This is a genomic window from Pseudomonas sp. FW300-N1A1 (assembly GCF_058789115.1).
Window position 1 is genome coordinate 1 of record NZ_JBYTBK010000030.1, and the last position, 56,138, is coordinate 56,138.

The 56,138-nt window shown below is 59.3% G+C and carries 53 protein-coding genes and 2 pseudogenes (1 of these 55 running past the window's edge); 27 read left to right on the forward strand and 28 right to left on the reverse strand.

What is annotated here, in order from left to right; translation table 11 throughout:
* Nucleotides 1–425 precede the first annotated feature (425 nt).
* Nucleotides 426–926, forward strand: coding sequence for a hypothetical protein (locus AC3WQN_RS18800; RefSeq protein WP_256587284.1), 501 nt, complete (start codon nt 426–428; stop codon nt 924–926).
* A gap of 112 nt (nt 927–1,038) precedes the next feature.
* Here the strand turns inward: AC3WQN_RS18800 and AC3WQN_RS18805 are convergent, their stop codons facing one another.
* Nucleotides 1,039–1,476 carry a GNAT family N-acetyltransferase gene (locus tag AC3WQN_RS18805; RefSeq protein ID WP_218192544.1) on the reverse strand — a complete coding sequence of 146 codons (438 nt, stop codon included), beginning with the start codon at nt 1,474–1,476 and terminating at the stop codon, nt 1,039–1,041.
* 275 nt (nt 1,477–1,751) lie between these two features.
* Nucleotides 1,752–2,192, reverse strand: a complete 441-nt coding sequence (locus AC3WQN_RS18810; RefSeq protein ID WP_103400599.1) for a helix-turn-helix domain-containing protein — start codon at nt 2,190–2,192, stop codon at nt 1,752–1,754.
* Nucleotides 2,193–2,271: 79 nt separating this feature from the next.
* On the opposite strand from AC3WQN_RS18810, the gene AC3WQN_RS18815 reads away from it, so the two are divergent.
* Entirely contained in the window at nt 2,272–2,787 is a 516-nt protein-coding gene (locus AC3WQN_RS18815; protein ID WP_103400551.1) for a DUF2938 domain-containing protein, read from the forward strand.
* A gap of 333 nt (nt 2,788–3,120) precedes the next feature.
* Here the strand turns inward: AC3WQN_RS18815 and AC3WQN_RS18820 are convergent, their stop codons facing one another.
* Together AC3WQN_RS18820 and AC3WQN_RS18825 are read right to left on the reverse strand one after the other, a co-directional pair.
* Complete coding sequence (locus tag AC3WQN_RS18820; protein WP_103400552.1) at nt 3,121–5,553, reverse strand: spermine/spermidine synthase domain-containing protein; 2,433 nt, start codon at nt 5,551–5,553, stop codon at nt 3,121–3,123.
* Nucleotides 5,554–5,555: 2 nt separating this feature from the next.
* Nucleotides 5,556–6,299, reverse strand: coding sequence for a protein-L-isoaspartate(D-aspartate) O-methyltransferase (locus tag AC3WQN_RS18825; protein WP_256587285.1), 744 nt, complete (start codon nt 6,297–6,299; stop codon nt 5,556–5,558).
* 34 nt (nt 6,300–6,333) lie between these two features.
* On the opposite strand from AC3WQN_RS18825, the gene AC3WQN_RS18830 reads away from it, so the two are divergent.
* Nucleotides 6,334–6,525, forward strand: coding sequence for a type II toxin-antitoxin system HigB family toxin (locus AC3WQN_RS18830; protein WP_146038379.1), 192 nt, complete (start codon nt 6,334–6,336; stop codon nt 6,523–6,525).
* Between the two features lie 607 nt (nt 6,526–7,132).
* On the opposite strand, the gene AC3WQN_RS18835 is transcribed toward AC3WQN_RS18830, so the two are convergent.
* Nucleotides 7,133–8,020, reverse strand: a complete 888-nt coding sequence (locus AC3WQN_RS18835; RefSeq protein WP_103400553.1) for a LysR family transcriptional regulator — start codon at nt 8,018–8,020, stop codon at nt 7,133–7,135.
* Between the two features lie 173 nt (nt 8,021–8,193).
* Between AC3WQN_RS18835 and AC3WQN_RS18840 the strand changes: the two genes are divergently transcribed.
* Nucleotides 8,194–9,726 carry an MFS transporter gene (locus AC3WQN_RS18840; protein WP_103400554.1) on the forward strand — a complete coding sequence of 511 codons (1,533 nt, stop codon included), beginning with the start codon at nt 8,194–8,196 and terminating at the stop codon, nt 9,724–9,726.
* 347 nt (nt 9,727–10,073) lie between these two features.
* Here the strand turns inward: AC3WQN_RS18840 and AC3WQN_RS18845 are convergent.
* A pseudogene (locus AC3WQN_RS18845) lies at nt 10,074–10,339 on the reverse strand (AraC family transcriptional regulator N-terminal domain-containing protein); the annotation flags it as partial.
* 205 nt (nt 10,340–10,544) lie between these two features.
* On the opposite strand from AC3WQN_RS18845, the gene AC3WQN_RS18850 reads away from it, so the two are divergent.
* Both AC3WQN_RS18850 and AC3WQN_RS18855 read left to right on the forward strand, forming a co-directional pair.
* Nucleotides 10,545–11,165, forward strand: a complete 621-nt coding sequence (locus tag AC3WQN_RS18850) for a LysE family translocator (protein ID WP_095079639.1) — start codon at nt 10,545–10,547, stop codon at nt 11,163–11,165.
* Nucleotides 11,166–11,174: 9 nt separating this feature from the next.
* On the forward strand, nt 11,175–12,161 hold the full coding sequence (locus AC3WQN_RS18855) for a quinone oxidoreductase family protein (RefSeq protein ID WP_256587286.1): 987 nt from the start codon (nt 11,175–11,177) through the stop codon (nt 12,159–12,161).
* An 18-nt stretch (nt 12,162–12,179) separates the two neighbouring features.
* Here the strand turns inward: AC3WQN_RS18855 and AC3WQN_RS18860 are convergent, their stop codons facing one another.
* Complete coding sequence (locus AC3WQN_RS18860; protein WP_103400555.1) at nt 12,180–13,061, reverse strand: LysR family transcriptional regulator; 882 nt, start codon at nt 13,059–13,061, stop codon at nt 12,180–12,182.
* Between the two features lie 111 nt (nt 13,062–13,172).
* Here AC3WQN_RS18860 and AC3WQN_RS18865 point away from each other — a divergent pair, with 111 nt between their 5' ends.
* From AC3WQN_RS18865 to AC3WQN_RS18875, 3 genes are all read left to right on the forward strand, one after another.
* A complete protein-coding gene (locus AC3WQN_RS18865; RefSeq protein ID WP_178081907.1) occupies nt 13,173–14,297 on the forward strand; it encodes a fatty acid desaturase family protein in 1,125 nt (374 codons plus the stop codon).
* Nucleotides 14,298–14,380: 83 nt separating this feature from the next.
* Nucleotides 14,381–14,767 carry a methylmalonyl-CoA mutase gene (locus AC3WQN_RS18870; RefSeq protein ID WP_178081908.1) on the forward strand — a complete coding sequence of 129 codons (387 nt, stop codon included), beginning with the start codon at nt 14,381–14,383 and terminating at the stop codon, nt 14,765–14,767.
* 49 nt (nt 14,768–14,816) lie between these two features.
* Nucleotides 14,817–16,022, forward strand: a complete 1,206-nt coding sequence (locus AC3WQN_RS18875; RefSeq protein WP_103400557.1) for a methylaspartate mutase — start codon at nt 14,817–14,819, stop codon at nt 16,020–16,022.
* A gap of 689 nt (nt 16,023–16,711) precedes the next feature.
* Here the strand turns inward: AC3WQN_RS18875 and AC3WQN_RS18880 are convergent.
* Nucleotides 16,712–17,947, reverse strand: a complete 1,236-nt coding sequence (locus AC3WQN_RS18880) for an NADH:flavin oxidoreductase/NADH oxidase family protein (protein WP_103400558.1) — start codon at nt 17,945–17,947, stop codon at nt 16,712–16,714.
* Nucleotides 17,948–18,071: 124 nt separating this feature from the next.
* On the opposite strand from AC3WQN_RS18880, the gene AC3WQN_RS18885 reads away from it, so the two are divergent.
* Nucleotides 18,072–18,506, forward strand: coding sequence for a MerR family transcriptional regulator (locus AC3WQN_RS18885; RefSeq protein ID WP_103400559.1), 435 nt, complete (start codon nt 18,072–18,074; stop codon nt 18,504–18,506).
* A gap of 141 nt (nt 18,507–18,647) precedes the next feature.
* Entirely contained in the window at nt 18,648–19,448 is an 801-nt protein-coding gene (locus AC3WQN_RS18890) for a hypothetical protein (protein ID WP_103400560.1), read from the forward strand.
* A gap of 59 nt (nt 19,449–19,507) precedes the next feature.
* On the opposite strand, the gene AC3WQN_RS18895 is transcribed toward AC3WQN_RS18890, so the two are convergent.
* The 4 genes from AC3WQN_RS18895 to pdxR form a co-directional block, all read right to left on the reverse strand.
* Entirely contained in the window at nt 19,508–20,713 is a 1,206-nt protein-coding gene (locus AC3WQN_RS18895; protein ID WP_103400561.1) for an MFS transporter, read from the reverse strand.
* A gap of 248 nt (nt 20,714–20,961) precedes the next feature.
* The gene (locus AC3WQN_RS18900) at nt 20,962–22,224 is read right to left on the reverse strand and encodes an MFS transporter (RefSeq protein WP_103400562.1); all 1,263 of its coding nucleotides are present in this window, start codon (nt 22,222–22,224) and stop codon (nt 20,962–20,964) included.
* 51 nt (nt 22,225–22,275) lie between these two features.
* On the reverse strand, nt 22,276–23,346 hold the full coding sequence (locus AC3WQN_RS18905; protein WP_103400563.1) for a sugar phosphate isomerase/epimerase family protein: 1,071 nt from the start codon (nt 23,344–23,346) through the stop codon (nt 22,276–22,278).
* A gap of 107 nt (nt 23,347–23,453) precedes the next feature.
* A complete protein-coding gene (gene pdxR / locus AC3WQN_RS18910; RefSeq protein WP_103400564.1) occupies nt 23,454–24,956 on the reverse strand; it encodes a MocR-like pyridoxine biosynthesis transcription factor PdxR in 1,503 nt (500 codons plus the stop codon).
* Nucleotides 24,957–25,284: 328 nt separating this feature from the next.
* Between pdxR and AC3WQN_RS18915 the strand changes: the two are divergent.
* Both AC3WQN_RS18915 and AC3WQN_RS18920 read left to right on the forward strand, forming a co-directional pair.
* Nucleotides 25,285–25,596: pseudogene (locus tag AC3WQN_RS18915) on the forward strand (AMP-binding enzyme); the annotation flags it as partial.
* Nucleotides 25,597–25,740: 144 nt separating this feature from the next.
* The gene (locus tag AC3WQN_RS18920) at nt 25,741–26,070 is read left to right on the forward strand and encodes a hypothetical protein (RefSeq protein ID WP_103400566.1); all 330 of its coding nucleotides are present in this window, start codon (nt 25,741–25,743) and stop codon (nt 26,068–26,070) included.
* Here the strand turns inward: AC3WQN_RS18920 and AC3WQN_RS18925 are convergent.
* Nucleotides 26,067–26,864 (reverse strand): alpha/beta fold hydrolase, encoded by a 798-nt coding sequence (locus tag AC3WQN_RS18925; protein ID WP_103400603.1) that lies wholly within the window; start codon nt 26,862–26,864, stop codon nt 26,067–26,069. The two genes, AC3WQN_RS18920 and AC3WQN_RS18925, sit on opposite strands and share 4 nt — an antisense overlap.
* Nucleotides 26,865–27,058: 194 nt before the next feature.
* Here AC3WQN_RS18925 and AC3WQN_RS18930 point away from each other — a divergent pair, with 194 nt between their 5' ends.
* Nucleotides 27,059–27,511 (forward strand): YMGG-like glycine zipper-containing protein, encoded by a 453-nt coding sequence (locus AC3WQN_RS18930; RefSeq protein ID WP_103400567.1) that lies wholly within the window; start codon nt 27,059–27,061, stop codon nt 27,509–27,511.
* Nucleotides 27,512–27,701: 190 nt separating this feature from the next.
* On the forward strand, nt 27,702–29,147 hold the full coding sequence (locus tag AC3WQN_RS18935) for a SulP family inorganic anion transporter (protein ID WP_103400568.1): 1,446 nt from the start codon (nt 27,702–27,704) through the stop codon (nt 29,145–29,147).
* A 289-nt stretch (nt 29,148–29,436) separates the two neighbouring features.
* Here AC3WQN_RS18935 and AC3WQN_RS18940 read toward each other — a convergent pair whose 3' ends face one another.
* Nucleotides 29,437–30,336, reverse strand: coding sequence for a bile acid:sodium symporter family protein (locus AC3WQN_RS18940; protein ID WP_103400569.1), 900 nt, complete (start codon nt 30,334–30,336; stop codon nt 29,437–29,439).
* A 182-nt stretch (nt 30,337–30,518) separates the two neighbouring features.
* Here AC3WQN_RS18940 and AC3WQN_RS18945 point away from each other — a divergent pair, with 182 nt between their 5' ends.
* On the forward strand, nt 30,519–31,181 hold the full coding sequence (locus AC3WQN_RS18945) for a VIT1/CCC1 transporter family protein (RefSeq protein WP_103400570.1): 663 nt from the start codon (nt 30,519–30,521) through the stop codon (nt 31,179–31,181).
* Nucleotides 31,182–31,350: 169 nt separating this feature from the next.
* Nucleotides 31,351–32,709, forward strand: a complete 1,359-nt coding sequence (locus AC3WQN_RS18950) for an MATE family efflux transporter (RefSeq protein WP_103400571.1) — start codon at nt 31,351–31,353, stop codon at nt 32,707–32,709.
* A 66-nt stretch (nt 32,710–32,775) separates the two neighbouring features.
* Here AC3WQN_RS18950 and AC3WQN_RS18955 read toward each other — a convergent pair whose 3' ends face one another.
* Both AC3WQN_RS18955 and AC3WQN_RS18960 read right to left on the reverse strand, forming a co-directional pair.
* Nucleotides 32,776–33,429, reverse strand: coding sequence for a peroxiredoxin (locus AC3WQN_RS18955; protein ID WP_103400572.1), 654 nt, complete (start codon nt 33,427–33,429; stop codon nt 32,776–32,778).
* A 129-nt stretch (nt 33,430–33,558) separates the two neighbouring features.
* Nucleotides 33,559–34,329 carry a phytanoyl-CoA dioxygenase family protein gene (locus AC3WQN_RS18960; RefSeq protein ID WP_103400573.1) on the reverse strand — a complete coding sequence of 257 codons (771 nt, stop codon included), beginning with the start codon at nt 34,327–34,329 and terminating at the stop codon, nt 33,559–33,561.
* Nucleotides 34,330–34,577: 248 nt separating this feature from the next.
* On the opposite strand from AC3WQN_RS18960, the gene AC3WQN_RS18965 reads away from it, so the two are divergent.
* On the forward strand, nt 34,578–34,772 hold the full coding sequence (locus AC3WQN_RS18965; RefSeq protein ID WP_103400604.1) for a DUF1059 domain-containing protein: 195 nt from the start codon (nt 34,578–34,580) through the stop codon (nt 34,770–34,772).
* A 159-nt stretch (nt 34,773–34,931) separates the two neighbouring features.
* Here the strand turns inward: AC3WQN_RS18965 and AC3WQN_RS18970 are convergent, their stop codons facing one another.
* From AC3WQN_RS18970 to AC3WQN_RS18985, 4 genes are all read right to left on the reverse strand, one after another.
* Entirely contained in the window at nt 34,932–35,444 is a 513-nt protein-coding gene (locus AC3WQN_RS18970; protein WP_103400574.1) for a GrpB family protein, read from the reverse strand.
* A 201-nt stretch (nt 35,445–35,645) separates the two neighbouring features.
* Nucleotides 35,646–36,407, reverse strand: coding sequence for a hypothetical protein (locus tag AC3WQN_RS18975; RefSeq protein ID WP_178081909.1), 762 nt, complete (start codon nt 36,405–36,407; stop codon nt 35,646–35,648).
* The gene (locus AC3WQN_RS18980; RefSeq protein ID WP_103400576.1) at nt 36,404–37,489 is read right to left on the reverse strand and encodes an NAD(P)-binding domain-containing protein; all 1,086 of its coding nucleotides are present in this window, start codon (nt 37,487–37,489) and stop codon (nt 36,404–36,406) included. Before AC3WQN_RS18980 ends, AC3WQN_RS18975 begins: the two co-directional genes overlap by 4 nt.
* A 36-nt stretch (nt 37,490–37,525) precedes the next feature.
* The gene (locus AC3WQN_RS18985; protein ID WP_103400577.1) at nt 37,526–37,873 is read right to left on the reverse strand and encodes an ArsR/SmtB family transcription factor; all 348 of its coding nucleotides are present in this window, start codon (nt 37,871–37,873) and stop codon (nt 37,526–37,528) included.
* A 434-nt stretch (nt 37,874–38,307) separates the two neighbouring features.
* Between AC3WQN_RS18985 and AC3WQN_RS18990 the strand changes: the two genes are divergently transcribed.
* The 3 genes from AC3WQN_RS18990 to arsJ all read left to right on the forward strand — a co-directional run bounded on the left by AC3WQN_RS18990 (nt 38,308) and on the right by arsJ (nt 40,990).
* On the forward strand, nt 38,308–38,664 hold the full coding sequence (locus AC3WQN_RS18990; RefSeq protein WP_103400578.1) for a metalloregulator ArsR/SmtB family transcription factor: 357 nt from the start codon (nt 38,308–38,310) through the stop codon (nt 38,662–38,664).
* Nucleotides 38,665–38,752: 88 nt separating this feature from the next.
* Complete coding sequence (locus AC3WQN_RS18995; RefSeq protein WP_103400579.1) at nt 38,753–39,757, forward strand: ArsJ-associated glyceraldehyde-3-phosphate dehydrogenase; 1,005 nt, start codon at nt 38,753–38,755, stop codon at nt 39,755–39,757.
* A 12-nt stretch (nt 39,758–39,769) separates the two neighbouring features.
* A complete protein-coding gene (arsJ, locus tag AC3WQN_RS19000) occupies nt 39,770–40,990 on the forward strand; it encodes an organoarsenical effux MFS transporter ArsJ (protein ID WP_103400580.1) in 1,221 nt (406 codons plus the stop codon).
* Nucleotides 40,991–41,064: 74 nt separating this feature from the next.
* Here arsJ and arsN2 read toward each other — a convergent pair whose 3' ends face one another.
* Nucleotides 41,065–41,514: an arsenic resistance N-acetyltransferase ArsN2 gene (gene arsN2 / locus AC3WQN_RS19005; protein WP_103400581.1), complete on the reverse strand. Its 450-nt coding sequence runs from the start codon at nt 41,512–41,514 to the stop codon at nt 41,065–41,067.
* Nucleotides 41,515–41,701: 187 nt separating this feature from the next.
* The gene (locus tag AC3WQN_RS19010) at nt 41,702–42,556 is read right to left on the reverse strand and encodes a CAP domain-containing protein (RefSeq protein WP_103400582.1); all 855 of its coding nucleotides are present in this window, start codon (nt 42,554–42,556) and stop codon (nt 41,702–41,704) included.
* Nucleotides 42,557–42,756: 200 nt separating this feature from the next.
* Between AC3WQN_RS19010 and AC3WQN_RS19015 the strand changes: the two genes are divergently transcribed.
* The 4 genes from AC3WQN_RS19015 (at nt 42,757) to AC3WQN_RS19030 (ending at nt 46,172) form a co-directional block, all read left to right on the forward strand.
* Nucleotides 42,757–43,377 carry a cell wall hydrolase gene (locus tag AC3WQN_RS19015; RefSeq protein WP_103400583.1) on the forward strand — a complete coding sequence of 207 codons (621 nt, stop codon included), beginning with the start codon at nt 42,757–42,759 and terminating at the stop codon, nt 43,375–43,377.
* A gap of 458 nt (nt 43,378–43,835) precedes the next feature.
* A complete protein-coding gene (gene mqo, locus AC3WQN_RS19020) occupies nt 43,836–45,482 on the forward strand; it encodes a malate dehydrogenase (quinone) (RefSeq protein ID WP_103400584.1) in 1,647 nt (548 codons plus the stop codon).
* Nucleotides 45,483–45,614: 132 nt separating this feature from the next.
* A complete protein-coding gene (locus tag AC3WQN_RS19025) occupies nt 45,615–45,986 on the forward strand; it encodes a hypothetical protein (RefSeq protein WP_103400585.1) in 372 nt (123 codons plus the stop codon).
* Between the two features lie 3 nt (nt 45,987–45,989).
* On the forward strand, nt 45,990–46,172 hold the full coding sequence (locus AC3WQN_RS19030; protein ID WP_095077179.1) for a DUF1289 domain-containing protein: 183 nt from the start codon (nt 45,990–45,992) through the stop codon (nt 46,170–46,172).
* Nucleotides 46,173–46,351: 179 nt separating this feature from the next.
* Here AC3WQN_RS19030 and yghX read toward each other — a convergent pair whose 3' ends face one another.
* Complete coding sequence (gene yghX / locus AC3WQN_RS19035) at nt 46,352–47,239, reverse strand: YghX family hydrolase (RefSeq protein WP_103400586.1); 888 nt, start codon at nt 47,237–47,239, stop codon at nt 46,352–46,354.
* A 155-nt stretch (nt 47,240–47,394) separates the two neighbouring features.
* Nucleotides 47,395–47,895: a PaaI family thioesterase gene (locus AC3WQN_RS19040; RefSeq protein ID WP_103400587.1), complete on the reverse strand. Its 501-nt coding sequence runs from the start codon at nt 47,893–47,895 to the stop codon at nt 47,395–47,397.
* Nucleotides 47,896–48,345: 450 nt separating this feature from the next.
* Here AC3WQN_RS19040 and AC3WQN_RS19045 point away from each other — a divergent pair, with 450 nt between their 5' ends.
* Complete coding sequence (locus tag AC3WQN_RS19045; protein ID WP_146038380.1) at nt 48,346–48,972, forward strand: response regulator transcription factor; 627 nt, start codon at nt 48,346–48,348, stop codon at nt 48,970–48,972.
* A 634-nt stretch (nt 48,973–49,606) separates the two neighbouring features.
* Nucleotides 49,607–53,272: a transporter substrate-binding domain-containing protein gene (locus AC3WQN_RS19050; RefSeq protein ID WP_103400589.1), complete on the forward strand. Its 3,666-nt coding sequence runs from the start codon at nt 49,607–49,609 to the stop codon at nt 53,270–53,272.
* 141 nt (nt 53,273–53,413) lie between these two features.
* On the opposite strand, the gene AC3WQN_RS19055 is transcribed toward AC3WQN_RS19050, so the two are convergent.
* The 4 genes from AC3WQN_RS19055 to AC3WQN_RS19070 form a co-directional block, all read right to left on the reverse strand.
* On the reverse strand, nt 53,414–53,962 hold the full coding sequence (locus tag AC3WQN_RS19055; RefSeq protein WP_158248604.1) for a fimbrial protein: 549 nt from the start codon (nt 53,960–53,962) through the stop codon (nt 53,414–53,416).
* A gap of 599 nt (nt 53,963–54,561) precedes the next feature.
* Entirely contained in the window at nt 54,562–54,762 is a 201-nt protein-coding gene (locus AC3WQN_RS19060; RefSeq protein WP_103400591.1) for a FimD/PapC C-terminal domain-containing protein, read from the reverse strand.
* Nucleotides 54,763–54,794: 32 nt separating this feature from the next.
* On the reverse strand, nt 54,795–55,253 hold the full coding sequence (locus tag AC3WQN_RS19065; RefSeq protein WP_158248605.1) for a fimbrial protein: 459 nt from the start codon (nt 55,251–55,253) through the stop codon (nt 54,795–54,797).
* A 683-nt stretch (nt 55,254–55,936) separates the two neighbouring features.
* On the reverse strand, nt 55,937–56,138 hold the end of the coding sequence (locus tag AC3WQN_RS19070; protein ID WP_103400593.1) for a fimbria/pilus outer membrane usher protein. Its footprint extends 2,396 nt past the window's final position; the window shows 202 of its 2,598 coding nt (coding positions 2,397–2,598); its start codon lies off the right edge, out of view; the stop codon is at nt 55,937–55,939.

A 56,138-nucleotide genomic window follows, 5' to 3' on the forward strand; every position in this document is an offset into this window, starting at 1 on the left:
TCCTGCCTGGTTACCCGCTTACCCGCGCTGACGATGGGGGTGTATTCCCACCTTGTGTCGAATGATACTAACGCGAAATGACCGCGTCTGAAGGGGCAGCACTCGACCAGAAGCGGTCATTCGTAGAGTCTCTCTTGCAAGGTTGCTCGCTTATTTGCGATGCGAACTCTCGATCCACCCAATGGTGCAACTCATGACCCCTACAATTTTGCCAGCAACAGTTCTTCGTCCCGACATGCGTGATAGCATTTTGATGTAAGCGTTTTTAACTTGCCGGAATTTTCTTGTCTACGCTCGCATTAGCACCTGATATCTCGATCACAACACACAGGTACCAACTGAGGTTAGGTTATGTCCGATGACGGCTATGGGCGCAGCAGGGCAAGTATTTTTTTCCAGTTTTCAGTATAGGGCAGACGAAGCTGGTGATTGTGTTGCTTATCCTTTTACTGGTGGCAGTCAGCGCCATTGTGCCCGATACAGCTGAGGGAGGAGGGTGGTTGCTGGTCCAGCAGATGATCTTGGTTGGATACAAGGATATGGGAAGTTTTAGTGAAGGATCAAGTTATAGATTGGTAGTAATGGTTAGTTTTTCTATGGCGGTTATTCTGTCTTGGGTTGCTGCCATTGTGACGTCGTTGACTCGTCTTCATATGCATGCTTTTCAGGCTGTTGAGAGAAAAAGCTATTTACCAAGAGTTTTGACTGTTGGGTTCATACTTGTATTCTTGTTACTGCCTATTTTTCAAGCGTTGCCAAATAATGATTTGCACTTCTCATATCATGTGTTTAAGGCGATGTGGGAAAGTAGATTGTTGATAATTGGGGCGAGCGTTGTGTATTTTTTGATCTCTATGGTGCTTTGGGTGCTGGTTTTATTTGAGGTTTCTAACGTTCTGGGTCGGAGGTCGTCTACACGTAGCTGAACTCTGCCATGGCCAAGCAGCAAACGACCCAATGCGGACGCTGACCAGCATTTGGTTAAGGGGCGGGCTTTAGCCCGCCCCAGTGAGCGAAGCGAACGGTTTGAACCAGTTGTTATGCATGTTTTACTAGCCGTTTCTTTAAATGATACAGGTTAGTCCCGATTGGTCGATCCTCAAGAACACCATAAATCTCATACCCATGCTGCTCATAGAACTGTTTAGCATCAACGGTTTTTAAGAATGCAACTACTGCCCCGTTGTTGGCGCCAATCGTTTCTGCTTTTTCCAATAGCATAGAACCGACTTTTCTACCGCGATGAGATTCCTTAACCCAAAAGGTATCAATTTCTAAGCCATCCCAGTAACAATTACAGCTTATTGCACCGATGTAGTCGCCTACTTCATCGTGTGCAACCACCATAAATATTTTATCTTCCGATTCTGGCGGTAGATTTGGATATTGAATTCGAAGATATTCTGAAAACCTATTATTCAGAACTCCCTGATCCTTTTCTGTTGGAGAATCCAATATATCAATCTTGATTTCCACTTTATTGCTCCGATCATTCAACTTCGAGGTGCCGTACGGCTTTTGGCATAACAATTAATTTTGCGACATGCGATGTCGCATAACATTCCATGTTCATGCGTAATTCCTTGAGCAATCAAAAATTCGAGTCTGTAAACGCGACATCAAGAAGGGGGAAAGCGGCATATTTTTTTGCACATTACTGAAGTATTAGCTGCGTGTCCATGGTCTGCTTTTGGCCGATAGCTGACTGTCCGAGAGGGTTGCTATCGACCCAAAACAAGCACGTCTCCCTTTCACGATCCACGTCTGCGCAGGTCGCCTTTTCCGGTTTTTCTCTTGATATCCCCCGTCCCGATGGCGTTCAGCATTTTCTGAAACTTTGAGCATTCTATGTGATGAGGAGCAGGGCAGGACGCTACTCGACGAAGCTCGTCGCGTATGGCGCTGAGTCGCTCGATGGTACGGTCCAGTTCGTCAGCCTTTTCGTTAAGCCGCTGGCGATCAATGTCAGGCTGACCGTCCGCGTCCAGCATGGCGACGATATCGTCCAGCGAAAACTCTGCCGACTGCCCAAGCGCGATCAAGGACAATCGCTGGAGTACATCGGCACGAAACACGCGACTCAGGCCACGACGACCGATCGAACTGATAAGACCTTTCTCTTCGTAGTAGCGCAGCGTTGAAGACGGTAGACCGGAACGTCGTGCCACCTCACCAATATCCAGCTCTTTCATGCTTGACCTCAAGTCGACTTGAACCTGCAGACTGCTCGGATCAAACCGCCAAAACAGGTTCAAGGCAAGGGGGAATACCATGGGAACAGCCGAGACGGCACTGCGCATTCTGTTTGTTGGAATGGGGGCCACGCTGATCATGGACGTATCGGCTTTTGTTCAAGCGCGAGTGTTTGGCCTGGCGTCGCTTGACTATGGCCTGGTCGGTCGTTGGCTGGGCCACATGTTGCAAGGGCGGTTTCATCACGCCCCGATCATGACGGCGGCTCCTGTCAGGAATGAACGCCTGATGGGGTGGGTGTTCCATTACGTCACGGGCATTGTTTTCGCGATGGTGCTGATCGGTGCGAAAGGGCTTGCCTGGATCTGCAACCCCACGCTGGTGCCTGCGCTTGTGGTGGGGTTGGTCAGTGTGATTGCGCCTTTCTTCATCATGCAGCCCGCGTTCGGTTTCGGCGTTGCCGCTTCGAAGACAGCGGCACCGAGCGTGGCAAGGCGCAGAAGCGTCATTGCGCATCTGACGTTCGGACTGGGGCTTTTTGTGGCTGGGTGGCTGTTGATGCTGCTCTTTCCGGCATCGCTATGCCTAAGTTGAGTGCCTTTGGGGCAGCGGTGGTGCTCAGGGTAAGAGCGTAAGTCCTGAGTGTCTGTTTCTGGCCGGTTTCTGCCGGTCACCACCGGCAGCTATGGGATGAAAGCCACCTCTGACGACTCGACTGCGTCGGCCAAAACCAATTGCTTGCGGCACGGAACCTCTCATTTTTGGCATGACGCACACGTCCACATTTTCAAATGCTTAGCTTCGAAGCAGGAAAGGCGTCACCCTCGCGTCTCGACATGGCGAGACGTGTGAACTGCGGCAAGCGGCGTTCCAACAGGCCATTCGTCTCACCAGGGTCTGTTGACGTTTCGCTCCGAACCGCCGCGATCAGGGAAACACGACGGCCGCCGCGAGATACAGCAGCAACGCCAGCAGCAACACCACGGTGAAGCCCAGGTGGATCGCCAGCAGGGTCGCCAGCACGGCCGCTACCACCGATACGCTGGCGTTGACGCCCCAGGCGATTGGCACCAGTGCTTCGGCGCGCGCGGAGACGCGCCCGAGTCCGAGCGGAAACGGCATGCCCATGGCGAACGCCAGCGGCGCTACCAGCGCGGCGCAGATGCCGAACCTGGCGAGGGTCCCCACCGGCGCCAGCAGCTGGAACAACGGGGGCAGGGCGATCAGGTAGAGCAGGGCGATCGCGCAGATCGCCAGGACTGGCCGCGCGAGCGGATGACGGGGCCCCACACCCGTTCCAATGTCCCCCCGCCGCCGGCCGGAGTAACGGCTGCCGAGGCCCGCGAAGATCAGGAACGCGCTGAGCGTTACCGCCACCGAGTACAACGGGTGGCTGAGGAAAAGGGTGAACTTCTGGATGAAGGCGATTTCCACGAACATGAAGGCGAAGCCGATGGCGGCGAAGTAGGACACGACCCGAAGTTCGAACCTGGCCAAAGCCGCATTCCGAGAGCGCCGCTGGCGCCGCCGCGCCACCCATAGCGGCGCCAGGATCAGCAGCACGGCGGCCACGCTGGACTGCAGCAGCGTGGCGATCAGCACCGGATAGCCCCACTCCAGCATTGACAGGCCGCCCTGCTCCTTCAGCGCCAGCAGTTCCGGCAGCGAGCGCCACTTGAAGAAGTGGAAGAAATACGGCCGGTCATCCGTGGTCGGACGCACGTCGAACTTGTAGCGTGCCAGGAACTCCGCGCGCTCGCCGGACAGCAGGGCCTGCGCCGCTTCGAAGAACCAGGGCCGGTCGAGCAGGTTGTAGCGGTTCGCCTCGGCCACGGTCATCCCGGGGTAGTAGGCCAGGTCGAAGGAGCGCGCCCGGCAGAACTCCTGCAGCACGGCGATGCCGGCGTCGTCGAAATCCCTGTTGCTGAACAGCAGCGTCGCGGTCTTCCAGCCGCGGATCATGACGATGCGGCGCGCCGCGCTGGCCTGCCCGTCGTGCTCGATGGCCGCGGCCGCGGTGGCCAGCAGCCTGGGAACATCGCGGGGCGGCAGGGTGACCCAGCGGGTGATGGCCAACAGGCCGCCGGGCGTGAGATGGCGCAGGTACTCGGCGAAGGCATCTACCGTGTACAGGTAGTTCTCGGACAGCGCATGCAGGCCGCCCGAGGCGGTACCGAAGGAGTCCAGCAGGGCGATCTGGATCAGGTCGTAAGGTTCTTCGCGCGAAGCCACCAGGCCGCGCGCCTCGCCGATCAGCACACGGACGTTGGGCGCGCTGTACGGCTTGCCGGAGAAGTCGGCGAAGCGGCGCTGGACCAGATCGATCACCTGCGGGTTCAGTTCGATGGCATCCACCGCGCTGGCGCCGTGGTAGATCGCCTGCAGCACATCGGCGCCGGCGCCGCTGCCCAGCACCAGCACGCGGGGTTGGTGCAGCAGGTGATAGGGCAGAGCCGAGGTCAGATAGTCCAGGTAGGCGAGCGGCTCGCGGCGCCCGTCATAGCGGTTCAGCACGGAAAGGCCGTCGCCGTCGGTGAAGATGGCCAGTTGTGCGGGCGGTTCCTGCGTCGCGTTGAGGCTCAGGCCCGGCGCGTGGCGCAGGGGAATGGTCGGGCTGTCGACGACCGTGAGCAGGCCCAGCGGACTCCAGGTCTGGGCGATTGCGCGCGCATCCTTGATACGCAGCGTCTGGCTCAGTTCCTTGTACTCGGAGGGCGACAGGGCGATCCAGCGCCCGGGCACGCCGACCGGCACCGCGACGGCCGCCACCAGCAGCAACGGCGCGAGCCAGTGCCTATGCCCCGTGCAAGCCATGCCGGCCAGCGCCCCGGCGGCGATGCCGGTGCCGGCCAGCAGCCGCAGCGCATCGACGGGCGTCAGGGCGAACAGCGCGGCGACGATCGCCAGGCTGCCCACGCCGGCGCCGAGAATGTCGAAGGCGTAGATCCGATGAATCTGTTCCTGAAAGCAGGTGAAGGTCAGGCAGATGCACACCGCCGCGCAGAAGAACGGCACGAACAGCAGCAGGTAGATCATCAGCAGGCGCGCCGACTGCCGCGCGTCCCAGAGGATCTCGAGGGGATTGAACGGAACCTGCTGGGCCAGGCTGAAGCAGGCGATGGCGCTCAGCCCGAACAGCACCGCGCCGCCGATGAACACGCCGTGGAAGCGCGGCGCCAGCACCGGCCGCGCCAGTGCTACGGCGGTGCCGGCAGCGCCGTAGCCGAGCAGCGCGACGCTGATCATCATGTAGGCGAAATGGTGCCACTGGATGATCGAAAGCAGTCGCAGCAGCAGCACCTCATAGCCGAGCGCGGAGGCAGACAGCAGCGCCAGGGCGAGCAATGGCGGCGAATGCATGTTCAACCGCCTCCGACCAGCGGCACGAAGCGCACAGGCAGCACCTGCCGGGTGGACACACTGCCATCGCCGGCCTTCTCGATCAGCAGCAGGTACTGGATCATGAATGGCGCGCCGACCGGGATTACCATCCGTCCGCCGGCCTTGAGCTGGGCGATCAGTGGCGGCGGCACATGGCTGGCGGCGGCGGTGACGAGGATGGCGTCGTAAGGCCCGTGCTCGGGCCAGCCGTGGTAGCCATCGCCCAGCCGGGCCTGCACCTTCGCATATCCCAGCCGGCCCAGGCGCTCCCCGGCCTGCACTACCAGCGGCTCGATGATCTCCATCGTGTAGACCGCCTGCGCCAGCTCGGCGAGGATCGCTGCCTGGTAGCCCGAGCCAGTGCCGATCTCGAGTACCACGTCGCCGGGCCCGACCTGCGTCAGGTCGGTCATCAGGGCGACGATGTAGGGCTGGGAGATGGTCTGGCCGTAGCCGATCGGCAGCGGGCGGTTCTCGTAGGCGTAGGGCACCTCGTCGGGCGGGACGAACTGATGGCGTGGCACCTTGGCCATCGCGGCCATCACCGGCGCGGCAAACTCGACCCTGCCGGTTTCGTCGCGGGTGACGGACGACATGTTGGCGATCTCCCGCACCATTGCGTCGCGCAACCGCGCGAACGGGTCGTCGGCATGCAGGCCAGCGGATGCCAGCGCCAGAGCGATGGCAGGCGCCAGGATGCGCGTCAGGAGCATCACCGGCTTCACAATGACTCCTCCGCCTGAGGAATAGTCGAATCGTATGGCCGGCGGGCTGGCTCGGCAAGACCAGAAATGCATCCGGGAAGCCCAACAGAAATGGTCACACTCGGCCAATGCACTGGAAGCCTGGTATCGCCTGATCCGACGCACAAGCCCGAGCGACTTCGCCGCCATGAAACAGCTATTCCCAAGCGTCGACAAGCATGTGTTCGACATCGGCGGCACCCCGTAACTGCACTGATAGCACCCAGCCAGTTCAAGCGGTGATACAAATGTCGAGACGATGCTGTTTTTTGGCTCTGCCAATCCCCGACAGACGTAGTGGCGGGGGGTGTCGTTTTGAGAGATGACACCCCAGGGGGCGTCCCCCTTGTAGTTGCTCAAGGCGAAGTGGCGGAGCCTCACTTTGGGTCGGATGGTTTAAACGTGGGCTATGGTCACAATTAAACCGCACTGCTCCAGCCTGCTGTGAGGTGTGTGGCCTGCCTGGCGATAGACAACTCTCACTTTCCTAGCGCGAGAGTTAACCTGGTCAAATGCTTAGTTAACCGGACTATAGGCCACAGCCCGTAAGGCTTTCAGCTCTGTTAACCACCCGAGTTAATCAGTTAACTAACTTTGGAGGGGTGCCGCTAACGAATTTACGCGAGTCTTCGTACCCGTATCTCAACTAAATTGCCAGGGTCCCCGGCGTGTTTCGGAAGAGAGTTGGTCGCTGTTTGGCATGGCGCTGCGTAATTGCATTGTACTTGGCCGTCCAAATGCTTAGCGGCTGGCCGCGTCTCAGTATGGCCTAGGCGCAGGTGATGGGCATCGGCGTCTACGTGGCCCAGTCTGGATCAGGTTTTGAAGAGCTCCGCGCTCATGAAGTCGATGAACGCGCGCAGCTTCGGCGCCAGGTGCTTGCTCGACGGCCAGAGCATGCGGAAGGTGCCCTGATGATGGTTGTAGTCGTCCAGCACGCTCACCAGTTCGCCGGCTGCGATGGCATCGTGCACCATGAAATCCGGCAGGCAGGCGATTCCAAGGCCATCGCGGGCGACGTGAAACAGGGCCTCGGTGGTGTTGCACACCATCGAGGCCAAGAGGACGGGGTCTGCCTCGCCCTCCGGCCTGCGCAAGGGCCACGACTCGAACTTGCCGGTACTCGGGAACTTGTGTAGCAGGCAGGCGTGGCCCGTCAGGTCGGCGGGCACGCGCGGAGTGCCGCGCGCGGCGAAGTACCGGGGCGAGGCAACTAGCAGCAGCTTGAAGGTGCCCAGCGCACGGGACATCAACCGGGAATCAGTTGGTTCTCCGGTGCGAATGACTGCATCGAATCCGTCCTCGATTACATCGACCAACCGATCAGAGAAATCCACGTCCAACTCGATGGCCGGGTAGCGGTGCATGAAGGCCGTCAACGCCGGCATGACCAAGCCGCTAGCCAGCGGCAGGCTCACGCGTAGCTTCCCTTGGGGTGCCTGTCGAGTTACCAACAACTCCAGCTTGGCCGCCTCGACCTCGCAAAGGATGCGCCGGCAACGCTCCAGGAACAGTGTGCCCTCGGAGGTCAGCGTGATGCTGCGCGTGCTGCGATGGAGGAGGCGCACGCCCAGCCGCTCCTCCAGCCGGGCCACGCTCTTGCCGACGGCGGAGGACGAGATGCCGAGCATGCGCCCGGCCTCCGAAAAGCTGCGGGCTTCGGCCGCCTGCACGAAGAACGCGATGCCATTGAGAGAGTCCATTCTTCACCGATCTAAGAAAATTTGTCCGATATGTTCGGAATCTTAGCCCATTTTTCTTAATCGAGCCTGCACTTACGCTGACGGCTGCACAGGTTGGATGCGGCTGTCTTGGCTTTCGAGATACGGCTTTGACGTCTGCCTGACCCTCTACTGACTCTTTGCGGATTTTCCCCATGACACAAGCCCTGACCGCCACAAGCGGTACCACCGGACGCAACTGGTTGCAACTGCTTGCCGCCTGCCTTACCGGCATCCTGATCCCGCTGTGCTTCACTGGGCCGGCCGTCGTGCTGCCGTCCATCAGTCAGGAACTGGGGGGGACGGCGGTGCAACTGAACTGGGTGGTCAACGGCTACATCCTGACCTACGGCAGCGCCATGATGGCGGCCGGCAGCCTGACCGACACCTATGGCCGCAAGCGCGTGTGGCTGGTCGGCCTGGCGCTATTCGTGCTGATGACGTTCTTAATCCCGCTGGCGCCGACCGTCGTCTGGATCGACGGGCTTCGCCTTGCGCAAGGGCTGGGCGGCGCAGCCGCCTTTGCGGGTGCCATGTCCTCGCTGGCGCAGACCTTCCACGGCCCGATCCGCACACGTGTGTTCAGCTTGCTCGGCACCACGTTTGGTATCGGCCTGGCCTTCGGGCCGCTGGCGGCAGGCTGGCTGGTGGAGGTGGCGGGCTGGCGCTGGGTGTTCCTGGCGACGGCGCTGATCGGGGTGGCCGGTTTCCTTCTGGTGTGGGTCAGCGCCACGGAGTCCCGAGACCCAGACTCTACCGGCCTGGACTGGCCCGGCGCTTTCAGCTTCACCGCCGCGCTGACCTTGTTCACCTACGGCATCCTGCTGGCGCCGGAAGAAGGCTGGCGCAGCGTTTCGGTGCTCGGAACGCTGTTGGCCTCAGTCGTGCTGTTCATCGCATTCGTACGCATCGAACGCCGCGTCGCGCGCCCGATGCTCGACCTGTCGTTGTTCGGCAGTGGCCGCTTCGTCGGCGTGCAGGTGTTGGCCGCATCGCCGGCCTTCTTCTTTGTCACACTGATCGTGATGCTGCCGGGCCGCTTCATCGGCATCGACGGACTGAGCGCATTGGAAGCGGGCCAAATGATGATCGCCCTGGCCGCGCCGCTGCTGGTCGTGCCGTTCCTTGCCTCGTTGTTGTCGCGCTGGTTCACCTCCGGCATGCTGTCTGGCGTCGGGCTGTTGCTGGTGGCGGCCGGACTGGTCTGGGTGGGCCAGGTGTTGTCCGGCGGGGCCGGCCCTGCGCTGGTAGCGCCGCTGGCGCTGATCGGCGCAGGCATTGGCCTGCCTTGGGGGCTGATGGATGGCATGGCCGTGAGCGTGGTGGAGAAAGAGCGTGCAGGCATGGCGACGGGCATCTTCAACTGCGTGCGTGTTTCGGCCGACGGGATTGCCATCGCGGTGGCGGGCGCGCTGCTGGCGTTCTTAATTCAGGGCGGGTTGCTCGGCACCTTAGCCGCGGCCGATCCAGCCGTTGTGATTGAGGCCGCCAATCGCGCCGCGCTCGGCGATCTGGCGCAGGCCAGTGCCCTTGTCAGCGGAGAGCGCGCCTTGCTGCTGGCGACCTACGACCAGGCATTCCGCTGGGTCTTGTACGTCCTGGCCGCATCTTCGGCATTGACTGCATTCCTGGTGTTCGCCTTGCTGGGTCGATCGCGCGCGCATGAAGAAGTGGGAGCGGCGGCATGAGCGAGATAAAGTAGAAGTGGATGTCAATCAAGATGTCCTGGTAGTACTTCTTCGTAGCCTCAACATCCTGCTGGCTTGGCGGTATTTCCCGATTCCAGATTCTTCGCACCTGAGTTTCAGCGGCTCTCAAGGAGCGGAACGCAAAATCGACGCAATGGACCGTCGCGCCTGATCGGCTTGCAGTCATCACTTTGAGAAGTTCATCGTCATTCATGCCTCACCACCTTAGGAAACCGTGATCAGGACCAGCTGTATGGGCCATTTATAACGATAAACACGCGTTTCTGGCCCACGAAACGATCCTGCGCCCAATTCCCTGCATCGAATCATCGGGAAGGTTCGTTCGGTAACCGGGCTTCGTGGCCGAGCTCTTCGACGTCCAGATGTTCGTGGTAGCAGCTGTGGATCTTGCGTATGGCCCGGGTGATCTTGCCGAAGTGCCCCGGCGACTGAGCGCGGCACGCATTGAGCCGCCCTGCTCGCCGGTCAGGATCCGGTAGTAGATTTCCCGTATCAGCGACGGTCCAAGTTTCTGCGCATCGCCCGGGCGACTCATGGCTTCCAGGAAGCGCAGCATCGAGCTGCGCAGCAAATCGTCCATGAACGAGGCGTAATGTTGCGTCGCATTTTTGCGGCTAGTCGTTTTGCATCTGCAGCCGTCCAGGAGTGCCAAAACCAATCCTCCCAGACACACAAAAAGCGCTGTCACGCTTCCCACATTTATGGGATATCGCTTTGCGCTCTTCGCTATAACCTTATAAGCGACCGCGAATTAGACTTGAGGGAGTGCAGTCCATGTCGTGATTGAGGATAAAAACGTGCAAGAAATATTCAGCATCAACTGGCTGCTTTGGCTGTCAACCATGGCACCGCTGACCCTGAGTGCAGGTCCTGGCAACTTGATGGTTGCGACCTCCGGCGCACAAAGCGGTGTACGTCGTTCGTTCCGGTTTATCGTCGGCCTAGACATCACTTATTTCTTGCTCGCGGTGCTGGTCGGGTTAGGGCTTTATCACACGCTGATGAACAGCCCGAGGCTGGTTTGGGTACTGCAAGTGCTAGGCAGCTTCTACATCTTGTGGCTTGGGGTGCGGCTGCTGCGTCGCCCGCTGAAAGCGCCCGGCGACAAAGCCATACACTTGCAGTTTCGAGACGGCATCGTTGTGCAGTTGGGCAATGTGCAAGGAATAGTGATGTTGCTGGTGATGTTTTCCACCTTCACGCCCTCTGGCGAGACAAGCAGCAGCGTTGTGCTGATCTTGAGCGCTGCGCTGATTTCGCTGAATTTCTTCTCGCACGTCATCTGGGTATCGATGGGGTCGACCGTGCAGAAACTGATCCAGGCGCGGCCCAAACTGCTGGTGTTCCAGAACGCGATGTTTGGACTGATGCTGATCGCGGTAGCGGTCTGGATTTTCCTGCGTACCGGTTCTCTGTAAGGAGTCTCCATGACCCATGCCCATGCTGTTGTCTTCGCCGTTCCTGGGAAGCCGGACGTCCTCGAGCTACGGGAGTACGAATTGCGTGCCGCCGGCCCCGGAGAAATCACCGTCGCTATCGAGGCGGCCGGCGTCAACTTTATTGATTTGCATCGGCGCTCTGGCGCGCTTGAGGATGGTTCTCCCTTTCCAAGGAGCTTGGGCGTGGAGGGCGCGGGGCGCGTCGTCGAATGTGGACCGCAAGTGCGAGGTTTCATCCCCGGCGACCGGGTGGCATTCATCGACAGCTCGACGGGCAGCTACGCCAGTCACGCTGTACTTCCAGCCATGCGCGCGATTCGATTGCCCGATGACGTACCGAGCGAAATCGCCGCTGCGTTGATGTTCAAGGGACTGACCGCCGAATACCTGACTTATCGCTGCGTACCGCTCGAGCCTGACGACTGGGTCGTCTGGCATGCTGCTGCCGGCGGCGTGGGGAGCATTGCCACGGGCTGGCTCGCCGCCAGGGGCGTGCGCGTCATCGGTCTTGCTTCAACCGAAGCTAAAAGACGCCAAGCGTTGGATGCTGGCTGCTTCGCTGCCCTTGACTCCGACGCTCCGGGAACATTGTCGTTCATTCGTGAATTGACCGACGGCAAGGGCGCTCATACCGTGTTCGACTCTGTCGGGCGCGCTACCGTGGAGCTGTCATTGGCGAGCTTGCGCCAGCGCGGTCATCTGGTGCTATTTGGCAATGCGTCGGGCGACGTAACGGGGTTCAATCTATCGCGGCTTGGACAAATGGGCTCGCTGCATGTGACTCGGCCGTCCTTGAAGCACTACATCGGTCAGAACGCCGAACTCACCACCAGCGCGGCACAGGTTCTGATGGCCTTGTCCAAAGGTTTGATTCGTAGGCCCCAGATAACGCGCTTACCGCTCGCCATGGCTGCCGAGGCGCACCGCATCATGCAGGAAAGGCAAACCCAGGGCTCACTGATCCTGGTGCCATGACCCTCCATGCAAAGGTTGCTATTGCATCTCCGCCGTTTTGCTGTGGAATAGCTCCGTCAGATAATCCACCACTTGATCGACGCGGCCTACGCCTTGCGTAGCCTGATTGCGCAGAAGCCAGATATCGGAGCTGTGCAGGGGGCTATCGGCCAGGACCTGACGCAAGCCTGACTGGTGTGCAACATAGGTCGGTAGCGCGGCGATACCAAGATCAGCTTCTACCGCCTTGAGCTGGGCATTGAGATTGGACACGCGCATCCAGAGCTTCTGGTCGCCGCTCACCTCATTCAGCCATTGCGCGAGCGGCATATAAGACATTTCCTCAGTCCAACCAATCAAGTGATGGTGCTTCAAGTCGTCAGGCTTCGCTGGCAGTCTGTTGGCGGCGGCATATCCTTCGGAACAAAAAAGGCCCTGCATCAGTGTCCCGACCCGGCGCATGGTGAAGTTGCCGTTTTCGGGTCTGCGCAATCGGATAATGATGTCGCTATGGCTTTGCGTGAGTTTTGAAGACACCGCCGTGTTGATGAAGTCGAAGCTGATCTCGGGGTATTGATCACGGAAATCCGCCAGTCCAGGAATGATCAGGTGCGTGCCCATCAGCTCCGGGCAATCGATGCGCACCTGCCCAGCCATCCGATTGCTTGGCTGCGACATCTGCCGCTCAATGAGTTTGAAGCGCTCCTCCGTCTCTAACGCCAGTGGAAGCAGCGCCCTGCCAGCTTCCGTCAGGAAATAGCCGTTGGTCTTTTTCAAGAACAACACGGTACTGAGCGAATCCTCAAGTGCGGCGATCTTGCGCGACACCGTCGATGCCGAAACCTTGAGCGAGTTTCCCGCCTCGGTCACGTTGTTCGACTTGGCGACGAAGATAAAAACTTTCAGATCATCCCAGTTCACGTTGATGAAGTACTCAAAAATGGAAAATCGATCTCCACCTATTTCTATTCGAAATAACGAGAGGTCACGTTAAAGTTTTTTGCATGGAGCAAACCCGCAGAGGACACATGGATGATACGTAACTCGATGCGCGCCCTTCCAGGGTTCATACAACCATTTTTGAGCTGGCTGACAGCCAAGCCCCTGCCTGAGGATCTCAACCAGGTCCGAATTCTGAAACCCATCCACCATATCCTTGTGTCAACGGGATTAATAGCATTCGGGGTGTTGTTGGCCGGCATTGGTTACTTGCATGGCAGTGTGACTTTCTGGCTGCTGGGCTTTGTAGTGGCGACCGGTGGTATCAAGCAGATGCAGGTTATGATCTGCCATAACTGTGCTCATGACATGGTTTTTGAACAGCGTGAGATGAACTTGACAGTAGGCCGGATTATTTCTGGCGTATTGATGCTCAAACCGTTCGATACCTACAAGCAAGAGCACGCTCTGCACCACAGTTCCAAAACCCTGCTCACAGAGGATGACGACACTCTGTCTTACCTGCAAGGGGTGGTGGGATTAAAACCGTCCGACAGCGTTGCCACGATGTGGACCAAATTGGTCTCCACGGCGCTATCACCGTTAGCGATCCTGCGCTCTTTCTGGAGCCGATTGAAGGCGACTGCAACCGCGTCGAACGGCCGAGTTGCAGCGCTGACGCTGATCTTCTGGGCCACGGTCAGTTTGCTGGCAGCAGCCATGGGGTATTTCGATCTTTTCATCATGGCGTGGGTCGTGCCGGTATTCGCCGGCTATCACATCAGCACGACGTTCCGCCTGGCTGCCGAGCACACCTGGCCCAACGTGGACGTACTGGAACGGCGCGGTATCGACTTCATTTGCGAAAGCACGACCGGTGTATTTATTGGTGAGGAGTTGCGCATACCGGAGGCTGCGGGTGCTGTTCGACGCATTGCCTACATCTGCTTATGGCTGATCAAAATGCTGGGCTACCACTTGTTCATCCGCGTGTTTGTGATGGTCGGCGATACACCGTGCCACGACTTTCACCATCGGCGCCCAAGATCCAAGGAATGGCCGAACTACATCACCGCGCGCGAGCGGGACAGGATCGAAGGCTCGAAACCTTTTCCCACTAATTACGCCGATTACTGGGGCTATATCAACGCGGTAACAACGAACTTTCGCAATTTCCAGAAGGCACTTCCGTATTACGCAAGCAGAACAGAAACTTAAAAGGGATTTTAACGATGACATTCAACAAAACCGCTCTTCTCAGCACTGTACCATCAGACTCCCATAGCTGGAACCTAGTGTTCATGGAGTTCCTGCTCAATGACCTTGGCTATAAGGTCGAAAACCTGGGGCCCAACACGCCAATGGATGATGTTATTGCGCGGCTTAACCGCAATGGCTGCGCAATAGCTGTGATCAGTACTGTCAATGGCCACGGCTACATCGAGGGCGCCGAACTCGCCCAGCGCATTCGCAACGAGACGAATCACATCGAAGGGCTCTATATCGGCGGAAAAATCTGCACTGAAAACGACGCCCTGACCATCGCCCGGCACAGCGATACGCTTCGGGCAGCGGGTTTTGACGAGGTGTTCGATGACAGCGTGGCAAACAGTTTTGATGCCTTTCAGGAGCTCATTTCCGCACAGTTGTATCCAACCCATTACCTGGAAAAGCGGGTCGCGCGATGAGTGCGTACTCTGATCCAGATAAAGCAGGGACAGGAAAAGGTATGCCGAAATGATCGACTTCAACACCCACGTGCTTGAACGGTTTGACGTACATGGTCCGGTACTCCAGCCGCGAATGGGCTTCAGTGACCCCGTCCTGATGCAGGCAGGGCTGGAGGCCACAGCGGCCAGTCGCGCGAACACGGTATGCACCATCACCCTTGATGCGTTCACCCGGGTGAATGATCTCGACGCGGCGCAACGGGCGATTGATAGTGCGTCCATGCTAAATGGCTATCCGATTGTGAATCATCCGGCGGCGAAAACCCGTGCGATGCTGGAACAGATTCATGCCCGCTACCTCCTGCCGGTGCAGATTCGCCATGGCTCGCCCGATCCACTGCACATTTTCAAGCGCATGGTCGAAATCGGCTCGGCCACCACCGAGGGTGGGCCAATTTCCTATTGCTTGCCGTACAGCCGTACGCCGCTGCGAGAGGCTTTCGGCCACTGGGAAAAAGCCTGCCAGGTGCTTTCCAGAGGGCTGGACCACAGTCATATCGAGAGCTTCGCCGGCTGCATGATGGGGCAGATGTGCGACCCGGTCATTCTGGTTGCACTCAATATTTTAGAAGGACTGTTTTTGCGCTCTCACGGGATCAAGACGTTGTCGTTCTCCTACGCCCAAGGCACCTCGCCCGTGCAGGACCGTGCCGCGGTGACGGCTTTGCAACAACTTGCCAGCGAATACTTCGCACCGGGCAGCTATCATTTCGTCGGGTACGTGTTTATGGGCTTTTTCCCACGAACCCTGGGCGGGTTTTGTCGAATCACTGGCGATGCGCTGGGCATGATTCGCTCTACGGGCGTGCAGCGTGTGATCATCAAGACTCCGGTGGAGTCACGTCGTATTCCTCGGGTTGAGGAGAACATCGCTGCATTGGAATACGCCAGTTATTGCCTGCACACGGATGGTGTCTTGCCGGATGTCCCGTTTGACGCGCAAGAGCATGCACGCATTCTAGACGCCTCGAGGCGGCTGATTGAAGGAACGTTGACTCGTGATGCCGACTTGTCCGAAGCAATTCTCAGCGCATTCGACAGTGGTTTTCTATCGATTCCTTACTGCCTTCACCCAGATAATAAACGGGGAGCCGGCACGGTGTTGACCGCGAAAAATTATTACCAAGGATTCGAGGGTGAGCGAGTGGAGAATGCTTTCTCCTTCTTGGCAGCATTGCGACAAAACATCCGCACCTATGATGGCGTCGCCTAACTTGAAAAACGCACAGGGATACGATGTGTGCGCTTAAGTCGTTGACCGCAGCTTTTGGCTTGGATTTTCGATAAGCTCAAGAGAACGTGGTTCTCCCCATTATGAGGAGAGAGTCGCGCAGAAAAAACGTACTTTCAGTACGGGTGCATTATAAGTCATGGCTGCTACGTACCACGTAGTTGCGCCTCGCAAGCCAGGGGTCCCCAGGATCCGTATTAAGAGATGGTGGTAGGCTAGGGGGGCGGCGACTTGTCAACAAGCGTAGCCCGTCTGATCCGGACTGGCGATTGCTGTCTCTCGTGACTGGCCGAAAACGGCCAAAAGCAAACGCTCATTAGATACCTGCTCCCACATAGCGCTGCCCTCGGCAAATAGCGGAACTCAACGTGAACAGATATTCACGAGAGCAAGACCAGAAGTTCTCTAACGGTTTCACATGTCAAAAGAAACACTTTCCAATGAAATCACTCTTCAGTGCGGCCGTCGCGGCATTGTAGCGGTCAACGGTTCGAACGTCAGCGGCTGGCCGAAAACAGTCCTTGGATGAACGTCCACTTCTGGCCGATAGCGATCAGCATCGACCGGCTGCTATCGACCCTCAGTGGGTATCGGAGAAAAGTCATACTGTTCCCCTTTGTTGGTCAGCTCTGCGAAGGGGGGCCACTGAAATGCGGGCCCCACTCAAAGTATCAGCCCGTCCGGCGGCTCATCAGTTGGCGATACTGCCGTGTGCGGTGCAGGCTTGCCCACTGTTCCTGCAGCAATGCCCACAGCGGTGAGGCGTTCGGGGTCGGCGGGTTGCCGTGTGCCAGATTGCGCATCTGGAACTTCACCAGGGCCATATAGGCCAACGCGGCCAGGGCCTTGCGCTTCCAGCGGATCGGCGGCAGCTCGGCGTTGGCCTGAACCTGGCCGGCTTGCCAGAGCCGCGGCAGTGCCGGGTTGACCGCCAGCGCGGTGGCGATGCCGGCCATGGCCACGCCGCCGGCCAGCACCTGTTCCACCACCGGCAGGCGGCGAATGCCACCGGTGACCATGACTGGCATGCGCGCGATAGCGGCAATCTCCTGGGCAAACTCGAGGAAGTAGGCTTCGCGTTTCAGGGTACGGCCATCACGGGCATCGCCCTGCATGGCCGGCGCCTCGTAGCTGCCGCCGGAGAGCTCCACCAAATCCACTGCAAGCTCGTTGAGCCAGCGCACCACCTGGCGTGCGTCGCTCGGCTCGAAGCCGCCTCGCTGGAAGTCCGCCGAGTTCAGCTTCACCGCCACGCAGAAGCCCGGCGACACCTGGGCGCGCACCGCCTTTATCACCTCCAGCAGCAAGCGCGCGCGGTTCTCCAGGGAGCCACCCCAGCGGTCCTCGCGGCGGTTGCTCAGGGGCGAAAGGAATTGGCTCAGCAGGTAGCCGTGGGCGGCATGCACCTGCACCCCGCTGAAGCCGGCCTGTTCGGCCAAGGCTGCGGTGCGGGCGAAGCGCTGGATCAGCGCGGCGATCTGCGCTTCGTCGAGCGCCTTGGGCACCGGGAACAGTTTCGACAATCCGCCCATCTCCAGTGCCACGGCGGAGGGGGCCACTGTGGGTTGACCGAGGTTGGCCTGCATCTGCCGGCCGGGGTGGTTGATCTGCATCCAGAACTGCGCCCCCTGTGCCCGGCCGATGCGTGCCCATTCGCGGAAGCGCTCCAACCGCTGGCCTTCCTCCAGCACAACACCGCCAGGACCGGTCATGGCGCGGGCGTCGACCATCACGTTGCCGGTCAGCAGCAACCCTGCGCCGCCCTCGGCCCAGGCCTGGTAGAGGCGCAGCAACGGGTCCGATGGGGTCTGGTCCTGATTGGCGAGGTTTTCCTCCATCGCCGCCTTGGCGATCCGGTTGGGAATGAGGGCGCCATTGGGCAACTGCAGGGGCTCGAAAGGGGACATGGGGCTCTCCGGAAGGTTGGGCGCCGTGCGTCGGCTTGTGGATAGCCGGACGGCGGCGGGGCTTTGATACGACAAAGCCTAAGGTTAAAGTCAACTTTAAGGTCAATAGGGGAGCCCCAATTAAATGAAGATCGGCGAACTCGCCCGGCGCAGCGGCCTGGCCGCCTCGCGCATCCGCTTCTACGAAGCCAGTGGCCTGATCAGTGCCCGGCGCCTGGGTAATGGCTATCGCGACTATTCCGAGCTGACGCTGCACGCGCTGGAAATCATCGGCTGTGGTCAACAGGCCGGCTTCAGCCTGGATGAGATGCGCAACCTCATGCCTGACCCGGCCCAGCGCACCGACAACCACGATCGCCTGCTGGAAAGCCTGCAGCGCAAGGTCACCGAGATCGACGCCATGCAACAGCGCCTGGCTCAGAACCGCGCGCGGCTGCTGGAAATCATCGCCGGCATCGAAGGCAAGCCCGAAGGCATGGGCTGCGAGGAGAATGCTCAGCGGATGCTGGTCGGCTGGCGGCAGCCGGGAGGGAAGGGCGCGGACGAGGCCGAACGGTAGGGCGCGCAGGCGCAGAGCGGCTCTCCACAAATAGCCTATTCTGAACTCGCACACGGAACACTTGAGTTGCCGAGTATGAAGTTTCCCTTGGGTGCAAAAGTTGTCGTCTTTTAGCTCAACGTCATGTGCGGAGAGTCAGCGATGGACCCATACAAACAGCCAAGGCAGACTCCTCCGGAGGAACAAACCCGCACATCCAGTAACGCAAGCGACAGTTACTCTGCAGCGGCTTACGTTCCGAATACGGTCCCGTTCAAGGTTCGCTTGTGGAATGTCACGTTGTCAGTCGTCTTGTTGGCCTATGGAACCTTTGGTGTGGTCACCGACCACTTTGTGGTTCCCGGGAAGCGTGGCTCAATAGCCTTGTATGGCTACCCTGCGTGGATCATGTATGGGGCGCTGTTGTGCCTGGTGGCCAACCTGGCGGCTGCCGTCATCGATCATTACGACACACGAAACAATGAAGGGCGGTACAAGCGATTCGAGGTGATTTCGCGAAAGACCGGATGGGTGTTGTTTTTTCTGGCATTGGCACTAGGCCTCGTCAAACACTTCCAGGATTTTACTTGTGAGAACAGTGTTGTCCTGAAGACGACCAACGAAAGGAGGGGGCTTACAGCATTCGCTTACAATCGCCACTGCGCGCCACACCTTTCGACCAGGGCGATTGAACCGCAACTCAAAATCACAGTGGTTCCTGCAGCCTCCATTCTCCCTGCCAATTTTACAATCGCGGCGAACATGAATCGGACAGACATTGTTCGCATGTACTGGAGCGGGGAAAAACTGGCCATTGAGTATCGCTTGCGTCGAGGTGCACGCGGCAAGAAAGCACGTCCAACGGTCTACAATGAAACACCCGTGCCGGTCGAGTTGATTGACGTGAACCCAGGTCCGGTGGCGCAGGGCTCGCGGGGCCATAACGCTGCACCGAATCCCTGAGCGTGAGTGTTATCCGCGCCAAATGAATCACGCAAGGTGCGACTGTCGGACGCCGATCCTCAATCAGCTTCCTGAACCTTTGCATCACTCAGGCTGGAAGCCCCCAGGCAGTAGAACAATCCCCCGGCAACAATGAACAGGGCGAGCATGTAGAAGATGTAGTGGGGGGGCTGGCTCGCCAATACGATGCCGCACAGCACCGGGCCCAGTGCCGCGCCGAGGCTGGCCAGGTTTTGCGCGCCGTAATACATGCCGCGCAGGTGGTCGGGGGCGATCTTGTCGATGAACATGTATTCCGCCGGGAACACGATAATTTCGCCGATCGTGAAAATGACCATGGAAATCACCCAGAGCACCACCGTGGTCGACAGGGCAAAGCCCGCCAGACCCAGTATGAACATGCTCAGCCCCGCCGCCAGCCACCGACTCAGGTGCCGGTGGGAAATCCTTCTGCCAATGGCGTACTGCAAGCCGATCACCGTCAGCGCATTGGTCGCCAGGGCGGCGCTGATGATCCGGTAGGTGGTCTCGGGCGTCGTCGTGACCACCAGGTACTGCGACAGGTAGGCCGCAAACTGGCCAAAGACCACGGCGCTGAGCAGTCCGCCGAGGGTGAAGCAGACTAACCGATAGTCCTGCAGCAGCAGTTTCCCCACGGCCAGGAACGGTGTGGAAGGGAGAGCCCCATCGGCGCTGCTCAGGTCTCTGTCGCCCCAGACGAAATAGAGGCAGAAGAACCCTGTGCCGAGCCCGGCGGACAACAGGAATGGCAGGCTGATATCCAGCTTGGCCATGGCGGCCCCGATAAACGGGCCAATGGCATAGCCGATGTTGGTCAGGGTGTATTTGATCGAGAACACTTCGCTGCGTTCGGTGACGGGGAGCAGGCTGGCAAACCCTGCCTTGACCGCGATATCGATCACCGCATACGCCAGGTTGATCAGCACCAGGCAGAGGTAGAACAGCCAGAGATCGGGCGCAAGAAAGGCGCCGAGAAACCCCAGGGTGAACACCGCGCAACAGCCCAGAATCAACCGGTAGCTGGGCATCCGGTCCACCAGGAAGCCACCGTAGAGACTCAACAGCGAGCCTATGATCAGTGTGCTGCCAATGACCAGGCCGGTGTCGGCGATGCTCAAGCTGAAGCGGCTGGCAAGGTAGATGACCAGATAAGGCAGGGTGATCCCCCGCGCCAGGGTCAATATCAGGGGCGCCGACAGCAGTAATTTGACGGCTCTCGGGTAGCGCTTAAGCGTGGTCAGCATCCTTGCCTCATCATTCAACAGGTGGTTTCCAGGGTGTTCGCCAGTCGCACATCGTTGATCGATGCGTGGCAGCCAGCTTACTGGGAAATACCGTGCTGATTCATGATGATTTTTAGCCGATGTCTGGAGCTGAATTCATGAACAGGGAGCGTCCCTGTTTTCTTCCGGGCGATTATCGAGTGGTCGCTACCGGTCCCTGCCAGGAAGAGGCCTGGTCCAGCGCCTCTTCCCGATCAAGTGACAGGCACTCAAGCCTGGGCGGCGACCCCGCCAGTGGCCGTGGCGTTGTTGCGTACAGCCCTGTACATCAGGCTCGAGACCATGAAGCCGATAATGGCCAGCACGCTCATCAGGCTGAAGACATAGTTGTAACCCGGCTCGCCCGGGAAGTGGTCGAGGATGGCGCCATAGATCACATAGGCGAACATGCCCGGCGCATAACCGATCAGGCAACCGATGCCGAAGGCCGAGCCGGTGATGTGCTGGGGAATGCCGACTTCACCCATGGGCGCCCAGAAGACACCGCGCATGGAGAACACAATCAGCGCGAAGGACAGGGTGGCGGCCATGCCGGCGTAGATGAAGCTCGGGTTTTTCGGGATCAGCATGATCAACGCCATGGCCGGCAACAGCGCCAGGAACGCCCACTTCAGGTAGCGGCTCGGGCTCTTGAACTGCTTGTCGGCAATAAAACCACCGGCTGGCCCGCCCAGGATCTTCAGGAAGTACTGGTTGATGATGCCGTAGGCGCCGACCAGTGCCACGGGCAGGCCATACATTTCCTTGAGGTAGGGAATGAAATAGGTCAGGCCGCAGTAGACGATGTAGACCATGAACACGTTGAGGCTGACCAGCCAGATACCGGGTACCTTGATGGCTTCGAGCAGGTTTGCCAGGCTGTTCTTCGGCTTGGCGACCGACTGCGTGGTGCCGCCCTTGAGCAGGAACCAGGTCAGTGTGCCGGCCAGGATGTCGATGACCGAGTAGAACAGGATCGCCGATTTCAGGCCTGCTTCACCGGAGCCCATGGCCACGAAGACACCCAGGGCGGCAAACGCGACCAGGGTATCAACCACGCCACGCCCGCCTTCCAGCAGGCCGAACAGGCGGCCTTGTTCCTTGTCGTCGCCCAGGTTGCGAATGGCCTTGAGCAGTGAAGGCCAGAACAGGCAGTCGGCACAGATCGCCAGCAGGCTGAACACGATCAGCAGATTGCTGAAGGGCGGGAAGGTCGCCAGGTAGAGGCCCAGGCCGCCGGTGCCGATCAGGCCGATGGGGATCAGCTTGCGCGTGTCGAAACGGTCCGCGAGCATGCCGCCGACGACAAACAGTGCGGTGGCGATGATGGCATTGGCGCTGAGCAGCAGGCCGATTTCAGTGTGGGTCAATCCCATGAATTCTTGCATGGGCACATAGAAGGCGTCCTTGAGGTTCGCCAGCTTGTAGATGGTGCCGCCACCAAGGATGAGAATCAGGAATCTGAACCATTTGGCCTTGTCACGAGTTGTCATTATTGTTCTCCAGGCATCATTGAGTCGGCAGTGCCGGTTGTCACGTCAGGGTCAGGCGTTCGCGTGGTTGTCCAGGGTCAACTGGGCCAGGGTGCGGAATTCGGCCAGCAGGCTTCGTACATAGGCGACCTGGTTGTTCGCCCAGCGGTGTTCATCGGCCAGCATTCGCTCCAGCGAGAAGCCGTCGGGCAGCGCTGTTTCACTCATTTCCCGGTAGGCAATGAACGGGTCGGCGGCCTCGCCGGTCTGGCGGAACGCCGGGGCGACATAGTGGTTCTCCTGCTCAAGGATGAACGCGATCACTTGCGGTGTTGTTTCGCCGAGCATCAGCAGTTCGAACAGCATGCGGGCGTTGGGCAGGTCGTCTTCGTCACTGCCCTGCAGCACGCCGTAATGGCCGAAGCCGTTTTGCTCGGGCACCACGCGCACACCCTTGAGGTGGGTCTGGCGAATGTGCGGGGCCAGGTTGCGCAGGGCCTGCATGGGCTGTTCGCAGGCATTGATCATGTTACCGAAGTCGAACAAGGCGTGCAGGCGGGGGTGGTTGAGCCGGCTCAGCAGTTGGGCGATTTCGTCGCTCTTGAGTTCCTCGTGCTGTTCGAAGTCGAAGAACAGGTCGTGCTCGTCGGCCTGTTGCGCCAGGTAGTGCAGGTCGGACTCGATCACGTCCATGACCCGGGACAGCGCCCCTTCATAGCGTGAGTAGACGCGGATGTTACGGGTGCCCACGGCCCTGGCAATGGCGACCACTTGATCGACGTCTTTTTTCAGGGTGCTGCTGATTTCCAGGTGTACATCCAACCCCAGGGCCCTGGCCTTGTCGGCGAACGCTTGCAGCTGTGCGGGTGTCATCTGGCTCAGGCTGTTTTCCTCACCATCGAGCAGGTGCAGGCTCAGGCCCTGCAGTTCGTGGCGATAGGCGAAGTCCAGCAGGTCGGCCGGGGTGACGCGACCATGGGTGAGGTTGGTCAGCAACGGGTAGGCATGGGCAAACAGGCGCAGTTGCGCGAGTCGATCGAGCAACTGGCGGGCCAGTGCCTGCGTGAGTACGGGAGGGGCCCCGGCCTCGACAGCCTTGTGGCTGAGCAAGGTATTGAATCGCTCTTGGATCTTATTGTTCATTCGAGTCGTTCCTGGTTCAGACGCCGGGTCTACCGGCGCAGCCTTTATCGCGCCAGTCGGGAACTCTCGATAGATCCATTATTCGTTAATTGATAAGACCACTCGGTTCACGGGTGCAGGTAGCCCATGCTGATCAGTGCCCGGGCCAGTGCCTCGACGCGCTCTTGGGCCTTGTCCACGGGCGTGCCGGCGAAGCCGATCAACAGCGCCGGTGGCAACCTGTGCTGCAGGCAATAGTCGCTCAGGGCATAGGTGTGGATGTTGTGCCGGGCCAGTTCCTTGGCGATGGCATCGTCATCCGTTTCCGCTGGGAGCCAGGCGATCAGGTGCATGCCGGCTTCCACCGGGGTGATGCGCAGGAAACTGCCCAGGCGTTGTTGCAGGTGCTCGACCAGTGCTTGCTGGCGAGCCTGATAGAGCGTGCGCATGCGGCGGATATGCCCCAGGAAGTGACCCTCGACCATGAAGTCGGCGGTTACTGCCTGCAGGAGGGTGGGCGGGCTGCGATCCATGACCGCCCGCAAGGTGCAGAACGGCTCGATCAAGGCCTGTGGCAGGACCACGTAGCCCAGCCGCAATGAGGGGAACAGGACTTTGCTGAACGTGCCGACATAGATCACCCGGGCCCATTGATCCATGGCATAGAGCGCGGGGAGGGGGCGGCCGCTGTAGCGAAACTCACTGTCGCAGTCGTCCTCGATGATCCAGCTCTGGTTGTGCGCGGCCCAGTCGATGAGCGCCTGGCGCCGCGCATAACTCATGGTGATACCCAGCGGGTGCTGGCGCGAGGGCGTGGTGAACACCAGGCGCGCGTCAGGGCACTGGGCCAGGCCTTGCTCGATATCGATGCCCTGTTCGTCGATGGGCAAGGGCACCACCTGGCCACCCTGGGCCTGGAACGCGATGCGCGCGGCGATATGCCCGGGGTCCTCCATCCACACACTGTCCTGCGGGTTGAGCAGGAGCATGCCCAGCAGGTTGAAGGCCTGTTGGGCGCCGGAAACGATCACCACCTGCTCGGCACTGCAGTCGATGCCATGGGCATCGAAGACGTATTCGGCAATCGCCGTGCGCAAGGCCAGCAACCCCTGCAGTTCGCCATAGCCGAGCATGGCCTTGGTCGGCTTGTGCAGGTGGCGGTTCATCAGGCGCTTCCAGATATGCTGCGGGAACGCGTCGTACGTGCTGTGGCTGGGCAGGAACGAGGTGGGACTCGCGGGGTCCCAGTCGGCATAGGACACCCCGCGAAAGTGACTGCTGCGCAGCGACAGCATCGACTGGCTCAGGTCGGACAGGCGCGGCGGTTGGCGCTGGCGATCCTCATCGGCGATGCCACGGTTCTCCCACTCGTTGCCGACATACGTCCCGGCCCCGGTGCGCGAGGCCAGGAAGCCTTCGGCAATCAACTGGTCGAAGGCATTGAGAATGGTGATCCGCGACAACGCCAACTCTTTGCTCAAGGTGCGGGTAGAGGGCAGGCGTACGCCTCCTTGCAACCGTCCGGACAGTACCTGTTTGCGAATCTGCAAATAGAGTTGACGGTAAAGGGGTATTGAGCTGGCACGGTCCAGCTCAATACCCGTCAGCAGCAAGCCGGCAGGGGATTTCATGACATGCTCGTCTGAATGGAGTAGGGAGGTTGGCCTGGAATGATTTCAAGCCCCGGGTAGCGCAAGGGTAGCGAGCGGCAACGCAGAAGTCACCCACCGCAGACGTTGTGCGGGCCCCTGTGCCGAGGCGTTTGAGGACTGTGCGAGCGTTGCCCGCAGGCGTTGCGCCTGTCATGAAATGCCAAGCCATTGTCGTTTGATGAGAAGCACCCCAGCGACCCGGGACCTACAGTCCAGCCAGCGCAATTCGACGCAGCCCGCCAACAGTGCGCAGGGGAGAACAATAACAATGGGTCGTGCTATCAACGCCAGCGCCGAGAGGCAGGGCAAGGATCGAATCAAGGACAGGGTCAAGGCCGGCACGGAGTGGATCCGTCCCCAGGACCTGGAGCGCCTGATCAACGAGCACGCGGCCGTCCGCTCGGTTGCGGTCGTCGGCATTGCCGACCGGCAATGGGGCGAGCGGCCCATGGCGCTGGTGGTGTGCGAGCCAGGCCAGTATCTGGACCGCAAGATCCTGGAGGCGCATCTGCAAGTGTTTGTCGAGCGTGGCCGGATCAACCCATGGGCGATCCCCAAGCAATTCAAGTTTGTCACGCAGATCCCTCAAGCCGGTGCTGGTAAGCGCGACCGCCAGTAGGGGCGGGCATTGGCCCGTCGGGCAGGTGCGCCAGGGTATGTAGGCGACGCAAAAGTCTTTGCGAAATGAGGCAAACTGCTGGCCCCCCGATCGTCGCTTCGTTGCCAAACTTGCTTTCTTTTCAGCAGGTTAGGTGTTTGCTCCATGCGGACTTTTGTATTGACCCTGACAACGTTCGCCCTGGCGGCGTTCTCGCTTGGGTCGCACGCCAGGGAACTGAGCAAAAACGAGCGTTATGTGTGCAACTGGGGCTCGGGAATCGCCGCCGGCGCCCAGGAGTCGAAGCTTTCCGGCATGTCGCTGTATGGCGCTCGCAAGCAGTTGCAGACCCGCAAGTTCCCGCAGCCGTGGATGCGTATGACGGCCTTCGGGATCACCGAGCAGACCTACAACAGCACTTCCCGTCTCAAGCCATCGGCCGTCAAGCAGACGTACTACGAGCAATGCGTCCAGCATGAGCAGGCCAAGGGTTAAAGGCGTTCGATGAACTGCATGATCGCTGTATTGACCGGGCCTGGGTGGGTGATGGGGCCCATATGGCCCAGATCCTCGAACTCCACGCATTCGACGTTCGGCAGTGCACGGATCAACAGCCGTGCCACGGCCCGCGAGGACGCCGGTGAGTGTTTGCCGACCATGTAAAGCACCGGAAGCTCAAGGGCGCTGAACGCCTGCAGGGGTGTCGGTTCGTTCAGTAACGCATGCGCCCAGCCCGGCAGATTGACCACCGAGGCGCTGATGGCGGGTTTTCGTTGCGAGGGTATCTGTTCCCACGCCCCCGCACCCATCCAGTAGTCGATGAACCGTTCCGCGGCGCTGTCCAGATCGCCCGCCTCGAGGGACAGCCTTGCCTTGGCCACCACCTCACGAATGGCATCTGCCGCATTGGGCGGTGGTGTCTCGGCATCGAGCAGGGCAAACAACGTCGGTTCGTACAGGGCCATGGCGCGCACCCGGTCAGGGTTCTGCGCCGCGGCCACCAGTGCCACGGCGGCACCGTAGGAATGGCCCACCAGGATCAGCGGCTGGCCCGCCGTGGCCAGCACGGGTTCGGCGAGGGCCACTTCGTCACTCAGGGTGACGACCCGGTCGGTCGGCCAAGGAGGACTCTTGCCTGCACCCCATGAGTCCAGGGCCAGCACTCGGAAGTTCGCCGCCAGGTCATCCTGCAACTCGCGCCATTGTGCCGAGTGACTGGCGTTGGCGTGGAAGCAGACGATGCCCGGGCCTGCGCCAGTGTCCCGGAAGAAGGGTTCGACAGGTTTCATGTTGATCACATCCCGTTGCTCACCCCCCATAACTATAGATCGCCCCGGGGTGTTGTCCGTCAGATGCCGGGGAAGGGCGACCGGCGGGATCTACACTGTTTCTACTGCACCGTGCTCGGCATCGCCCTGATAAGAGCCTGTCGTTCGCTCGGGCGTGGCGTTTTGCACGCTAACTCACTGTTTTGGAGGTCATCATGAACAGGTTGTCGTCCCTTGGCCTATGTGTCGCGCTGTCGGTTTGCTGGACCCAGGGATGGGCCGAGTCGGTGGTGCCGACCAAAGGCCAAACCCCGGAACAAACCCAGTTGGACATCAACGAGTGCCATAACGTGGCAGCCAGCCAGAGTTCTTCGTCGAGCTCCACTTCAGGCGGCAGGCTCAAGGGCGCCGCGGTGGGCGCGGCGGCAGGGGCGGCGGGAGCGCAGGTCAGGGGTAATCAGCGTGACGAGGCTTACGATCGGGTGGATGACGACGTCAAGCAGGAGTATCGCCAGGATCGAGCCAAGGAAACAGCGGCGGTGGGCATGGTGGTCGGAGGCTCGCGTCAGCGTCAGGAGCGCCGCGAGGAAGAAAAGACCAGCACCTCGACCAGCTCAACGGCCTATACCAGCTGCCTGCAAGGGAAGGGGTATCAGGTCACGCCCTGACACCCGGTGACCGGCCAGCGGCCCGAGCAGTCTGATCAGACTACTGCGCCGGCGGCCGGCCCCCAGGGCCGCCCGCCGGTTGCCACGACCTGGCAACTGGTCGGGTGGCCGGCAATTGCGTAACATCCCCAGCCCTCTTTCCCCGCCATTCCCTGCGGCCGCTTTCGCCGGCCCATCGTTTAGGTACTCCATGAAGCCTGCTCGTCTGCGTGCTGATGTCCTGGCCGGACTCACCACCTCGTTCGCCCTGTTGCCCGAGTGCATCGCCTTCGCCCTGGTGGCCCACCTCAATCCGCTGATGGGGCTGTACGGTGCGTTTATCATCTGCACCCTCACGGCCTTGTTCGGCGGCCGGCCCGGCATGGTGTCCGGTGCCGCCGGCTCTATGGCCGTGGTGATCGTCGCCCTGGTGGTGCAGCACGGCGTGCAGTATTTGCTCGCCACCGTGTTGCTCGGCGGGTTGATCATGATTGCCTTTGGCCTGCTGCGCCTGGGCAAGCTGGTGCGCATGGTGCCGCACCCGGTAATGCTGGGCTTCGTCAACGGCCTGGCGATCATCATCGCCCTGGCCCAGCTGGAGCACTTCAAGAGCGGCGAAACCTGGCTGAGCGGCACGCCGCTGTACATGATGATCGGCCTGGTGGCGCTGACCATGGCCATCGTCTACGTCCTGCCGCGCCTGACCCGCTCGGTGCCGCCGGCGCTGGTGGCGATCCTCGGCGTCGGTCTCGCGGTGTACCTGCTGGGCCTGCCGACCCGCACCCTGGGCGACATGGCGCACATCGCCGGCGGCTTGCCCGGTTTCGCGCTGCCCGATATTGCGTGGAACCTGGAAACCCTGCGCATTGTCGCGCCCTACGCGATATTGATGGCCCTGGTCGGCCTGCTGGAAACCCTGTTGACCCTGAACCTGACCGACGAGATCACCGAGAGCCGCGGCTACCCGGACCGCGAGTGCGTGGCGCTGGGGGCGGCCAATATGGTGTCGGGTGTGTTCGGTGGCATGGGCGGCTGCGCCATGATCGGCCAGACCGTGATCAACCTCAGTTCCGGTGGACGTGGCCGTCTCAGTGGTGCGGTGGCCGGGGTGCTGATCCTGTTGTTCGTGCTGTTCCTGTCACCGCTGATCGAGCGTATCCCGCTGGCGGCGCTGGTGGGGGTGATGTTCGTGGTGTCGCAGCAGACCTTTGCCTGGGCCTCGCTGCGGGTGATCAACAAGGTGCCGTTGAACGATGTGCTGGTGATCATCGCCGTCACCGTGATCACGGTGTTCACCGACCTGGCCACCGCCGTGCTCTGCGGGATCATCGTTGCCGCGCTCAATTTCGCCTGGCAGCAGGCTCGCCAGCTTTATGCCGACAGCCACCAGGAAGCCGACGGCAGCAAGCTCTACCGGGTCCATGGCACGCTGTTCTTTGCCTCGACCACACCCTTTCTCAACCAGTTCGACCCGGCCAACGATCCGGCCCGGGTGACCCTTGACTGTCGCCACCTGAGCTTCGTCGACTACTCGGCCATCGCCACGCTGGACACCTTGCGCGAGCGCTACGTCAAGGCTGGCAAGCAGCTGCGGGTGCTGCACCTGTCCGAACGCTGCAAGAAGCTGCTCAAGCGTGCCCGGGTCAGTCACGATTGAGGCTCGGCCGTAGCCGTTGGCCACGATTTGACGAGTAAAAAACGGGCGTCCATGAAAGACGCCCGTTTTTCATGGGGGCCGCACAGGCTAATGCCGATCAGTTAAGCCAAAGACCAGCCGAACATAGAACCCGTGGCGAGGGAGCTTGCTCCCGCTGGGCTGCGTAGCAGCCCCAAAAGAGGGTCGCTTTGTGCCCCAGCGGGAGCAAGCTCTCTCGCCACGGGGTTCGTGTTCGGCTTTATTTCTCTTAACTGACCGGCATTACCCGCACAGGCTGCTATCAGTGCGATCAGCCGGCCGTTTCCCGTGCCTCGAGCGCCAGTTGCCGGCCGTGGACCCGGTTGACCCACCAACCGAAGCCTGCCGCCGTGAAGAACATGATGAAGCTGTAGATGGCCGCCGGAATGGCCATGGTCGGGCTGTTCAGCAGGCTCGGGCTCAGTGCCAGGGCGATGGCCAGGGTGCCGTTGTGGATGCCGATTTCCATGCCGATGGCCACGGCCTGGCGTTGCGGCAGGCGCAGCAGGCGCGGCACACCGTAGCCGATGGCCAGGCTCAGCAGATTGAACAGCAGGGCCGCCAGGCCCACCACCGGGGCGTAGTCGAGCACGGTTTGCCAGTCCTTGATAAACGCCAGGGCCACCGTGCCGAGCAGGAACAGCGCGGAAACGATCTTCATCGGCCGTTCCATGCGCGCGGCAAAGCGCGGTTTGAAGTGGCGCACCAGCATCCCCAGGCACACCGGGACCAGGACAATGGCGAACACCTGCAAGACCTTGGCAAATTGCAGGGGAATGGCCTGGTCGGCCGACATGAAGTACAGCAGCGACAGATTGACCACCAACGGCATGCTGAGTATTGCGATCACCGAGTTGACCGCGGTCAGGGTCACGTTGAGCGCCACATCGCCATGAGCCAGGTGGCTGTAGAGGTTGGCCGTGGTACCTCCGGGGGACGCCGCCAGCAGCATCAGGCCGACGGCCAGGGCCGGTTCCAGGCGAAAGCCGTTGGCGATCAGGAAACAGAAGAATGGCAGTACCAGCAGTTGGCAGATCAGGCCAATCAATACCGGCTTGGGGTATTTCACTACCCGCGCAAAATCGGCCGGGGTCAGCGACAGACCCAGGCCCAGCATGATGATGCCCAGGGCAATGGGAAGAAAAGCGGTCAGCAAGGGGCTGGCAGTCATTGGTGTGCTACTCGAGGAAAGGATGCTCACAAAGGTGTAGCACGCAGGGCGGAAATAGACAGCTTCTATGTCATTACCCGGCCGTCGATCTGTCGTTTGTTACTACACTGAAGTACGGGCGGCTATGCCCCTGAGGCACAATTGGCACGCATCATTACACTGATTTTCATGAGGTAAGGCGTATGCAAGGTGCTGGCGAGCAAAAGCGGGTCCGGGTGCTCGATCCGGTCGAGCGTGTCACGGAAGTGATCTTCGGCCTGCTGATGGCCATGACGTTCACCGGCACCATCAGTGTGGCCACGGCGGGGCAGGAGGCGGAGCGCACCATGATGATCGCGGCGCTGGGCTGCAACCTGGCGTGGGGGCTGGCTGACGGGGTGATGTACGTGCTGCGCAGCGTCATCGAGCGCACCCGCAACCACACGTTGTTGACGACCTTGCGCAGTGGCGCGGATGCCGCCACCGGCCAGGCGCTCATCGCCGATGCGCTGTCGCCACGCCTGGCCACCGCCGCTGGCAGCGATGGCCTTGAACTGTTGCGCCAGCGGCTGATCGACAACCCGGGCCTGCCGCTGAAGACCGGCTTGCACCTGGAGGATTTCAAGGGCGCGTTGGGCGTGTTCCTGCTGGTGGTGTTGTCGACGTTCCCGCTGGTGGTGCCATTCCTGGTGCTGGAGGAGACCGCACTCGCGGTGCGCCTGTCCAATCTGGTGGGCCTGTGCGTGCTGTTCATCGCCGGGTGGATCCTGTCGAAATACGCCGGTGCAAAACCCTTGTTTGGCGCTGTGGCACTGGCCGTGACCGGCGCCGTGCTGATCGCCGCGATCATTGCGCTCGGCGGATAAGGGCGAACCGCGGCGGGTAAGCCATGCCGGTGATGGGCATTGACGAGGACGGGGGTGAGGGGATAGAACCGCTGCACTCGTCTATGTCCCGGACCTGTACAGTGACCCGCACCTTGAGCTCAGTCTCATTGGTTCCGTTCGCCACATCCCCAGCTGAGATGGATCCTCCATGCAAAACCCGGTCACCCTACGTCCCCTCTGGAAAACCTACCTGCTGTTCCTGGCGCCGATGGTCCTGTCCAACTTCCTGCAGTCCATGTCGGGCACGGTCAACAGTATCTATATCGGGCAAATGCTCGGCACCCAGGCGCTGGCAGCCGTGTCCGGGATGTTCCCCATCGTGTTCTTCTTCATTGCCCTGGTCATTGGCCTCGGTGCCGGGGCAGGGGTGTTGATCGGCCAAGCCTGGGGCGCTCGAGAGCCAGCTTTGGTGAAGGCGATTGCCGGCAGCACCTTGTTGCTGGGGGCGATGATCGGGCTGGCGGCGGCGGTGCTGGGCAGTGTGTTTGCGCGTCAGGCGTTGCAGGGGTTGGGAACCCCGGCGGATGTGCTTGAAGAGGCGGTGGCCTATGCGCGGGTGATGATGTGGATCATGCCACCGTTGCTGGTGTTTGTGCTGTTTACCCAGTTGCTGCGCGGGGTCAGCGATACGCTCTCGCCCTTGTTGGCGTTGGTGGTGTCGACTTGCGTCGGGCTGTTGCTGACGCCGGCATTGATTCGCGGTTGGTTCGGCTTGCCGCAAATGGGCATCCAGAGCGCCGCGCTGGCGGGCCTGGCGGGTAACCTGGCGGCCATGGCGATGCTGGCGTGGCGGTTGAATCGCAAGGGCCATGCCCTGGCGCTGGATCGCGCGCTGTTGGCGGCGATGCGACTGGACCGGGCGATCCTGGCCAAGGTGCTGCGCATCGGGTTGCCGACGGGGTTGCAGATGGTGGTGATTTCCCTGTCGGAGCTGGTGATTCTGGCCCTGGTCAACCAGCACGGCTCCCAGGCCACGGCCGCCTATGGGGCGGTCACGCAGATCGTCAACTACGTGCAGTTCCCGGCCCTGTCGATTGCGATCGCCGCATCGATCCTGGCTGCCCAGGCCATTGGCGCCGGGCGAATCGAGCGTATCGGACCGATCCTGCGCACCGGGTTGTTGATCAACCTGGGGCTGACGGGTGGTTTGGTGCTGTCGGGCTACTTGCTGTCGCATTGGTTGCTGGGGTTGTTCATCACCGAGCCTGCGACGCGGGCCCAGGCGGCACACCTGTTGCACATCATGCTCTGGAGCATGCTGGTGTTCGGCTTCCAGGCGGTGATTGGCGGCGTGATGCGCGGCAGCGGAACGGTGATGGTGCCGATGGCGATCTCGGTGTTCTGCATCCTCGGCGTGGAGTTGCCTGTGGCATACCTGCTGGATGCGCGCTTCGGGCTGCAAGGGGTGTGGATGGCGTTTCCAGTGGCTTACCTGTGCATGCTGGCGCTGCAGACCACCTACTACAAACGGGTCTGGCAGCATCAGAAGATCGAGCGCCTGGTATAGGGCAGCTCTGCCCATGAAGCAAAACGCCCGGCGCTGCAGCGGCAGGCCGGGCGTTATGCTGTTGCCTTACTTCGGCGCCGGGATGGTGCGCAAGTAAGGCAGTTTGGCGTCGAAGTTGCCGTACTTCTCGCGGGCCTGCTCATCGTTGAGGGTCAGGGCGACGATCACATCCTGGCCCGCCAACCAGTTGGCCGGAGTGGCCAGCGGCACGTTGTAGGTCAACTGCAGGGCGTCCAGGGCGCGCAGTACTTCGGCAAAGTTGCGCCCTACGGACATGGGGTAGGTCATCGACAGCTTGAGCTTCTTGTCCGGGCCGATGATGAACACCGAGCGCACGGTGGCGGTATCGGCGGCCGTGCGGCCATCGGGCAGGTAGGCTTCGGCCGGGAGCATGTCGAACGCCTTGGATACGGCCAGTCCTTCATCGGCAATGATCGGGAAATCGGCCTGGGTGCGGCAAACGCCTTCTATGTCGGCCTTCCATTTCTTGTGGGCCTCCACACCGTCTACCGACACACCGATGACCTTGGCGCCACGCTTGGCCCATTCGTTGGCCAGTTGCGCGACGGCACCGAATTCGGTGGTGCACACCGGGGTGAAGTCCTTCGGGTGAGAAAAGAGAATGGCCCAGCCCGAGCCTATCCAGTCGTGAAAATCGATGGGGCCCTGGTCCGTGTCGGCGTTGAAGTCGGGTACGAGGTCATTGATGCGCAATGCCATGGGAGTCTCCTTCTGAGGGTGTGTGAACTGCAAGCCTGAAACAGCCTAGCCCGGATTTGCGTGATTGTGGGGGGCTGACGAGGCCGTCAGTCGCGCAGGGCGGTGTTCGACCCATAGTGCGCGATAGGGTCAGTCGTATTCCGCTTCCTGATGCTCTCCCAACAAGCGCCGCTGACGTGGCGTGGCGGCAGCCAGCACCGTCGGGTTGAAGCGCCAGTGCAGATAGGGTGAGAACTTCTGCGCCACCATGCGTCGGCCGTAATGCACCTGCAACAGGTAGCGCGTGCGGTCGGGGGTTCGGTTGTCGCTACCGGCGTGCCACAGCTCGCTGCGTAACATCAGAACATCCCCGGCCGAACACAGCACCGGTTGCGCCGTATGGCCCTGCCACTGGCTTTCGCCACGAGCAGGCGGCCGGCCGGCTCGGTGACTACCCGGGATCACCCGGGTGGGGCAGAGGTCGGTATCGATATCGTCCAGGTAGAGCTGCGCGGTGCAGATCTGCATCGGCAACTCGAAGGCCGGGTTGGCCAGCAGGCTTTGCGGCAGCTCCATTGCCAGGTAATCCACATGCAATTCGGCGCCGACAAAGCCCGGATGGCAGCGCCAGGCAGTCTGGCCGATGATGTGACAGTCTTCTCCCAGGGCTGCCTCGGCCAATTCGATGATCCCGCCCAGATCGAGAAATGGCAGCCACATCGGGTCGCGGTTGAACACGCACTTGTAATGATCGAGCAGGCCACTGTAGTCCCAGTGCTGCGGATCAAGACGATCTATTGCAGTGCGCAGCGTGATGACCTGGGCACTGTCCAGCACGCCGCGCAGCAGTACGAAACCCTCTCGGTGCAAGGCCCGCAGGCGGCTGGCGGTCAGTGATGGCAAACGTTCGGTGGTGGCCATGGTGCGCACCCGGAAAATGCAGATAACTCCAACGCATACTGGCACTGCGCGTAGGGCTTCGCCAGGCTTGTGTCTTTCGGCAGGTCTGGCACCGCAGGGCGGAACGCCTTTGGCGATCCTTTGACCCACCTATACTTCAGGGATGACCACACTTGATGCGACGCGCAATGGTGTTCGATGAACGCCCGTGGCGTGTCGAGCGGTCATTCACGCAGGCGCAGGCCTGCCTTCGTATGGAGGAGAGCATCATGGCGCGCAAATACATCGATTGCCGCGAATTTCCAAGTGAAACCAAGTGTTCTGTCGCACTGTGTGCCGATTCTGAACAAGAATTGCTGGATGCCGCCGCGCAGCATGCGGTCTTGGTTCACAAACACATCGATTCGCCAGAACTACGCGCACAACTGAAGACCATGTTTCACGATGGCACACCACCGCTTTAAGCCGCGCGACGCGTTTGATGCAGAAGGCTTGCCGGGGGATTCAGAACCCTCTGCGGGACTCATCTTGATGAGCCCCGCGGGTTTGACGAGCACTGAACGTCATCATTGCAAGGGAGACGATCATCACGCGATTCATTGAAGGCGAGGCTCGAACTCAAGTCACCTTGCTACCGGAGTGTCTGGACGACTCACCTCGTCGATAAAGGGAGCCTTCTGCGCCAGGTATTCACCTATGCCGCCGGTGTTGCTTGCTTCCAGTTCAAGTTTCAAGTCTTGATACCGCTGGCGAATCACAGGGTCGTCCCTGAGCAGATCACGAAAGCGGAGCATTTTTTCGATTTGACCGTGACCGGTGATACAAACGTGGGCTTTATGTGTTCGCACACCATCAACATCGCGACGATAAAAATGGTGTCCTGCCGACAGATCGCTTCCCCGTGCGTACCCTAGTCCACGCATGACATTGTCTCGGGAGGGTTCGTTTCGATGTTCCGCAACCTCGACCAGAAGGTCGATCTCCGGCTTGGCCGCGAGCCCCGGAACGGCGGTGCTTCCGACATGATGGATGGTAACAAGCTCAGTGCCGAATGCCTTCGCGATCTGCTCTTTGGCGTTAAGAAAGAGCGCGGGCCATCGACTGTCATAGGGGGAAATCTTGCTGGTTAGCGCCATGGTGCTTCTTCCTTGTATGCAATACGGAGGCTTGAAAACTGCGCGCCCACGCTCCACGCGCCGCCAAGCAGCGTCCATGCGGGGCCGGGATGTTAGCGTTTTCAATGTGGCGCAGCTACGGGAGTCTGGATGCCAGGGGCTTGGGCGATGACGCACCCGGTGACCGCTATGTTTGTCTTGATCGACAGGATTGCCACGAACTTACTTCAGCGTGAATGTTGTTGTGAGCGGTATGACAACCTTGCGCAAGTTGTCTTCAAGCGTGACTTCTATCGTCCAGATGCCGGTGGGGTCGCCTGGCTCTGCGATGAATTCGATCACGGGGGCGGCGAGGTAGATATTGCTCGGTTGCCCCCTGAGGCGTCCCTGGAAACAAACGACATCTCGTTGATTGATCGATTCTGTACCGTCCGACCTGATTACTTTCAAGTCGCACGTTATGTTGGCTTCGTGATTGGCATCGAGCTCTGGATTTGCAAAAAAAATCAGTGTGAAGAGCCTGTCTCCCTGGGTAACAACCGTTGCTTCCTTGAACACGGGAACGGTGTCGGGTGGAGTATTCCACTTTTTGTCCCAATCGGGATCGGAAGTGGTTAATAGCGCGCCCCCAAACTCGCCAACGGATCGTCTTGATTCAGTGTCCGGGGATCGATTGCCATGTGAGTCCTTCCAGTAGCCGGCATGCACACTTGACCATGAAAGAGACATCGCGATGAGCGTGGTGAGCAATCGAAGGTTCATGAGCGACTCACTATAAAAGTAGGCGCGATAAACGGCGTCATGTCTTGCGCCCTTTGTATCTGAAAACGCGCCATGTTCATGTGCAGTGCCTTGTTCTGCTTGAGTGTAGCGGTAGAAACCGCGACACAGGGTCAAGAGAGGGACGGTATGTGCGGTGGCATGAGCAGGGGCTGATGGTCGGCTGGTGGCTATGGATTGCACCGATCGAAGCTGCAGGGTCAAGGCTGCACTTTGGGCAGCCACTCTGCGTCATGGGTACGCAGGTAGTGCACTAGATGCGGCAAGATGTATCCGGAGTCAGCTCCCACTCCTCTGAGGGTGGCCGACGCAAAGTTGCGCTGTTTTGGCAGCCCTACAAAGTACAAGCCGGGGACGTGCGCTGCCAGTCCATCACGCTGCATGACTCGTCCGCGCTCATCCATCACGGGCAAACTTTCGAGAAATGACAGGTTCGGACGGAATCCTGTCGCAAACACTAAAGTGTCTACACGCTCATGCTGACCATTCGTCCAGATCACACCCGTTGAAGTGGTCTGTGTGAACATCGCCTGTTGCGTGAAGTATTCGGCTTTCAACGCCTTTTTGTAGGTGCCATCGTCGAGCACAGGCGTACTTTGGTCACTTAGCCAGCGGGTTTTCTCCAGGCCTGTCCATTTCAACCAGAAGTGAAAGTCTGCCCCCAGAATCCGCTGCGCAACGAATCGAACCGGCTCTCGGGTAGCCAGCGTGACTGTGGCCACTTTGGCTAGATCATGCGCGATCTGCACGGCCGAGTTCGCAGCGCCAATCACAACGATGCGCTGCCCGCTGAAAGCCTCTGGGTTCCGATACTCGGCACTGTGAAGGTGAGCACCTCTGAAGTTTTCGAGTCCTGGAACATCGGGTATATAGGGGCGACTAAAGGCTCCCGATGCTACGACCACGGCTCTCGCCACCATGCGCTGTCCGTTGGCGGCCGTTATCTGGAATCCCCCATCTTCCTGATCTACCCGCACGACCTGAGTATTTTGGAGAATAGGCAGTTGGAAAAGGTCGGCATACTCCTTCAGGTACCGCACGACTTCGTCGCGAACAGGGTAGTGGCCTGGCGCTCCAGGGAACGGCAATCCCGGTAGAGAGGAATAGGCTGCCGGCGAGAACAGTTCGAGGCTGTCGTAGTAGTGACGCCAGTTCCCGCCAGGTTGCGATTGCTCGTCGAGAATGAGGGCGTTGAGCCCCTGCTGCTTAAAGTGCCAGCCGCTGGCCAGTCCAGCCTGGCCAGCCCCGATGACAACGACATCGAACAGTTGGGTTATTGTGTTCATATGTGCGCACCTATGCACTTATTTGCTCAAATAAAATCAATCCGATCTACCAGGGCAGCACAGTGGCGTAATGTTCTTGGTGTGGTGAAGGATGTCTTCCAGGCGTTGGATGATGGCGGGGCCATCCACCTCGTAGAACATCTGTCGGCCAACCTTCGTGGCACGAACGATCCCTGCTTCAAGTAACACCTGGAGGTGGCGAGAGACTACCGAACGTTCCTGGGGCAATTCAGCCGCAATTTCGGTGACATCTGCTCGGCCTAACTGCATTACGCGTTTCAGCACGGCGACTCGTGGTGGTTCGCCCAGGGCCTTGAAGAACGCGCCATCAAGCGATTCGATGGCGGCCTCGATGGCTTGGGCTCGGGTAAGGGATGTATTCATGTGGCGACTATATGTGCATGCTGGTGCACATGTAAAGCCTGCAAAAGAGTCGGAGCTGCTCCTGTGGGGTTGAGGTGTGGAAGCGTCTAGAGCAGCCGTGATGAGCTGTCGAATAACAATATTCGGATATGCGACTATTCAAATGTAAATTGACTGAAATGCTCGTAAACTCATCACCGATAGCGCACTGATGTAAACAAATTCAGGTATTAGGCAGTGATCCTGGCTGCCGCCGATACGTTCAGTGAACTTTACATGATATTCGTATAATCATATATTCATGCATCACAGCCTTGACGATACTTGGCAATAACCTGAAGAACGTGCGCGCTGTTCGTATGTGTGGCGAGGGATGGGCATCCGTTACGCCCGTCACCGGATTCCTGAATGCCTCAAGATGCTTGTGCTGGTGGCAACCAGGCAATGAGATCCCTATGACTGACCATCTGACACCCACCATCGTATTCAAATGCCTGGCTGACGAAACGCGTATTCGCCTGATGTTGCTCATCGTCCGTGAGGATGAATTGTGCGTGTGTGAGTTGACCTGCGCGCTCAATGAGAGCCAGCCGAAGATTTCCCGCCACCTGGCGCAATTGCGTACTTGCGGCTTGCTGGAAGACCGTCGGCAAGGTCAGTGGGTCTATTACCGCCTGCACCCCAGTCTGCCTGACTGGGTGGTCGGCATTCTGAAAACCACTCTGGATGCCAACCAGCACTGGCTCAGTCCAGACGCCAAGCGACTCGAGGAAATGGGTGACCGCCCGCAGCGGCTTGCTGCCTGCTGCTGAGTCGCGCCGGGCCTACCAGCGACATCAGCCAGTTCGACATCGCCCCATCGATATTACCCGCCGACAGCGGCCTTCAGAGAACATGAGTATGAGTATCAAAGTAGGTATCAACGGTTTCGGTCGTATCGGTCGTCTTGCCCTGCGTGCAGCCTGGAGCTGGCCGGAGTTCGAGTTCGTGCAGATCAACGATCCGGCAGGCGACGCCGCGACTCACGCGCACCTGATCAACTTCGACTCGGTGCATGGCCGCTGGAGCACCGAAGCCAGCGCCGAGGGCGATGATGTTGTGATCGGCGGCAAACGCATCAAGGTGACGGCTAACAAGGCGATTGGCGACACCGATTGGTCGGGCTGCGATCTGGTTATTGAAGCCAGTGGCAAGATGAAAACCGTTGCTGTACTCCAGGCCTATCTGGATCAGGGCGTGAAGCGCGTGGTGGTGTGTGCGCCCGTCAAGGAGGCCGGTGCACTGAACGTCGTTATGGGCGTCAACCAGCACCTGTTCGATCCGGTGCAGCACCGCATCGTCACCGCGGCGTCCTGCACCACCAACTGCCTGGCTCCGGTGGTCAAGGTAATTCATGAGCACCTGGGCATTCGCCATGGCTCGATCACCACCATCCACGACCTGACCAACACCCAGAGCATTCTCGACCAGCCGCACAAGGATCTGCGTCGTGCTCGTGCCTCGGGCATGAGTTTGATCCCGACTACCACGGGTTCGGCCACTGCGATTGCCGAGATATTCCCCGAGCTGCGCGGCAAACTGAACGGCCATGCCGTGCGCGTACCGCTGGCCAACGCCTCTCTGACCGATTGTGTGTTCGAAGTGGCGCGCGCCACTTCGGCCGATGAGGTCAATGCGCTGTTCAAGGCTGCTGCCGCGGGCCCGTTGAAAAATATCCTCGGCTATGAGGAGCGCCCCCTGGTCTCCATCGACTACCGCACCGACCCGCGCTCCTCAATCATTGATGCGCTGTCGACCATGGTGGTCAATGACACCCAAGTGAAAATCTACGCCTGGTATGACAACGAATGGGGGTACGCCAACCGTGCTGTCGAGTTGGCCAGGCTGGTCGGCTCGGCCGTTTGACAAGGAGCGATCATGACGGCGTTGTCAGCCCTTTCCCCGCCAGTGCGCCAGTACCTGGTGGTAACCGGTAACTACTGGACCTTTACCCTGACCGATGGCGCGCTGCGCATGTTGGTGGTGCTGCATTTCCACACGCTGGGCTACACGCCACTGCAAATCGCAGCACTGTTTCTGTTCTACGAGATCTTCGGTGTCATCACCAATCTGGTGGGCGGCTACCTTGGCGCTCGCCTGGGCCTGAACCGCATCATGAACATTGGCTTGGGCCTTCAGGTGGTCGCCTTGCTGATGCTCACGGTGCCTGCCGCCTGGCTGACCATCCCGTGGGTCATGGGGGCGCAGGCGATGTCGGGTATCGCCAAAGACCTCAATAAGATGAGCGCCAAGAGTTCGATCAAGCTGCTGGTGCCAAATAGTCAGCAAGGCACGTTGTACCAGTGGGTGGCGATCCTCACTGGATCGAAGAACGCCCTGAAAGGGGTTGGCTTCTTCCTCGGTGGTGCGCTGTTGGCCTTGCTGGGATTCACAGGCGCATTGCTGGCAATGGCCGCGGTGCTGGCGCTGATCTGGTTAGCCAGCCTGTTCCTGTTGAAGAAGGATCTGGGCAAAGCCAAGGCTAAACCAAAGTTCCGCGACATCCTCTCCAAGAGCCGGGCGATCAATATCCTCTCGGCGGCGCGGATGTTTCTCTTCGGTGCCCGTGATGTGTGGTTCGTGGTGGCGTTGCCGGTCTACCTGAGCACCGTGTTTGCCTGGAGCTTCTGGCGGGTGGGTGGGTTCATGGCTGCTTGGGTCATCGGCTATGGCATCGTGCAGTCATTGGCCCCGAACATCACCGGGAAAAAGCGCGCTCACGTTCCCGATGGGCGAGCGGCCTCGGTTTGGGCCGCGTTGCTGGCCGGTCTGCCTGCGGCCATTGCGGTGGGTCTCTCAGCGGGCTGGTCGCCGCAGATTGTGCTGTTGGGTGGGCTGATGGTGTTTGGCGCGTTGTTTGCGGTGAACTCATCCCTGCACAGCTATCTGATCGTTTCCTACGCGAAGGAGGATGGGGTGTCGCTGGATGTGGGTTTCTACTACATGTCCAACGCACTGGGCCGGCTGATCGGCACGATCCTTTCAGGCTGGGTTTATCAGTCCCATGGACTGATGGCTTGCCTGTGGATTTCCTCTGGCTTTGTGTTGCTCGCCGCGTTGATATCCATTGCCTTGCCCAGGCACGCCACCCAGGCTTGAACGCCTGGAGGGCTGCGGCGTGGCTCGACCTCGCGCATACCCAGCGCGATGGCGCTTGCCGGCTATACGAGCTTTTATCGGTGGCAATCGCTGGCGCTAAGCGTTTTGCACAGATAGATCGCTGAGGCGCAGCATAGCGTTGAGTATTGAGCCGTTTGGCTGATCGAGTCCGGTGCAGTGCAGCGATCCAGGCGTGAATAGCCATGAGCACTGAAGAAGTCTGCTGCACTATTGGTCAGCAGATGTAGCGTAAGCACGTTATCGCCATAGGCGTAACGCTCCAGAGCAGCAAGCATGCGTGTCCCAATTCCTTGGCCACGCCTGGAGTCAGCAACAACCATTGAGCGCAGCAGCCGATCAGGGCCTTCGCCTTCTAGCCCCCCATACGCAATCCAATCCCCATCCAACTCGAAACGGAAGAATTGCTGGCCCGGTTGCCCGACGTCGTCAAACGGCAACCCTGCACCGCTCAATGCAAGGCGAAGTTTCTCGAGTTCAGCCCCCTCAACGGGTTTCATGAGCATGCTTGTTTCCTCTGGCTGGCGACCAACAATTTATAGACTGCGATCCGCAGCGCCCGGTGAACAGGCGGGCTGCGGTATTCGTTGTTTGGGCCTGGGTCGCTGTTGCCGCTGTCGCCTGGGGTATTTACGTTCACTGAGTCCAAAGCGTTACGTTGCACAGGGTTGTCGCGGTTGAATAATGACGACTTCACTGCGTGCCGAACATCGCTGTCCAGTAGATGCCCGCATCGCTCTTGGGATCAACCGCATAGGCGGCGCCCAGTTCGCGGAACTGCGGGTTCATCAAGTTGGCGCAGTGGCCGGGGCTGGCCAGCCAGCCATCGATCACTTTGCGCGGGGTGTCCTGGCCGGCGGCGATGTTCTCGCCGATCTGCTGGCCACTGTAGCCCGCCAGTTCTGCCCGGTCTCCGGGGGTACGGCCGTCGCGGTCCTTGTGATCCAGGAAGTTGTTGTTGGCCATGGTGCGGGTGTGGGTTTCGGCAGCGGTTGCCAGTGTCGGGTTCCAGGCCAGCGGCGTGGTCGCGACAAAGGCCTGGGCACCGCACTGGCGCGGTTGCTGGCGGGCGCTGTTGATCATCGTAAGCAGCTTCTGTCCTTCGGCCTGCCAGTCTCCAAGGCCTCCGGTCAGCAAGGGGCGGGCCAGCACGATGCGCCACTCCCGTCCGGCCCTGCTGACGCCGATATCGACGAACTGCGGATCCAGTACCACCTGGCAAAAGCTTTCCTGTATCGCTTTCATGGCGGCCTGTGGGTCATTGGGGCCCTTGAGGCTGATCATCTGCACGTTGACCATCGGGTAGGCCGCGCGCGCCATGGCTTGCTGCAGGTCGCCGATGTTGCTCGACGCAGGCAGCACCAGACGTGGTTCCGCCGCCAGCGGCGGCAGTTCCAGGGACGCCTGGCCCGCACAGCGCTGGGCCTGGCTGCGGTAGCTGTTGATCGAATCGATCAGTTGCGTTGCATCGCTGGCCACAGCGGTGGCAGCGCACATCACGCCCAGCGACAGCGCGGCAAGACGGATAACGGATGACAGGACGTGCATGGGGTTCTCCCTTGAACTGACTGGGCACATGATGCGCGATTTTGCCCCCCGTCGCGCAATGGCTTTTCTGCCTGATGGGCAATAGGTTGTCCATTGGCGGACGGGAATGTTTTGCGGGCCACCGTGTCGATTCATTAGAGGGCTGCGACTCCCCCAGGGTGGCCGGCGGCTCATCCCGAGCTCAGGTAGAAGGTCCGAAGATGCGCCTGGTGTGGATAGCCAGTGGTCTTGTTATCGCGTTACTGGGCGGTCAAGTGATCGCCGCTGCCCCCCTGCGAAACCCGGCTGCGGTCGAGGGCAAGGCCCATGTCCTGGAGGAGAAGGCCGCCGACAAGGAGGGTACGGCACCGGTACCCAGGACCGAAGCCATCACGCCCGCGGAAGTGCAGGTGGTCGATCCGGCAGGCCGCGCGCCGCTGGACGATGCCATTACCTGCCTGTCGCGGACCATTTACTGGGAGGCCAGGGGGATTGGCGCGGCCGACATGGAAGGGGTCGCCAACGTAGTGATGAATCGCCTGGGCCATGAGGGCTTCCCCAATACGGTGTGCGCTGTGGTCAAGCAAGGTGTCGAGACCCGGACCTGCCAGTTTTCCTGGTGGTGTGACGGGCGTCCGGATCAGGTAGAGGAGGAGGGGCCTTACGCGACAGCCAAGGAAATCGCCCGCAAGGCCCTCAATCAGCAACTCAGGGACCGTACCCGAGGTGCCCTGTATTTCCATGACAGGACGGTAAAACCCAAGTGGGCCAGGGTGTACGTCAAGACCGCCGAGACCGGCAAATTCCTGTTCTATAAACCCCGCGACGGCACGGCTCGCTAAATCTATGTGTAACAGATTTTTTCTGGTGGCCATCCAGCCAGGAAATGAGAAACAGAAGCGCCTTCGTTGAGCGCGGCACCTGAGGTAGAATGTCGCGGCAAGGAGGCTCGCGGCGTTGGGGATCACAGGTTCGGTGTGTTTTTGCACGCCCCTGTGTGAGCGCCGCGAAGCAGTTGACGGGCGCAGGTGGGTAAGCGGGTCTAAGCTGTTTATTCACTGTGTTCGATGATGTACCCACAAGTATTAGTGTCACCCAAGTAGCTGAAGCCAATGACTAACAAAAAGTCAGCGCAGGAGGGGCCTAAACGTGAGGTCGATCGAGTTTGTCGACCTTATATGTTCACCCAACAGTCTTTCTGAGAGCGGGGTTCGACGGCATGCAGCCTTGCATGCGGTGAGCCAGGGCGCCTCATGGGGACGAACGCGGGTGAATGGCGTTCTATCCTAGGTATTACCGTATGTTGAAGAAAATGAACAAGGGGCTACTCGGCCTGGCCATGTCGATGGCCCTTATGCCTGTGCATGCAGCCGAAACCAAGAAAGTCGATGTCCTGCTGATCGGTGGCGGCATCATGAGTTCGACACTGGGCGTCTGGCTCAATGAGCTCGAGCCGGGCATGTCGATGGAAATGGTCGAGCGTCTCGATGGCGTCGCCCTGGAAAGCTCCAACGGCTGGAACAACGCCGGTACCGGCCACTCCGCCCTGGCCGAACTGAACTACACGCCGCAAGACAAGAACGGCAACGTCGAGATCCCCAAGGCCATTGAAATCAATGAAGCCTTCCAGATCTCCCGTCAGTTCTGGGCCTGGCAGGTCAAGAACGGCGTCCTGAAGAACCCGCATTCGTTCATCAATTCCACACCGCACATGAGCTTCGTGTGGGGCGATGACAACATCAAGTTCCTCAAGAAGCGCTACGAAGCCCTGCAGGCGAGCCCGCTGTTCGCTGGCATGCAGTACTCCGAAGACCCGGCGCAGATCAAGAAGTGGGTTCCATTGATGATGGAAGGCCGTGATCCGAACCAGAAGATCGCCGCCACCTGGTCGCCCCTGGGTACCGACGTGAACTTCGGTGAAATCACCCGTCAGTTCACCAGCTACCTGCAAACCAAGCCGAACTTCTCCCTGAAGCTGTCGAGCGAAGTCGAAGAAATCGTCCGCAACGAAGACGGCGGCTGGCGCGTTACCTACAAGAACCTGAAAGACGGTACCGAGACCCAGACCGACGCCAAGTTCGTGTTCATCGGCGCCGGTGGCGGTGCACTGCACCTGCTGCAGAAGTCGGGTATTCCTGAAGCGCGTGAGTATGCCGGTTTCCCGGTAGGCGGCTCGTTCCTGGTGACCGAGAACCCGACCATCGCCGAGCAGCACCTGGCCAAGGCCTACGGCAAGGCATCGGTTGGCGCGCCGCCGATGTCGGTTCCCCACCTGGACACCCGCGTGCTGGATGGCAAGCGCGTGATCCTGTTTGGCCCATTCGCGACCTTCTCGACCAAGTTCCTGAAAGAAGGCTCGTACCTGGACCTGCTGACCACCACGACCACCCACAACGTCTGGCCGATGACCAAGGTCGGTATCAAGGAATACCCGCTGGTCGAGTACCTTGCTGGCCAACTGATGCTGTCTGACGAAGACCGCCTCAACGCCCTGAAAGAGTACTTCCCGAACGCCAAGGCTGAAGACTGGCGCCTGTGGCAAGCCGGCCAACGCGTGCAGATCATCAAGCGTGATGAAGCCGCTGGTGGCGTGCTGAAGCTGGGCACCGAGATCGTGTCTTCCGAAGACGGCAGCATTGCCGGCTTGCTCGGCGCATCGCCCGGTGCATCCACCGCAGCGCCGATCATGCTGACCGTGCTTGAGAAAGTCTTCAAGGACAAGGTCGCAACCCCGGCCTGGCAGGAAAAGCTGCACCAGATCGTTCCGAGCTATGGCACCAAGCTCAACAATGATCCGGCCCGTGTAGCCCAGGAATGGGCTTACACCAGCAAGGTCCTGGAGCTGGACCCACCACCGGCCATCAACCCGGCACTGGCTCCGACCACGGCACCTGCTGCCCCGGCCAAGCCACAGCCGAGCAACCCGGCTGCTGACATGGCCCTGTAAGTCATTGCCCCGGCCAACGCGGTTGGTTGGGGCGCAGGCTTCAAGCAGATGTGAAAAAGCCCTGGCCAGTGCCGGGGCTTTTTTTCGCCAGTATGATGGGCACTTTAGATCGCCCCCATTCAAGGATCCCCCATGTCGTTGAGCAAACGCGATCAGGCCCGTATCGAACGCTGCCTGATCGTCACCCTGACCGAAGCCTGCGAAACGGCCAAGGCAGAAATTCCGGGGTTCTCCTGGCTCACCCATGATCTGGACTATGAGCAGTTTCCTTCGAGCCTGAGGGTCGTCTGGGTCTTCGATACCCAGGCCCATCAGGACCGGGCACTGGCTGCCGGGCAGGACGCGCGCATGGTCGAGCTGACGGCCATGGCGCTGCGCGAGGCGGATGTGCTCGTCAGCCCGGTAGCGGCCCATGTGCAGTTCGACTGCGAAGAGCAATGCCAGCGCAGCCACGGCGGTAACTGGCAGCAGCGCCTGGCGCGCAAGCGTCCGGCACGGGGTTGAGGCATGGCCAAGGACATTGAAAACCCGTGCATCGCCGTGTGCCAGTTGAGCGGTGAATTGTGTGTGAGTTGCGGGCGCAGCAAGGAAGACATTCGCAAATGGAAGCGCATGAAACGCCCGGAAAAAATGGCCGCCGCACAGCGTGCTACGCAGCGCTTGAAGAGCCTGCAGAAAAAGAATGCCTGAACCTCGTGGCGAGCGAGCTTGCTCGCGCTGGGGTGCGAAGCGCCCCTGATCAGGTGATTGCGGTCTTTCAGAAAAAAACCGACGTCCTTTTTTGGGGCCGCTGTGCAGCCCAGCGCGAGCAAGCTCGCTCGCCACGGGGCAGCGGTAACGCTTGACTGACCGGCACTGTGCTTGAAACCTTAACTCAGGTAACGCTTGAACCAGTCCAGTGTCCTGCTCCATGCCAGCTTGGCGGCCGCCTCGTCGTAGCGCGGTGTGGAGTCGTTGTGGAAACCGTGGTTGGCGCCGGGGTAGATGTAGGCCTCATAGGTCTTGCCCGCCGCTTTCAACGCCTGTTCATAGGCGGGCCAGCCTTCGTTGATGGCCTTGTCCAACTCGCCATAGTGGAGCAGCAGCGGTGCCTTGATTTTCGGCACATCCGCGACGGCCGGTTGCCGGCCATAGAAGGGCACGGCGGCCCCGAGTTCCGGATAGGCCACGGCTGCCGCATTGGCGACGCCACCGCCATAGCAGAATCCGGTAATACCCACTTTTCCCGTGCTCGCCGGGTGTTTCATCATCCACTCGATGGCGGCAAAGAAGTCGTTCATCAGTTTGGCGGGATCGACGGTCTGCTGCAGTGCCCGGCCTTTGTCATCGTTGCCGGGGTAGCCGCCCACCGAGGTCAGGCCATCCGGCGCGAGGGCGACGAAGCCGGCCTTGGCCAAGCGCCTGGCGACGTCTTCGATGTAGGGATTGAGCCCTCGGTTTTCATGCACGACCACCACCGCCGGCACCTTGCCGGTGGCCTTCGCCGGGCGCACCAGATAACCCCGCACCTGTCCGTGCCCCTTGGGCGAGGGGTAAGTGACGTACTCGGCGAGGATGTCCGGATCGGTAAATTCCACTTGCTCGGCGAGGGCGTAGTTCGGGCTCAAGGCGGCGAGGAGGGCGGAGGCGGTCAGTCCGCCCAGCGCGAACAATGCCGCGCGGTCGAGAAACTCACGGCGGTTGATCTTGCCGTGGGCGTAGTAATCGTAGAGTTCCAGCAGTTCAGGGGCAAAGTCTTTGGCAGTGAGACGGTTCATCGGTGCGCTCCCATTCAGGCTTCGGATTGCCCCGCTGGCGGGGCTGACGGGCACGGCTGGCGTTGAATCATTAAAGCAGCTTTCAACGCCGGCCGAAGGCACGCTTCCCAGTGGTAGGGCCGGGCACGCACCGCGTCAACCTGACAGGCTCGGCCTCAGTCTTCACGACCATGGGCGGCGGCGGCCAGTTGCCCGGTATCGACGCGCACAAAAATGGAGTCGCCCACCGCCGTGAGCACATCGCCTGCGTACACCTCGCAGATCACCCGGGTCTTGCGCCCGACCTCACCTTCCACCCTGGCCCGCAAGGTGAGTGGGACGCCCATGGGCGTGGGCTTGATGAACTTGATGCCCAGGTTACCGGTCACGCAGTCGATGCGTGGCAGGCTGCCGGGGCTGCGCTGCTCTGCCCGGTAGTGATAGGCCATCACCGTCCAGTTTGAATGGCAATCGACCAGCATCGCGATCAGCCCGCCGTACACCAGGTCGGGCCAGCCGCAGTACTTGGCCTCTGGCAGATGCTCGGCCACGACGTGCACACCGTCTTCATGCCAGGTGCTCTTGATGTGCAGCCCGTGCGGGTTGCGGCTGCCGCAGCCAAAACAAACGCCTTGCGGTGCAGCGGTGTCTTGCAGGGAGGTGTGGAGCGTGGGCATGCCGTGGGTCCGTCCTGGGAAATGGAAAAACCTAGCCTAGCGGATTTTGCGCCGGACCAGAACCGTCGAGCGTCGTATGTCCCAAGGGAAAACGGCCATTCCCCAGCGATTTGTTCCAATAGAAACGAAAGTGAAAAAACGAGATAGAGACGTTGTGTAGTGCTTAATCAATCCCGGACACGACGTTAAGTCTTTTCTCGTCCACTGCTAGCGCAGGGTAGGCACATGGGGTGTTACCAGTGGTATGGCTCGGCCGCGTCTAGCGAGGGATTCGAGTTTATAAGTGTGGTGGCTGGAGTTGTTTGCAAGGTAATCCTCGCCTGTAAATAAGGATTTGCTTACATGCTTTTGCCGGTCTAACTGCTAGCCTTTGGAGGCTGTGCTTCAGTCAGTCGGGCTGTATCGTGATTGGGTTGGGGTACGCTCTACATTGGCGGATGGGGTGATGAGTTGTCTAAAATATTAATTGCAGACGACCATTCGGTGGTCCGGATGGCGGTATCAATTTTACTGAAAAAAGCCGGGCACCAAATAGTGGGTGAGGCTGGTAGTGGGTTAGATGTCGTTGCTTTGGTTCGCCGTCTTGAACCGGACTTGTTGATTCTTGATATCGATATGCCGAAACTGGATGGTTTTTCGGTGCTGCAGCGATTGTCTGCGGGGGGAGGGGGTGTCAAGACCGTGGTTTTTTCTGGTCTTGATACCGAGCGTTATGCAATTCGATGCTCCCGAGCCGGTGCGCATGCCTTTGTGAGCAAGAACTCTAATCTGGATGAGCTGTTGAGTGCAGTGAAGATTGTGTTGACAGGATATGTATTGTTCCCCTCAACGGAGTTTTCCTCGGTGGGTGGCTCTAGTGGAATGGCCTCCGAGGAACAGTTGCTCAAAATGCTTTCGGATCGGGAAATTGCTGTGCTTAGGCATCTTGGTCGAGGGTATCGAATAAAGGACATTGCCCAGTTGATGATGATTAGCGAGAAAACGATCAGCACTTACAAGGCCAGGCTGATTGGAAAGCTTAAGGTCAAGAACTTTCTCGAGTTGGTAGATCTGGTAAAGCGTAATCATTTACTTTAGTGGATGCGCTTCTGTCTTGTTTAGCACAGCTAAAGGGCAAGCTCCTGACGCTATTCCGTGTCCGAATTGACATCCTGCCTGGCCAGATGTAGGGCTTGGTGCAATACGATTGCTTTTTCGTAATGAGATCAAAGTCTATTGCATAACTTTTCCCACGGCCTCGACTGGACAGTCATATAAAATCGAAGTGCGCTCACGTTCAGTTGCGGTGTGACTATAAAGTCAGTCCCTGGGGGGAGTGCTGAGTATTTCTGGGGCTGGTTACGTTGATCGGCGCCACTAGAGCGAGCACCAAAGTCTGGAGGATGACTTCAGGTGAGGTCGACTTGTTTTTTTTGGGGGGGCTGCAGCAGTATTGTTGATGTTCTTGGCATGATTGTCCTTCATTAAAAACAATGCAGGCACAGCGCGCTTTTCAAACGATTAGCAAAATCGAGAGTTCAAACACAGTGTAGTGCGCGCAAGCTCAATACCTGTTAGAGAAAACTACGGATGACAGGGCGAGTAGTACTTACTGTCGCAGAGTTACTGTGGAGAGGTCATTAGTTGGCGAGCTGAGTATTTATGACGAACTAGTGTCGTTCGTGTTTGCATGCGTGTGAATTAATCAAGGCAAATCGGCGGGGGCATCACGATGCGGCATTTAGAAAGATTTTCGTCGTTCTCGGGGGAGGTGGGGGCATTCTTATCGTATCTGCTGTGTGCCAGCATGTTCTTCAGTTTTCCCGCTTGTGCGCTGGAGCAGATGCATCTGGAGGGTCAAGTTGGCCTGCCTCGGGTCGCTATTTCACTTGGGCCTGAAGAACGACGCCTGTTGCAAAAGCATCAGATACTCCGTCTGGGGGTAGCCGCGGCCAGTCATGAACCGTTGGAGCTGGTACGTGGCCAATCGGTTAGAGGGATTACGGCGGACTTTTTGAAAATTATAAGCTCGAGTCTGGGGCTTAAAACAGAGGTTCGAGTCTACCCCGACTGGACAGCCGCACTGGCTGCGTTAAGTGCACGAGAGATCGATGTCTTGGGGCGTGGCTCTTCATATGAACAGCAACTCCCTGGCATGCTGTTGTCCCATCCTTATGCAGACAACCAGCCAGTCCTGGTTGGGCGCATTGGTGATCTGGAAGATGAAAAATTACTCGTCGGCGACCGGCGGATGGCAGTGGTGGATGGCTATGCGCCGTTGACTGAACTGGCTGATCACTTTCCGCAGGCGAAGCTGGACGTGTACGACACGGTTCGTGAAGCCTTGTACGCGGTAGAGGATAAAAATGCAGGATGGGTAGTCTGTGATGCGGCCAGTGCGGCCTACCAACTGGCGCTAGGCGAGTTCCCCAGTTTGCGAATGCGACCGCTGACCAAGTGGAGGCCTGCAGGTTATTCGTTTGTCTTTCGTGCGGAGGATGTGGCGCTTAGCGAGTTGTTCAATCGGGTATTGGACACCATCCCGCAATTGGCGGTGGCCGAGATACTTGGGCATTGGGTAGTGAGTGCGCGTTTCGATTCTGAACGGCCTTCCGTCTTTACCCAAGAACAACTTGACTGGCTGGCGACCAGGCCGAAAGTCAAGGTTGTAGTCGATGGAGGTACGCCCCCCTACAGTTTTTTTGATGACGATGGTCGTTTTAGTGGGCTGCAAGCCGATTTGCTAGCGGAGATAGCTCTGCGTACGGGTATACATTTTCAGTTTGTGCAGAGTAATACCTTGGGGGAGGTGTTGAGTATCATGCGTGCTGGTGACGCGGATATCGCCAGCATGTTATTAGCGACTCCTGAGCGCAAGGCCTTCCTGAATTTCACTGAGCCTTATCTGCAAAGCAGTTTTGCGCTGGTTGCTCCACGTAACAGTAGCGTGAAAAAACTGGTCGATCTGGAAGGACAGCGCGTAGCGACAACAAAGAACGATGCAGTTGTTCAATACATGCAAGAGTTCTATCCACGAACTGAATTGGTGCTGACGGACAGTTACCTGGAAACCTTGATGAAAGTGGCCGACGGCAGTGCCGAAGGGGCTGTCCTTTTTCTACCGGTCGCGCGTTACTTAATCAATCAATACTTTACCGAAGACTTGCGGGTGGTCATGCCCCTGCCGCAGTTTCAGGCAGCCCTGCCGTTTGCCGTGGCCAAGGATAATCCTATGCTGTATGGCGTGATGCAAGCGTCTGTCGCCCAGCTTGAGCCGCGTCTTATCGGCAAACTCCTGGGGCGCTGGCACACCAGTCTTCCCGCCAAGAGCAGCGTGTGGGCAGGTTATGAGCGAAAGTTACGCTGGGTATTTCTGCTGAATGGCGCCGTGCTGCTGTTGTTGCTGATTTGGCTGGGGTACTGGTTTATCAATCGTTCTCGCAAGCGAGCTGAAAAGGCCCGCCAACTCTTTCGAAGTACGCTGCTTGATGGCATCCCTCAGTCTGTCGCTGTCCTCGACCTACACGGGCGCTTTGTCTTGTGTAATCAGACATTCTTCACTGTATTCAGGGTTGATCCAGACAGTGTAATTGGAAGAGCCTGGGGTGAGGTTAACGGCTTGGACCCGGCCCAGGAAGGTGCCCAGCAGCGAGCTTTGGCAGTCTTGCTGGCTGGCCAGGAAACGATTGATGTACAGCAGATAGAGGTGAGCGTTCAAGGCGACATCTACACGTTTCGTCAATGGACGGTGCTCCATTATGGTGTCAATGGGCAGGTTGTGGGGGGGCTGACAGGGTGGGTCGATATCACGGATGTGCAGTTCCTGTTGCAGAAGTTGCAAGAGGCACGAGATCGAGCCGTAGAGGCTAGCGAAGCAAAAAGTCGTTTTCTGGCGGTCATGAGTCATGAAATCCGTACACCCTTGAATGCAATTGTCGGGCTGCTTGAGTTGACCATGGAGCGTGTCGATCGGGGGGAGGCCTGGGACCGTGAATCCATCGAAATCGCCTATTCGTCTTCCGGTGCGTTGATGTTGTTGATTGGCGATATTCTGGATTTGGCAAAAATCGAGTCAGGCAGATTGACCCTCGACCCGGAGCGCAACAGCCCGCGCAAGATTATGGAATCGGTCTATCGGGTATTTCATGGGGTGGCGACGCAAAAAGGCCTGCATCTGGAGCTGGACATGCAGTTGGACTCGACACGGGATGTGCTCGTCGATGGCGGCAGGTTGAAGCAGGTACTTTCCAATTTACTGAGCAATGCAATCAAGTTTACCGACCACGGCGGTATCAAGCTTTCCATACGCACTCATGAGGTCGGTAATGACCTGAGCATGGAGTTTGTCGTGCAAGACAGCGGGATTGGCATCTGCGCTGAAGATCAAGCGATTTTGTTCCAGCCATTCAGTCAGGTTCGCGGGCCATCGGGCCAGCGCGGTGGCAGCGGGTTGGGCTTGGTCATCTGTTACCAATTGCTCGAAATGATGGGCGGGAGGGTGAATCTATACAGTGAGCAAACCGTAGGGACACGGGTTACTGTCGAGCTGCTGGCGCCGATCCTGGAGGATGTGGTTTCAGAGAAAGTCGTATCCCTGTCCGATCCTATCGAGGGAGCATCATTGAATGTGTTGGTGGTTGACGATCATCTACCCAATCGTCTGCTCCTGCGCCAGCAGTTGTTGTTTCTTGGGCATCACGTGCGCGAAGCCGCCAATGGGCAGCAGGCCATTGAAGTCCTGCGCGAGCAGGCGTTCGATGTGGTATTCACTGACTGCAATATGCCGATCATGGATGGCTACGAATTAGCCAGGCGTGTTCGAGCCGCTGAACGTGAAGGCTTGCTTGCTCCGTGCCTGATTATCGGATTCACCGCAAACGCTCAAGTCGAGGCCCGTCTACGCTGTCTTGAGGTGGATATGGATGACTGTCTGTTCAAGCCAGTGGGATTGAGCATGCTTCGAAGCTGCCTGGGTAAGGTAGTCCAGCATGTTGAGCTGAACAAAGTACAAGGTCGGATCACGCAAACCGCTGCCCCTGGAAAGCCGGGAACGGCTTCATTCGATCTGGCATTGCTGCAGTCCCTGACGGCGGGTGATCAGCAGGTAATGCACCTGTTGTTAAGTGAGGTGTACTCAACCAATGAAGTGGATGTGCGGCGCCTCAATGAGTTGCTGAGTGCCCGGCGGTGGCGAGACCTGGGACAGGTCGTGCACCGGCTTAAAGGGGCTGCCCAAATGGTCGGGGCGCAGCAGCTCATCAATGCATCCAGGGCCTATGAAGAGGGGTTGGCTCAGGCCTTGGAAGATGACGATGCTCATTGGCGTGCCATGGCGGTGCTTGATGCTGTTGCGCAGTTGCAGTCGTCTGTGAAGCGCTGGATGGCGGCGTCAGGCTGAGGCAATGGAGGAGAATGGCGGGAGTGCGCGGTGGAAGATGCAGGCCGACGCGCGGCTGAGTTTGTTCTTCAGGCTGCAATCGATGGGTGGCGGTTATCAGCAAGGGCATCCGTAGATGCCCTTGACCCAATTGCCCTGCGGTCAGTTGTAAAACACGGTCAGTTGCAGTGCGCCTTGCACCCGCCCTGGGGTGACAGCGTCAGCCGTGTCGGTACGGAAGTAGGACACGTTCATTGGAATGGGCAGGGCAGAGTTGCCCGACGTCGGGCTGTAATCGGCCACGGGGTAAGTCGTGGCAAAGTCGACCGCCGCCGTGTTGGCGCTGTCGGTGATACGCAGGCCCACACCGAGCGCCATCCCTGTGCCGGTGTTGTTGGCAAACGTGCCATCGGCACTGGTAATGATGGGGCTCATGGGGGTGACCTGATAGGTCACACTGTCCATGCCTGCCGGGCAATTGCGCAGGGTGAACTGGAACGGGGTTACCCTGGGCGTGATACTTGAGTTGAATTCGCTCTTCTGCACCGAGGGTAGCGTCACATTCATGCCTTCGGCTAAGCAGGACAACGTGTTGAAGGTTACCGGGTTGACCGTGAAATACTTGGTAGAGGCGATGCCGCCCACATCATAGTTGGGGTCGGCTTGTACGGGAGTAAAGGCAGAAGTAGAACCGGCACTAATCTTCCCCATCTGTATCAGCCGCATTTTAATCTGGCCACCTATTGGCCAATCTTCACTATTGCCTGAGGCGACACCATAACCCTCTTCGTTCCTGGAACTATTCCAAGGCTTATAATTGGTCCAGCCTAATACTCCGGTGTATACCCTGAAGGAAAAAACCAATCCTACGCCAGGCAGACCTGAGTTGAATACGTTGTAAGTTCCGCCTGACTCGGTATATTGCAAACCACTAGGCGTCACTGACTTGTACACTACGCCCAGGTTCCGCCCTGAACACATCCACCAGTTAGTGCCTGCGGGGGCCTCGACCCAGCCGGTCAACGGTATGCCGAAGGTGTTTCGGTCTCGCGGGATGTTAATCGGTGACGGGAAACTATAGATATCCGCAGCCGGATTACCCGTACAGTGGGTTTCGCCGAAGGCCATGGCCTGATGGCTACCGCACAGGGACAGTAGCAAAAGCAGGCCGCTCACGAGCCAGTTGCGTTGGCGGCCGTCCGCCCCCTTGGCACATGGCGTTCCCAGGCCTCGCAGAGGCTTATCAAGCCCGTGCTCTGCCCGGACGGACGAAGCGTAACGATCAGTGCACCCTTGCATCAAATAACACCTCAATTCTGCGCAATCTGGGGTTTGTCCAGCACGGCACGGCAAGTGGCAGATGCCCTCATGAACGGTGCATCCTTCTCTGCCTGCTCTGGCAATTGGTAATTGATCCGGCAGCGCTGGCCGGAACCATCGCCCCACTTGGCAATCAGTTCGCCCTTGGGCTGCAGGCCACAATCGATGGGGGCGTTGATCAGGAAGGGCATCCATCGATGCCCTTGACCCGATTGCCCAACCGTCAGTTGTAAAACACGGTCATTTGCAGGGCGCCTTGCACCCGCCCTGGGGTGACAGCGTCAGCCGTGTCGGTACGGAAGTAGGACACGTTCATTGGAATGGGCAGGGCAGAGTTGCCCGACGTCGGGCTGTAATCGGCCACGGGGTAAGTCGTGGCAAAGTCGACCGCCGCCGTGTTGGCGCTGTCGGTGATACGCAGGCCCACACCGAGCGCCATCCCTGTGCCGGTGTTGTTGGCAAACGTGCCATCGGCACTGGTAATGATGGGGCTCATGGGGGTGACCTGATAGGAAACACTGTCCATGCCTGCCGGGCAGTTGCGCAGGGTGAACTGGAACGGGGTTACCTTGGGCGTGATACTTGAATTGAATTCGCTCTTCTGCACCGACGGCAGGGTCACATTCATGCCTTCGGCTAAGCAGGACAACGTGTTGAAGGTTACCGGGTTGACAGTGAACAACTTGTTAGTTCCGCTGTTCCAACTAGGGTAGCCATAGGCTTGTACCGGAGTAAAGGCAGAAGTAGTGCCAGCACTAATCGGCCCGGTCTGTATCAGGCGCATTTTGACCTGGCCACCAACTGACCAATTACCGTCGGGATTGCCGTTGCAAGTTCTATGCGCTTTGTTACTGTCATAATTCCAGGGCCGATATTCGAACCAGGCGCAAGTTATGTATTCTATGTGTTCCCTGAAGGCAAAAATCAGCCCGACACCAGGTAGGCCAGTGTCGAAGACGTTATAGGTTCCACCTGCCTCGGTGTATTTCATACCATTAGACGTCACAGACATGAACTCAATGCCCGGGTCCTGGCCTATACACTCCCACCAGTTGGAGTTGGCGGGGCCCTCGACCCAGGTGGTCAACGGTATACCGTAGGTGTTCCGGTCTCGCGGGACACTAATCGGTGATGGGAAAGTGTAGATGTCCGCAGGCGGATTACCCTGACATTCGGCGGCCATGGCCTGGTGGCTGCCGCACAGGGACAGCAGCGAAAGCAGGCCGCTCACAAGCCAGTTGCGTTGACGGCTGCCCGCACCCTTGGCACATGGTGCTCCCTGTCCCAGCAGATGCTTTTCACATCCCGTCCCTGCCGATACGGACGCAGCGTAACGATCAGTGCAAATACGCATAAAACAACACCTCAATTCTGAGCAACCTGGGGTTTTTCCAGCACGGCACGGCAAGTGGCGGACGCCTTCATGAACGGCGCATCCTTCTCTGCCTGCTCGGGCAATTGGTATTCGATCCGGCAGCGCTGACCGGAGCCGTCGCCCCACTTGGCTATCAGTACCCCCTTGGGTTCCAGGCCACGCAGGAAGATCTTGCCGCCCTGACCAACCATC

Bases quoted from the DNA above. Each gene is read 5' to 3' on its own strand.
- AC3WQN_RS18990 (WP_103400578.1), top strand. From the start codon at position 38,308: ATGACTGACCATCTGACACCCACCATCGTATTCAAATGCCTGGCTGAC.
- AC3WQN_RS18835 (WP_103400553.1), bottom strand. From the start codon at position 8,020: ATGGACTCTCTCAATGGCATCGCGTTCTTCGTGCAGGCGGCCGAAGCC.
- AC3WQN_RS18875 (WP_103400557.1), top strand. From the start codon at position 14,817: ATGATCGACTTCAACACCCACGTGCTTGAACGGTTTGACGTACATGGT.
- AC3WQN_RS18945 (WP_103400570.1), top strand. From the start codon at position 30,519: ATGCAAGGTGCTGGCGAGCAAAAGCGGGTCCGGGTGCTCGATCCGGTC.
- AC3WQN_RS18940 (WP_103400569.1), bottom strand. From the start codon at position 30,336: ATGACTGCCAGCCCCTTGCTGACCGCTTTTCTTCCCATTGCCCTGGGC.
- arsN2 (WP_103400581.1), bottom strand. From the start codon at position 41,514: ATGCTCATGAAACCCGTTGAGGGGGCTGAACTCGAGAAACTTCGCCTT.
- AC3WQN_RS18985 (WP_103400577.1), bottom strand. From the start codon at position 37,873: ATGAATACATCCCTTACCCGAGCCCAAGCCATCGAGGCCGCCATCGAA.
- AC3WQN_RS19040 (WP_103400587.1), bottom strand. From the start codon at position 47,895: ATGCCCACGCTCCACACCTCCCTGCAAGACACCGCTGCACCGCAAGGC.
- AC3WQN_RS18980 (WP_103400576.1), bottom strand. From the start codon at position 37,489: ATGAACACAATAACCCAACTGTTCGATGTCGTTGTCATCGGGGCTGGC.
- AC3WQN_RS19025 (WP_103400585.1), top strand. From the start codon at position 45,615: ATGTCGTTGAGCAAACGCGATCAGGCCCGTATCGAACGCTGCCTGATC.
- AC3WQN_RS18930 (WP_103400567.1), top strand. From the start codon at position 27,059: ATGAACAGGTTGTCGTCCCTTGGCCTATGTGTCGCGCTGTCGGTTTGC.
- AC3WQN_RS18820 (WP_103400552.1), bottom strand. From the start codon at position 5,553: ATGCATTCGCCGCCATTGCTCGCCCTGGCGCTGCTGTCTGCCTCCGCG.
- AC3WQN_RS19050 (WP_103400589.1), top strand. From the start codon at position 49,607: ATGCGGCATTTAGAAAGATTTTCGTCGTTCTCGGGGGAGGTGGGGGCA.
- AC3WQN_RS19015 (WP_103400583.1), top strand. From the start codon at position 42,757: ATGCGCCTGGTGTGGATAGCCAGTGGTCTTGTTATCGCGTTACTGGGC.
- yghX (WP_103400586.1), bottom strand. From the start codon at position 47,239: ATGAACCGTCTCACTGCCAAAGACTTTGCCCCTGAACTGCTGGAACTC.
- AC3WQN_RS18865 (WP_178081907.1), top strand. From the start codon at position 13,173: ATGATACGTAACTCGATGCGCGCCCTTCCAGGGTTCATACAACCATTT.
- AC3WQN_RS18905 (WP_103400563.1), bottom strand. From the start codon at position 23,346: ATGAACAATAAGATCCAAGAGCGATTCAATACCTTGCTCAGCCACAAG.
- AC3WQN_RS18970 (WP_103400574.1), bottom strand. From the start codon at position 35,444: ATGGCGCTAACCAGCAAGATTTCCCCCTATGACAGTCGATGGCCCGCG.
- AC3WQN_RS18995 (WP_103400579.1), top strand. From the start codon at position 38,753: ATGAGTATCAAAGTAGGTATCAACGGTTTCGGTCGTATCGGTCGTCTT.
- AC3WQN_RS18870 (WP_178081908.1), top strand. From the start codon at position 14,381: ATGGAGTTCCTGCTCAATGACCTTGGCTATAAGGTCGAAAACCTGGGG.
- AC3WQN_RS18895 (WP_103400561.1), bottom strand. From the start codon at position 20,713: ATGCTGACCACGCTTAAGCGCTACCCGAGAGCCGTCAAATTACTGCTG.
- pdxR (WP_103400564.1), bottom strand. From the start codon at position 24,956: ATGAAATCCCCTGCCGGCTTGCTGCTGACGGGTATTGAGCTGGACCGT.
- mqo (WP_103400584.1), top strand. From the start codon at position 43,836: ATGTTGAAGAAAATGAACAAGGGGCTACTCGGCCTGGCCATGTCGATG.
- AC3WQN_RS18900 (WP_103400562.1), bottom strand. From the start codon at position 22,224: ATGACAACTCGTGACAAGGCCAAATGGTTCAGATTCCTGATTCTCATC.
- AC3WQN_RS18965 (WP_103400604.1), top strand. From the start codon at position 34,578: ATGGCGCGCAAATACATCGATTGCCGCGAATTTCCAAGTGAAACCAAG.
- AC3WQN_RS18925 (WP_103400603.1), bottom strand. From the start codon at position 26,864: ATGAAACCTGTCGAACCCTTCTTCCGGGACACTGGCGCAGGCCCGGGC.
- AC3WQN_RS18830 (WP_146038379.1), top strand. From the start codon at position 6,334: ATGGCCGGCGGGCTGGCTCGGCAAGACCAGAAATGCATCCGGGAAGCC.
- AC3WQN_RS18815 (WP_103400551.1), top strand. From the start codon at position 2,272: ATGGGAACAGCCGAGACGGCACTGCGCATTCTGTTTGTTGGAATGGGG.
- AC3WQN_RS19010 (WP_103400582.1), bottom strand. From the start codon at position 42,556: ATGCACGTCCTGTCATCCGTTATCCGTCTTGCCGCGCTGTCGCTGGGC.
- AC3WQN_RS18955 (WP_103400572.1), bottom strand. From the start codon at position 33,429: ATGGCATTGCGCATCAATGACCTCGTACCCGACTTCAACGCCGACACG.
- AC3WQN_RS19060 (WP_103400591.1), bottom strand. From the start codon at position 54,762: ATGCCCTTCCTGATCAACGCCCCCATCGATTGTGGCCTGCAGCCCAAG.
- AC3WQN_RS18950 (WP_103400571.1), top strand. From the start codon at position 31,351: ATGCAAAACCCGGTCACCCTACGTCCCCTCTGGAAAACCTACCTGCTG.
- AC3WQN_RS18880 (WP_103400558.1), bottom strand. From the start codon at position 17,947: ATGTCCCCTTTCGAGCCCCTGCAGTTGCCCAATGGCGCCCTCATTCCC.
- AC3WQN_RS18855 (WP_256587286.1), top strand. From the start codon at position 11,175: ATGACCCATGCCCATGCTGTTGTCTTCGCCGTTCCTGGGAAGCCGGAC.
- AC3WQN_RS18920 (WP_103400566.1), top strand. From the start codon at position 25,741: ATGCGGACTTTTGTATTGACCCTGACAACGTTCGCCCTGGCGGCGTTC.
- AC3WQN_RS18885 (WP_103400559.1), top strand. From the start codon at position 18,072: ATGAAGATCGGCGAACTCGCCCGGCGCAGCGGCCTGGCCGCCTCGCGC.
- AC3WQN_RS19055 (WP_158248604.1), bottom strand. From the start codon at position 53,962: ATGGGGAAGATTAGTGCCGGTTCTACTTCTGCCTTTACTCCCGTACAA.
- AC3WQN_RS18890 (WP_103400560.1), top strand. From the start codon at position 18,648: ATGGACCCATACAAACAGCCAAGGCAGACTCCTCCGGAGGAACAAACC.
- AC3WQN_RS18840 (WP_103400554.1), top strand. From the start codon at position 8,194: ATGACACAAGCCCTGACCGCCACAAGCGGTACCACCGGACGCAACTGG.
- AC3WQN_RS18960 (WP_103400573.1), bottom strand. From the start codon at position 34,329: ATGGCCACCACCGAACGTTTGCCATCACTGACCGCCAGCCGCCTGCGG.
- AC3WQN_RS19030 (WP_095077179.1), top strand. From the start codon at position 45,990: ATGGCCAAGGACATTGAAAACCCGTGCATCGCCGTGTGCCAGTTGAGC.
- AC3WQN_RS18810 (WP_103400599.1), bottom strand. From the start codon at position 2,192: ATGAAAGAGCTGGATATTGGTGAGGTGGCACGACGTTCCGGTCTACCG.
- AC3WQN_RS18935 (WP_103400568.1), top strand. From the start codon at position 27,702: ATGAAGCCTGCTCGTCTGCGTGCTGATGTCCTGGCCGGACTCACCACC.
- arsJ (WP_103400580.1), top strand. From the start codon at position 39,770: ATGACGGCGTTGTCAGCCCTTTCCCCGCCAGTGCGCCAGTACCTGGTG.